Annotated in this window: 59 protein-coding genes, 2 tRNA genes and 1 riboswitch (1 of these 62 cut by a window edge); of the genes, 17 read left to right on the top strand and 44 right to left on the bottom strand. The window is 60.0% G+C overall.

Annotation, left to right across the window (positions count from 1 at the left end; genetic code table 11):
• Nucleotides 1–648, top strand: partial view of a sugar porter family MFS transporter gene (locus tag FUU19_RS09345; RefSeq protein WP_197833052.1) — the end only. It extends 759 nt beyond the left edge of the window; 648 of the gene's 1,407 nt are visible here — the last part of the coding sequence; the start codon falls outside the window, past its left edge; the stop codon is at nt 646–648.
• A 64-nt stretch (nt 649–712) separates the two neighbouring features.
• Here FUU19_RS09345 and purK read toward each other — a convergent pair whose 3' ends face one another.
• The 4 genes from purK to ppiB all read right to left on the bottom strand — a co-directional run bounded on the left by purK (nt 713) and on the right by ppiB (nt 3,678).
• A complete protein-coding gene (purK, locus tag FUU19_RS09340; protein WP_060440542.1) occupies nt 713–1,780 on the bottom strand; it encodes a 5-(carboxyamino)imidazole ribonucleotide synthase in 1,068 nt (355 codons plus the stop codon).
• Nucleotides 1,777–2,301, bottom strand: a complete 525-nt coding sequence (gene purE, locus FUU19_RS09335; RefSeq protein ID WP_197833050.1) for a 5-(carboxyamino)imidazole ribonucleotide mutase — start codon at nt 2,299–2,301, stop codon at nt 1,777–1,779. Before purE ends, purK begins: the two co-directional genes overlap by 4 nt.
• Nucleotides 2,302–2,450: 149 nt before the next feature.
• The gene (locus tag FUU19_RS09330; RefSeq protein ID WP_230490101.1) at nt 2,451–3,173 is read right to left on the bottom strand and encodes a UDP-2,3-diacylglucosamine diphosphatase; all 723 of its coding nucleotides are present in this window, start codon (nt 3,171–3,173) and stop codon (nt 2,451–2,453) included.
• Between the two features lie 10 nt (nt 3,174–3,183).
• Nucleotides 3,184–3,678 carry a peptidylprolyl isomerase B gene (gene ppiB / locus FUU19_RS09325; protein ID WP_025301816.1) on the bottom strand — a complete coding sequence of 165 codons (495 nt, stop codon included), beginning with the start codon at nt 3,676–3,678 and terminating at the stop codon, nt 3,184–3,186.
• Nucleotides 3,679–3,987: 309 nt separating this feature from the next.
• Here ppiB and cysS point away from each other — a divergent pair, with 309 nt between their 5' ends.
• On the top strand, nt 3,988–5,373 hold the full coding sequence (gene cysS, locus FUU19_RS09320; RefSeq protein ID WP_025301817.1) for a cysteine--tRNA ligase: 1,386 nt from the start codon (nt 3,988–3,990) through the stop codon (nt 5,371–5,373).
• 61 nt (nt 5,374–5,434) lie between these two features.
• Here the strand turns inward: cysS and ybcJ are convergent, their stop codons facing one another.
• A complete protein-coding gene (gene ybcJ, locus FUU19_RS09315; protein ID WP_230490102.1) occupies nt 5,435–5,647 on the bottom strand; it encodes a ribosome-associated protein YbcJ in 213 nt (70 codons plus the stop codon).
• Nucleotides 5,648–5,657: 10 nt separating this feature from the next.
• Nucleotides 5,658–6,524: a bifunctional methylenetetrahydrofolate dehydrogenase/methenyltetrahydrofolate cyclohydrolase FolD gene (gene folD, locus FUU19_RS09310; protein ID WP_004940177.1), complete on the bottom strand. Its 867-nt coding sequence runs from the start codon at nt 6,522–6,524 to the stop codon at nt 5,658–5,660.
• A gap of 205 nt (nt 6,525–6,729) precedes the next feature.
• Between folD and FUU19_RS09305 the strand changes: the two genes are divergently transcribed.
• The 6 genes from FUU19_RS09305 (at nt 6,730) to FUU19_RS09280 (ending at nt 9,786) form a co-directional block, all read left to right on the top strand.
• The gene (locus tag FUU19_RS09305) at nt 6,730–6,939 is read left to right on the top strand and encodes a hypothetical protein (RefSeq protein WP_230490103.1); all 210 of its coding nucleotides are present in this window, start codon (nt 6,730–6,732) and stop codon (nt 6,937–6,939) included.
• The gene (locus FUU19_RS09300) at nt 6,936–7,244 is read left to right on the top strand and encodes a hypothetical protein (protein ID WP_141970519.1); all 309 of its coding nucleotides are present in this window, start codon (nt 6,936–6,938) and stop codon (nt 7,242–7,244) included. Before FUU19_RS09305 ends, FUU19_RS09300 begins: the two co-directional genes overlap by 4 nt.
• A 96-nt stretch (nt 7,245–7,340) precedes the next feature.
• Nucleotides 7,341–7,417 (top strand) — tRNA-Arg (locus FUU19_RS09295).
• Nucleotides 7,418–7,549: 132 nt separating this feature from the next.
• On the top strand, nt 7,550–7,876 hold the full coding sequence (locus tag FUU19_RS09290) for a gamma-glutamylcyclotransferase family protein (RefSeq protein WP_197833042.1): 327 nt from the start codon (nt 7,550–7,552) through the stop codon (nt 7,874–7,876).
• A gap of 108 nt (nt 7,877–7,984) precedes the next feature.
• A complete protein-coding gene (locus FUU19_RS09285) occupies nt 7,985–8,128 on the top strand; it encodes a hypothetical protein (RefSeq protein ID WP_016928795.1) in 144 nt (47 codons plus the stop codon).
• Between the two features lie 125 nt (nt 8,129–8,253).
• A complete protein-coding gene (locus FUU19_RS09280; RefSeq protein ID WP_230490104.1) occupies nt 8,254–9,786 on the top strand; it encodes a glycosyltransferase family 39 protein in 1,533 nt (510 codons plus the stop codon).
• A gap of 181 nt (nt 9,787–9,967) precedes the next feature.
• On the opposite strand, the gene FUU19_RS09275 is transcribed toward FUU19_RS09280, so the two are convergent.
• Nucleotides 9,968–11,032, bottom strand: a complete 1,065-nt coding sequence (locus tag FUU19_RS09275; RefSeq protein WP_230490105.1) for an aldo/keto reductase — start codon at nt 11,030–11,032, stop codon at nt 9,968–9,970.
• 97 nt (nt 11,033–11,129) lie between these two features.
• Between FUU19_RS09275 and FUU19_RS09270 the strand changes: the two genes are divergently transcribed.
• The 3 genes from FUU19_RS09270 (at nt 11,130) to FUU19_RS09260 (ending at nt 14,781) form a co-directional block, all read left to right on the top strand.
• Nucleotides 11,130–12,035: a LysR family transcriptional regulator gene (locus FUU19_RS09270; RefSeq protein WP_230490106.1), complete on the top strand. Its 906-nt coding sequence runs from the start codon at nt 11,130–11,132 to the stop codon at nt 12,033–12,035.
• Nucleotides 12,036–12,153: 118 nt separating this feature from the next.
• Entirely contained in the window at nt 12,154–12,705 is a 552-nt protein-coding gene (locus FUU19_RS09265; protein ID WP_004940045.1) for a flavodoxin family protein, read from the top strand.
• A 627-nt stretch (nt 12,706–13,332) separates the two neighbouring features.
• The gene (locus FUU19_RS09260; protein WP_230490107.1) at nt 13,333–14,781 is read left to right on the top strand and encodes a GGDEF domain-containing protein; all 1,449 of its coding nucleotides are present in this window, start codon (nt 13,333–13,335) and stop codon (nt 14,779–14,781) included.
• Between the two features lie 24 nt (nt 14,782–14,805).
• On the opposite strand, the gene FUU19_RS09255 is transcribed toward FUU19_RS09260, so the two are convergent.
• Nucleotides 14,806–15,285, bottom strand: a complete 480-nt coding sequence (locus FUU19_RS09255; protein WP_025301823.1) for a cold-shock protein — start codon at nt 15,283–15,285, stop codon at nt 14,806–14,808.
• 166 nt (nt 15,286–15,451) lie between these two features.
• Here FUU19_RS09255 and FUU19_RS09250 point away from each other — a divergent pair, with 166 nt between their 5' ends.
• Nucleotides 15,452–15,961, top strand: coding sequence for a VOC family protein (locus FUU19_RS09250; protein ID WP_230507113.1), 510 nt, complete (start codon nt 15,452–15,454; stop codon nt 15,959–15,961).
• Between the two features lie 36 nt (nt 15,962–15,997).
• On the opposite strand, the gene FUU19_RS09245 is transcribed toward FUU19_RS09250, so the two are convergent.
• From FUU19_RS09245 to FUU19_RS09220, 6 genes are all read right to left on the bottom strand, one after another.
• Nucleotides 15,998–16,825 carry an amino acid ABC transporter ATP-binding protein gene (locus FUU19_RS09245; protein WP_049235221.1) on the bottom strand — a complete coding sequence of 276 codons (828 nt, stop codon included), beginning with the start codon at nt 16,823–16,825 and terminating at the stop codon, nt 15,998–16,000.
• A gap of 9 nt (nt 16,826–16,834) precedes the next feature.
• Nucleotides 16,835–17,722 (bottom strand): amino acid ABC transporter permease, encoded by an 888-nt coding sequence (locus FUU19_RS09240; protein WP_019454099.1) that lies wholly within the window; start codon nt 17,720–17,722, stop codon nt 16,835–16,837.
• A 30-nt stretch (nt 17,723–17,752) separates the two neighbouring features.
• Complete coding sequence (locus tag FUU19_RS09235; protein WP_043135734.1) at nt 17,753–18,280, bottom strand: GNAT family N-acetyltransferase; 528 nt, start codon at nt 18,278–18,280, stop codon at nt 17,753–17,755.
• A 9-nt stretch (nt 18,281–18,289) separates the two neighbouring features.
• Nucleotides 18,290–19,210 (bottom strand): ABC transporter substrate-binding protein, encoded by a 921-nt coding sequence (locus FUU19_RS09230; RefSeq protein WP_047728556.1) that lies wholly within the window; start codon nt 19,208–19,210, stop codon nt 18,290–18,292.
• A gap of 26 nt (nt 19,211–19,236) precedes the next feature.
• Nucleotides 19,237–20,562: an LLM class flavin-dependent oxidoreductase gene (locus FUU19_RS09225; protein ID WP_202669063.1), complete on the bottom strand. Its 1,326-nt coding sequence runs from the start codon at nt 20,560–20,562 to the stop codon at nt 19,237–19,239.
• Nucleotides 20,563–20,750: 188 nt separating this feature from the next.
• On the bottom strand, nt 20,751–21,914 hold the full coding sequence (locus FUU19_RS09220) for a M20 peptidase aminoacylase family protein (protein WP_197833035.1): 1,164 nt from the start codon (nt 21,912–21,914) through the stop codon (nt 20,751–20,753).
• 346 nt (nt 21,915–22,260) lie between these two features.
• On the opposite strand from FUU19_RS09220, the gene cspE reads away from it, so the two are divergent.
• Complete coding sequence (gene cspE / locus FUU19_RS09215; protein ID WP_004940030.1) at nt 22,261–22,470, top strand: transcription antiterminator/RNA stability regulator CspE; 210 nt, start codon at nt 22,261–22,263, stop codon at nt 22,468–22,470.
• Nucleotides 22,471–22,527: 57 nt separating this feature from the next.
• Here cspE and FUU19_RS09210 read toward each other — a convergent pair whose 3' ends face one another.
• The 3 genes from FUU19_RS09210 to crcB form a co-directional block, all read right to left on the bottom strand.
• Nucleotides 22,528–23,718 carry a multidrug effflux MFS transporter gene (locus FUU19_RS09210; protein ID WP_141970429.1) on the bottom strand — a complete coding sequence of 397 codons (1,191 nt, stop codon included), beginning with the start codon at nt 23,716–23,718 and terminating at the stop codon, nt 22,528–22,530.
• 6 nt (nt 23,719–23,724) lie between these two features.
• The gene (locus FUU19_RS09205) at nt 23,725–24,321 is read right to left on the bottom strand and encodes a TetR/AcrR family transcriptional regulator (RefSeq protein WP_197833034.1); all 597 of its coding nucleotides are present in this window, start codon (nt 24,319–24,321) and stop codon (nt 23,725–23,727) included.
• A 289-nt stretch (nt 24,322–24,610) separates the two neighbouring features.
• Nucleotides 24,611–24,994 carry a fluoride efflux transporter CrcB gene (crcB, locus tag FUU19_RS09200; RefSeq protein WP_004940022.1) on the bottom strand — a complete coding sequence of 128 codons (384 nt, stop codon included), beginning with the start codon at nt 24,992–24,994 and terminating at the stop codon, nt 24,611–24,613.
• 79 nt (nt 24,995–25,073) lie between these two features.
• A riboswitch (Fluoride riboswitch) is annotated at nt 25,074–25,136 on the bottom strand.
• Nucleotides 25,137–25,219: 83 nt separating this feature from the next.
• On the opposite strand from crcB, the gene FUU19_RS09195 reads away from it, so the two are divergent.
• On the top strand, nt 25,220–25,648 hold the full coding sequence (locus tag FUU19_RS09195; protein WP_197833033.1) for a GNAT family N-acetyltransferase: 429 nt from the start codon (nt 25,220–25,222) through the stop codon (nt 25,646–25,648).
• 1 nt (nt 25,649) lies between these two features.
• Here the strand turns inward: FUU19_RS09195 and FUU19_RS09190 are convergent, their stop codons facing one another.
• Nucleotides 25,650–26,717, bottom strand: coding sequence for a diguanylate cyclase (locus FUU19_RS09190; protein ID WP_197833032.1), 1,068 nt, complete (start codon nt 26,715–26,717; stop codon nt 25,650–25,652).
• Nucleotides 26,718–26,935: 218 nt separating this feature from the next.
• Here FUU19_RS09190 and tatA point away from each other — a divergent pair, with 218 nt between their 5' ends.
• A complete protein-coding gene (gene tatA / locus FUU19_RS09185; protein WP_060440524.1) occupies nt 26,936–27,151 on the top strand; it encodes a Sec-independent protein translocase subunit TatA in 216 nt (71 codons plus the stop codon).
• A 94-nt stretch (nt 27,152–27,245) separates the two neighbouring features.
• Here tatA and lipA read toward each other — a convergent pair whose 3' ends face one another.
• The 13 genes from lipA to leuS form a co-directional block, all read right to left on the bottom strand.
• A complete protein-coding gene (gene lipA / locus FUU19_RS09180; RefSeq protein WP_230490108.1) occupies nt 27,246–28,211 on the bottom strand; it encodes a lipoyl synthase in 966 nt (321 codons plus the stop codon).
• On the bottom strand, nt 28,204–28,872 hold the full coding sequence (gene lipB / locus FUU19_RS09175; RefSeq protein ID WP_015376934.1) for a lipoyl(octanoyl) transferase LipB: 669 nt from the start codon (nt 28,870–28,872) through the stop codon (nt 28,204–28,206). The genes lipA and lipB overlap by 8 nt, the downstream gene beginning before the upstream one ends.
• A 134-nt stretch (nt 28,873–29,006) precedes the next feature.
• Nucleotides 29,007–29,273 (bottom strand): DUF493 family protein YbeD, encoded by a 267-nt coding sequence (gene ybeD / locus FUU19_RS09170; protein WP_004940012.1) that lies wholly within the window; start codon nt 29,271–29,273, stop codon nt 29,007–29,009.
• A gap of 104 nt (nt 29,274–29,377) precedes the next feature.
• A complete protein-coding gene (dacA, locus tag FUU19_RS09165; RefSeq protein ID WP_004940010.1) occupies nt 29,378–30,589 on the bottom strand; it encodes a D-alanyl-D-alanine carboxypeptidase DacA in 1,212 nt (403 codons plus the stop codon).
• A 180-nt stretch (nt 30,590–30,769) separates the two neighbouring features.
• Entirely contained in the window at nt 30,770–31,840 is a 1,071-nt protein-coding gene (gene rlpA, locus FUU19_RS09160) for an endolytic peptidoglycan transglycosylase RlpA (protein ID WP_230490109.1), read from the bottom strand.
• A gap of 10 nt (nt 31,841–31,850) precedes the next feature.
• Entirely contained in the window at nt 31,851–32,963 is a 1,113-nt protein-coding gene (mrdB, locus tag FUU19_RS09155; protein WP_004940006.1) for a peptidoglycan glycosyltransferase MrdB, read from the bottom strand.
• Between the two features lie 8 nt (nt 32,964–32,971).
• Nucleotides 32,972–34,867, bottom strand: coding sequence for a peptidoglycan DD-transpeptidase MrdA (gene mrdA, locus FUU19_RS09150; RefSeq protein ID WP_141970421.1), 1,896 nt, complete (start codon nt 34,865–34,867; stop codon nt 32,972–32,974).
• Nucleotides 34,868–34,905: 38 nt separating this feature from the next.
• Nucleotides 34,906–35,376, bottom strand: coding sequence for a 23S rRNA (pseudouridine(1915)-N(3))-methyltransferase RlmH (gene rlmH, locus FUU19_RS09145; protein WP_004940002.1), 471 nt, complete (start codon nt 35,374–35,376; stop codon nt 34,906–34,908).
• 3 nt (nt 35,377–35,379) lie between these two features.
• Nucleotides 35,380–35,697, bottom strand: coding sequence for a ribosome silencing factor (rsfS, locus tag FUU19_RS09140; protein WP_025301839.1), 318 nt, complete (start codon nt 35,695–35,697; stop codon nt 35,380–35,382).
• Nucleotides 35,698–35,891: 194 nt separating this feature from the next.
• Complete coding sequence (nadD, locus tag FUU19_RS09135) at nt 35,892–36,554, bottom strand: nicotinate-nucleotide adenylyltransferase (RefSeq protein WP_025301840.1); 663 nt, start codon at nt 36,552–36,554, stop codon at nt 35,892–35,894.
• A complete protein-coding gene (gene holA, locus FUU19_RS09130) occupies nt 36,544–37,578 on the bottom strand; it encodes a DNA polymerase III subunit delta (RefSeq protein WP_055316089.1) in 1,035 nt (344 codons plus the stop codon). Before holA ends, nadD begins: the two co-directional genes overlap by 11 nt.
• Entirely contained in the window at nt 37,575–38,135 is a 561-nt protein-coding gene (gene lptE, locus FUU19_RS09125) for an LPS assembly lipoprotein LptE (protein ID WP_049242706.1), read from the bottom strand. The genes holA and lptE overlap by 4 nt, the downstream gene beginning before the upstream one ends.
• A 14-nt stretch (nt 38,136–38,149) precedes the next feature.
• Nucleotides 38,150–40,732: a leucine--tRNA ligase gene (gene leuS / locus FUU19_RS09120; RefSeq protein WP_197833028.1), complete on the bottom strand. Its 2,583-nt coding sequence runs from the start codon at nt 40,730–40,732 to the stop codon at nt 38,150–38,152.
• A gap of 285 nt (nt 40,733–41,017) precedes the next feature.
• Here leuS and FUU19_RS09115 point away from each other — a divergent pair, with 285 nt between their 5' ends.
• On the top strand, nt 41,018–41,500 hold the full coding sequence (locus tag FUU19_RS09115) for a zinc ribbon-containing protein (protein WP_025301844.1): 483 nt from the start codon (nt 41,018–41,020) through the stop codon (nt 41,498–41,500).
• Between the two features lie 40 nt (nt 41,501–41,540).
• On the opposite strand, the gene FUU19_RS09110 is transcribed toward FUU19_RS09115, so the two are convergent.
• The 12 genes from FUU19_RS09110 to miaB form a co-directional block, all read right to left on the bottom strand.
• Nucleotides 41,541–42,245, bottom strand: coding sequence for an FMN-dependent NADH-azoreductase (locus FUU19_RS09110; protein ID WP_197775643.1), 705 nt, complete (start codon nt 42,243–42,245; stop codon nt 41,541–41,543).
• Between the two features lie 148 nt (nt 42,246–42,393).
• On the bottom strand, nt 42,394–43,326 hold the full coding sequence (gene rihA, locus FUU19_RS09105) for a pyrimidine-specific ribonucleoside hydrolase RihA (RefSeq protein ID WP_230490110.1): 933 nt from the start codon (nt 43,324–43,326) through the stop codon (nt 42,394–42,396).
• A gap of 115 nt (nt 43,327–43,441) precedes the next feature.
• Entirely contained in the window at nt 43,442–44,167 is a 726-nt protein-coding gene (locus tag FUU19_RS09100; protein WP_025301847.1) for an amino acid ABC transporter ATP-binding protein, read from the bottom strand.
• A complete protein-coding gene (gene gltK, locus FUU19_RS09095; RefSeq protein WP_025301848.1) occupies nt 44,167–44,841 on the bottom strand; it encodes a glutamate/aspartate ABC transporter permease GltK in 675 nt (224 codons plus the stop codon). The genes FUU19_RS09100 and gltK overlap by 1 nt, the downstream gene beginning before the upstream one ends.
• Nucleotides 44,841–45,581 (bottom strand): amino acid ABC transporter permease, encoded by a 741-nt coding sequence (locus FUU19_RS09090; protein ID WP_019454074.1) that lies wholly within the window; start codon nt 45,579–45,581, stop codon nt 44,841–44,843. Before FUU19_RS09090 ends, gltK begins: the two co-directional genes overlap by 1 nt.
• A 213-nt stretch (nt 45,582–45,794) precedes the next feature.
• A complete protein-coding gene (locus FUU19_RS09085; protein WP_141970413.1) occupies nt 45,795–46,691 on the bottom strand; it encodes an amino acid ABC transporter substrate-binding protein in 897 nt (298 codons plus the stop codon).
• 390 nt (nt 46,692–47,081) lie between these two features.
• Nucleotides 47,082–48,611, bottom strand: a complete 1,530-nt coding sequence (gene lnt / locus FUU19_RS09080; protein ID WP_102984138.1) for an apolipoprotein N-acyltransferase — start codon at nt 48,609–48,611, stop codon at nt 47,082–47,084.
• Nucleotides 48,612–48,618: 7 nt separating this feature from the next.
• Nucleotides 48,619–49,497 (bottom strand): CNNM family magnesium/cobalt transport protein CorC, encoded by an 879-nt coding sequence (corC, locus tag FUU19_RS09075; RefSeq protein WP_025301851.1) that lies wholly within the window; start codon nt 49,495–49,497, stop codon nt 48,619–48,621.
• Between the two features lie 85 nt (nt 49,498–49,582).
• Nucleotides 49,583–50,056, bottom strand: coding sequence for an rRNA maturation RNase YbeY (gene ybeY / locus FUU19_RS09070; protein WP_004939970.1), 474 nt, complete (start codon nt 50,054–50,056; stop codon nt 49,583–49,585).
• Nucleotides 50,053–51,108 carry a PhoH family protein gene (locus FUU19_RS09065; RefSeq protein WP_004939969.1) on the bottom strand — a complete coding sequence of 352 codons (1,056 nt, stop codon included), beginning with the start codon at nt 51,106–51,108 and terminating at the stop codon, nt 50,053–50,055. The genes ybeY and FUU19_RS09065 overlap by 4 nt, the downstream gene beginning before the upstream one ends.
• A 234-nt stretch (nt 51,109–51,342) precedes the next feature.
• Nucleotides 51,343–51,678, bottom strand: a complete 336-nt coding sequence (locus FUU19_RS09060) for a zinc ribbon domain-containing protein YjdM (protein WP_004939967.1) — start codon at nt 51,676–51,678, stop codon at nt 51,343–51,345.
• Between the two features lie 118 nt (nt 51,679–51,796).
• A complete protein-coding gene (gene miaB, locus FUU19_RS09055) occupies nt 51,797–53,221 on the bottom strand; it encodes a tRNA (N6-isopentenyl adenosine(37)-C2)-methylthiotransferase MiaB (RefSeq protein ID WP_141970409.1) in 1,425 nt (474 codons plus the stop codon).
• Nucleotides 53,222–53,418: 197 nt separating this feature from the next.
• On the opposite strand from miaB, the gene ubiF reads away from it, so the two are divergent.
• On the top strand, nt 53,419–54,600 hold the full coding sequence (ubiF, locus tag FUU19_RS09050) for a 3-demethoxyubiquinol 3-hydroxylase (protein ID WP_230490111.1): 1,182 nt from the start codon (nt 53,419–53,421) through the stop codon (nt 54,598–54,600).
• An 88-nt stretch (nt 54,601–54,688) separates the two neighbouring features.
• On the opposite strand, the gene FUU19_RS09045 is transcribed toward ubiF, so the two are convergent.
• Nucleotides 54,689–54,763, bottom strand: a tRNA-Gln gene (locus tag FUU19_RS09045).
• Between the last annotated feature and the right edge of the window lie 24 nt (nt 54,764–54,787).

The following is a 54,787-nucleotide window of genomic DNA, read 5'->3' as shown; positions in this document are numbered from 1 at the left end:
CGACGCGCGGTTTTCCTTGGCGTTCTTCTCCAGGTGATGCAACAGTTCACCGGAATGAACGTCACCATGTATTACGCGCCGAAGATTTTTGGTCTGGCGGGCTTCGCCAGTACGGAACAGCAGATGTGGGGTACGGTGATCGTCGGTCTGGTCAACGTGCTGGCCACCTTTATCGCGATTGGACTGGTTGATCGCTGGGGCCGCAAGCCCACTTTGATCCTTGGGTTTATCGTGATGGCTGTCGGCATGGGGGCGCTGGGAACCATGATGAACATCGGCATGAACTCGGCGGCGGGGCAATATTTCGCCATCGTTATGCTGCTGATGTTTATCGTCGGCTTTGCCATGAGCGCCGGCCCGCTGATTTGGGTGCTGTGCTCAGAGATCCAGCCATTGAAAGGCCGCGATTTCGGCATCACCTGTTCCACCGCCACTAACTGGATAGCCAATATGATCGTGGGGGCGACGTTCCTGACCATGCTGAATTCGTTGGGTAGCGCTCACACCTTTTGGGTCTACGCGGGGCTTAACGTGCTGTTTGTTTTCATCACGCTGGCGCTGATCCCGGAAACCAAAAATATTTCGCTGGAACAGATTGAACGCAATCTGATGGCCGGCAAACCGTTGCGTAACATCGGCTCGCGTTGATCTTTGTGGCAATGAAAAAGGTTCAGCCTGGGCTGAACCTTCTTCTTTTCGGCGGTGTAAACCGTTAAGCCAGCTTCTGCTGTGCCCAGGCCAGCCCGCTTTGGTATTCGCCCGGCAGCAGCGGCGCCAGCGCCTGCAGCGCCTGGCGCAGATCGGCGGCGCTCGGGTCGTTCAGATTGAGGTGGCCGACCTTGCGGCCCGGGCGCACCTCTTTCTCATACCAGTGCAGATGCACCAGCGGCAGCGACAGCCACTGTTCGTTGACGGCGGTGCCGATCAGGTTGACCATCACCGACGGCGTGCTCACCACCGGCTGCGGCAGCGGCAAACCGAGAATCGCGCGCAGGTGCAGTTCGAACTGGCTGATGGACGCGCCGTTTTGCGTCCAGTGGCCGCTGTTGTGCACGCGCGGCGCCAGTTCGTTGATCAGCAGCCGATCGCCGACGATAAAGCACTCCATCGCCATCACGCCGACGTAGTTCAGCTCGTTCAGGATCGCCGCCAGCATCTGCTCGGCCTGTTGCTGCAGCGCCGGGTTGGGCTGCGGCAGCGCCACGCTGGTGCGCAGGATGCCGTCTTCATGCAGGTTGTGGGTCAGCGGGTAGAATACCGAACGGCCGTCGTGGCCGCGCGCGCCCACCAGCGACACTTCGCCGGAGAAATTGATGCCTTGCTCGACGATGCACTCGCCATAGGCGTCGGCCGGCAGTTCGGCTTCCTGGCCCGGGCGCAGGCGCCACTGGCCACGGCCGTCATAGCCACCGACTCGGCGTTTGACGATCGCCAGCTCGCCCAGCGAAGCGAACACCTGCGGCCATTCGGCGGCGCTCGCCAGCAGCTGCCACGGCGCGGTTGCCAGGCCGAGCTGGTCGAGCAGCTGTTTTTGCGTCAGGCGATCCGCCAGGCGCGGGAAGATGTCGCGGTTGACGAAGGCGCTGTGGGTGGCCAGCTCGCGCGTCAGCGCGGTTTCCGGCCAGCGTTCGATCTCGGCGGTAATGACGCTGTTCTGATACGGCACCGCCTCGGGCTCGGCATCGATGCCGATGGGGTAGACGGCGATGCCCAGCGGTTCGCCGGCCTGGCGCAGCATGCGCCCCAGTTGGCCGTTGCCCAGTACGCAAACCGGCTTCATGCGTCCTCCCGCGGATCGGGGTGATTCAAGACGTCTTCGGTCTGCGCCTGACGCCAGTCCGCCAAACGCTGCGCCAGCGCGGCGTCGTGCAGCGCCAGGATCTGCATCGCCAGCAGCCCGGCGTTGGCGGCGCCGGCTTTGCCGATCGCCAGCGTGCCCACCGGAATGCCGCGCGGCATCTGTACGATGGAGTAGAGGCTGTCTACGCCGCTCAGCGCGGCGCTTTGCACCGGCACACCCAGCACCGGCACCAGGGTTTTCGCCGCCAGCATGCCCGGCAGGTGCGCCGCACCGCCGGCGCCGGCGATGATCACGTCAAAGCCGTTGGCGGTAGCCTGCTCGGCGAAGCTGAACAGCTTGTCCGGCGTACGGTGGGCGGAAACGACTTCGACATGGAAGGGGACTTCGAGCTGGGTCAGGACTTCGGCGGCGAACTGCATGGTGGCCCAGTCACTTTTCGATCCCATTACAATTGCGATTTTCGCCCCGGTAGTGGCGGCTGAAGCGGCGTTGGCTCCCATGGGTGTAAGGCTCCTGTGATTTTTCTGGCGTCGGCTGAGGGCCGAATGAGGGCGTAGAGCATACCATGAGCGCACGGCGAGGAAAACGGTTGCGTCGCCGGTTTTCACCGTCGAAAGCGCGAATTTTTACTCGCGCGTCAGTGCGGAATTCAGAATGGGAATTGGATCAGCTCGACGGCGTCGGCGCTGACTTTGATCATCGATCCTTCGACGTGCCAGGCGCCCAGCACCGCGCGATGGGCTTCGCCGTTGCTCAATGCCAGCCGGTGCACCGCCGGGCGATGGGTATGGCCGTGGATCATCCAGTGCACGTCGTGGCGCAGCATCGTCTGTTCGACTGCCTGCGGGTTGACGTCCATGATGGCGTCCGACTTGTACTGGTTGGATTGCTGGCTGCGGGCGCGCATGTTGGCGGCGATCTTCAGTCGCCAGCGCAGCGGCAGCGCCAGGAACAATTTTTGAATCAGCGGGTTGTGCACTTTACGGCGGAATTGCTGATAGGCTTGATCGTCGGTGCACAGGGTGTCGCCGTGCAGGATCAGGATCCTGCGGCCGTACAACTCCAGCACTTTTTCTTCCGGCAGCAGCTGCATGCCGCTGGCGCGGGCGAAGCGCTTGCCGAGCAGAAAATCGCGGTTGCCGTGGATGAAGTAGCAGGGCACGCCGGCCTGTTGCAGTGCTTTCAGCGCCGTGGCGATCTCCGCGTGCAGCGGCTCGGGATCGTCGTCGCCGATCCAGGCTTCAAACAGGTCGCCGAGGATGTACAGCGCGTCGGCGTGAATCGCTTCGCGCCGTAAAAAACGCAGAAAACCGGCAGTGATTGCCGGTTCCTGTGCGCACAAGTGCAGATCTGCGATGAACAGCGTACTCATGCAGCCGCGATTACTCGCTGACGGTCACGCTGTTGATCACCACGTCTTCTACCGGTACGTCCTGGTGCATGCCGCTGCGGCCGGTTTTCACGCCTTTGATCTTGTTGACCACGTCCATGCCTTCAACCACTTCTGCAAACACGCAGTAGCCCCAACCTTGCGCGTTTTCGCCGCGGAAGTTCAGGAAGTCGTTGTCAGCCACGTTGATGAAGAACTGTGCGGTGGCGGAGTGCGGATCGTTGGTGCGCGCCATTGCCAGGGTACCGATGGTGTTTTTCAGACCGTTGTTGGCTTCGTTCTTGATGGTCGCGTTGGTCGCTTTCTGGTTCATGCCCGGCTCGAAACCGCCGCCCTGGATCATGAAGCCGTTGATCACACGGTGGAAGATGGTGTTGTCGTAGAAACCGGCGCGGCAGTAGTTCAGGAAGTTTTCAACGGTAACCGGCGCTTTGTCAGCAAAGGTCTTGATAACGATATCGCCGTGATTGGTGTGGAAAGTAACCATAGTTTTAATCCTAACAAGGTGAAGTGAGACGTCACGTAAAGCGAGCGAACATTCAGACCGCCCTTATAACATATCCGCCCCAGCGAGTCAGCAGCGGCTCAACCGCGCACTGTCTGTGGTAATTGTATTTATGTTATATTATAACAATTGCGCCAACCGCCGAATTTCGCGCATTTTATTCGCGTGAAATCAGCAAAGCATGGCCTTAACCTTGCAATAGATCAGGCTTCAGGTTTCAATACGCTACCGGGCGGAAAACCTGAAGCCCGGTTATCTTTTTTGTTATCACGCACACCACGGAATCTCCCGATGCTAAAGATTTTTAATACCCTGAGTCGTCAAAAAGAGGAATTCAAACCCATTCATGCCGGGAAAGTGGGCATGTACGTGTGCGGGGTAACCATCTATGACCTGTGTCACATCGGCCACGGTCGTACCTTTGTCGCTTTCGACGTGGTGGCGCGTTACCTGCGCTACCTCGGCTATTCGCTGAACTATGTGCGCAACGTCACCGACGTAGACGACAAAATCATCCGCCGCGCGGCGGAAAATCATGAGACCTGCGACCAACTGACCGAACGCATGCTGGCGGAAATGCACGCCGACTTCGACGCGCTGCTGATCGACCGCCCGGATCAAGAGCCGCGCGCGACCCAGCATATCGCCGAGATCATCGAGATCACCCAGCGCCTGATCGATCGCGATCACGCCTATGTGGCCAGCAACGGCGACGTGATGTTCTCCATCGACAGCGATCCGCAATACGGGCTGCTGTCGCGCCAGGATCTGGATCAGCTGCAGGCCGGCGCGCGCGTGGAAATCGACGACGTGAAGCGCAACCCGATGGATTTCGTGCTGTGGAAGATGTCCAAGCCGGGCGAGCCGAGCTGGCAGTCGCCGTGGGGGCCGGGCCGTCCAGGCTGGCACATCGAATGCTCCGCCATGAACTGCAAGCAGCTGGGCACCCACTTTGACATTCACGGCGGCGGTTCCGATCTGATGTTCCCGCACCACGAGAACGAGATCGCACAGTCGAGCTGCGCCCACGACGGCCCGTACGTCAATTACTGGATGCACTCCGGCATGGTGATGATCGACAGAGAGAAGATGTCCAAATCGCTGGATAACTTCTTCACCATCCGCGACGTGCTCGGCCATTACGATGCGGAGACGGTGCGTTACTTCCTGATGTCCGGCCACTATCGCAGCCAACTGAACTACAGCGAAGAGAACCTCAAACAGGCGCGCACCGCGCTGGAGCGCCTCTATACCGCGCTGCGCGGTACCGACGCCGATGCCGCACCGGCCGGCGGCGAAGCGTTCGAAGCCCGCTTCCGCGAAGCGATGGACGACGACTTCAACACCCCGGAAGCCTACTCGGCGCTGTTCGATCTGGCGCGCGAGGTTAACCGTCTGAAGGGTGAAGACATGGCGGCGGCTAACGGTATGGCGGCGGAGCTGCGCAAGCTGGCGAACGTGCTCGGCCTGCTGCAGCAGGAGCCGGAGCAGTTCCTGCAAGGGGGCGCTCAGGTTGACGACGGCGAAGTGGCGGAGATTGAAGCGCTGATCAAACAGCGTAACGAAGCGCGTGCTGCCAAGGACTGGGCGCTGGCAGATGCCGCTCGCGATCGGTTGAACGAGATGAACATCGTGCTGGAAGACGGCCCGCAGGGCACCACCTGGCGCCGTAAGTAATCCGGCCGCAGGGAAAAACAAAAAAGGCGCTGAATTCAGCGCCTTTTTCTATGGCTGCGGGTTAGGGTTTAACTATGACCTTGCCGCCGTTGAATTCCACCACCTGATCGGCGACGATCTTGCAGCGTTTGCGGGTTTCGACCTTGCCGTCGACTTTCACCCGCCCTTCGGCGATGACTTCTTTGGCGCCGCCGCCGCTTTCACACCAGCCCTGGAACTTCAGCAGATCGCACAGTTCGACGTGGGGATGATTGTCCAGATTGAAAATTTCCATACTGCCTTACTTATTTAGGTTGAACGTCGTGATATTCCTCGCAGGCCTGCAAGGTATTTTGGATCAGTGTAGCAACGGTCATCGGGCCGACGCCACCCGGCACCGGGGTGATGTAGGCGGCGCGCTCGCTGGCGGCGTCGAAATCGACGTCGCCGACCACTTTACCGCTTTCCAGACGGTTGATGCCGACGTCCACCACGATGGCGCCCGGTTTGATCCAGTCGCCTGGAATGAAGCCCGGCTTACCGACCGCCACCACCAGCAGATCGGCGTTCTCGACGTGATGACGCAGATTCTTGGTGAAGCGGTGGGTGACGGTGGTGGTGCAGCCGGCCAGCAGCAGCTCCATGCTCATCGGGCGGCCGACGATGTTGGAAGCGCCGACCACCACGGCGTTCAGGCCGTAGGTATCGATGTTATAACGCTCCAGCAGGGTGACGATGCCGCGCGGCGTGCACGGGCGCAGCTTAGGCGCGCGCTGGCACAGGCGGCCGACGTTGTACGGGTGGAAGCCGTCGACGTCTTTGTCCGGGTGGATGCGTTCCAGCACCTTGACGTTATCGATGCCGGCCGGCAGCGGCAGCTGCACCAGAATGCCGTCGATTTCCTCATCGGCGTTCAGCTGGTCGATCAACGCCAGCAGCTCGGCTTCACTGGTGGCAGCGGGCAGATCGTAGGAGCGGGAAAGGAAGCCGACTTCATCGCAGGCGCGGCGCTTGCTGGCGACGTAAATTTGCGAAGCCGGGTTCTCGCCGACTAACACAACCGCCAGCCCTGGGGCGCGTTTGCCGGCCGCCAGACGTTGTTTCACTTGCTCAGCCACTTCGTTTCTAACCTGCTGCGCAATCGTTTTACCATCAATAATCTTTGCTGACATCAGTGTGGAAATCCATCAATTAAGAAAAGCGGGGATGCCGCTATTCTGGCAGAAGCTGAGCGCGCTGTCAGGCGCAGAATCACCCTCGCGGCCGTTGCCAATGCCGATTTACGCTTTTTTTATGCCGGCCTCAGGATCCTCTACGCCATTTTTACCTGCATTTGCATACGCTGGGGTCGTTCACAGGGCGAAAGAGGGCAGGATCATGAGAGCGATAACCCGGCTTTACCCGTTGCATCATCAGCCTGACGAGCAACCGGCGGAGCCTAAACATGTCGGGGAAACGGTGTTCGATTCTTCACTGCATCCGGCGGACAGTACGCAACTCACCGCGTTGCATCAGCTCGGCAAGCATGAGGCGGCGCCGTCGTGGCGGGCACGCCTGAACGCCCTGTGGCGGAAGCTGTGCGCATGAACGGCAGCGCATGGGTAGGTTGCACGCTATTGCTGGTCTGGGCGCCGTGGAGCCAGGCCTCTTTGAACAGCGCGCGTCCCGACGCCGCGTTGGCGGCGAGACTGGCGGCGACCTGCAACACACTGGCGGTTGAGCATGCCGACTGGAGCGATATCACGGCGGTCGTTCAGTCCGCGCGCGTTTGCCTGCAGCGGAATAGCGGGCGGCAGCGTTCTGAACGCTCGCCGGGTGACACCGCGGTCGGTCTGGTGCAACGCAGCGTTGCGGGGGCCGCCGTGCGGGCGCTGGCGGAAAAAACGCCATAAAGCACGGCCACCGCCGTAACGTCATGAAAAGGCATTGACTCGCTAACCTCTGACCGTATAATCCCAACCCGCAGCCACAGGTTGCCGCATCTCAATGCGCCCTTAGCTCAGTTGGATAGAGCAACGGCCTTCTAAGCCGTAGGTCATAGGTTCGAATCCTATAGGGCGTGCCATTACTCCCTTGATTTTCTTCCCCCTACTTGTTCCCTTGAAAACTTGACTGCGTAACCCGTACTCCCGTTGGCTCGCCGCTGCGCGTCGTGCTATGTTCGTTCGCTAACTTTCAGTCAGTGGCAGAATGAAAAATGCAAAGCTTATTCGTTTACGGCACCCTGGGGCCGGGCAGACCCAACGCACACATAATGGAAGCTATCGGCGGCAGCTGGGAAGAAGGCAGCGTTGGCGGATCGCTGCTTAACGAAGGCTGGGGCGCCGAGATGGGCTACCCGGGCATCGTGTTGGATAACAGCGGCAATCGGGTGAATGGTTTTCTGTTCCGTTCAGCTAATCTCGTCAACCACTGGCCGACTCTCGATGCGTTCGAAGGCGAGGGATATGAACGGGTAGCGGTCAGCGTCACCACCACCGGCGGCGAAACCGTCGATTCGTTTATCTACATGTTGAAGAAATGATACGAGCCGCCTCGCCGAATGAGTGCGAGGCGCTCGACCCGCCGGCAATTGAACTTTCGTTTATTTTGCCGCGCTACAATAGGCGAAAATTTCCCCATGGAGCCTATCGTGCGCAAATCCAGATTCCTGCTTGTGACCTTGCTGTGCCTGTGCGCCGCCGCCGTGCTGTACGTGATGGCTTACCGGGCGCTGGGGCATTACCTCAGCGACGGCGAGAAGGCCTACCCGGATATCAGCGTTGAAATCCGCTGAGAGTCGTGCGGCGCCGCGGTGACTGTGCCGATTTTTTCGTACTGATTTACCCGCCATTTACCCGCCGTCGGCAATGATGACGCTGCGTCTCCACACTGTGTGGTTCTCTTGGGCGGAATGCGGTTATGTCACTGCAACAGGTTTCGAATGTCTCTTTGAGCAACAACGGCTTAAAGGGCATCAGTTACAAACATTACGCGTTGGCGATCGTGGCGTTTTCGGCGATCGTGCGGTTTATTTCCTTAACGGATCGGTACTTTTGGTGCGATGAAGCTTCCAGCGTGCTGACCAGCCGCTATGATGTGGGCGCTTTGCTGTACCACGCTTCCTTCGATGTTCACCCGCCGCTTTATTATCTGTTGCTGCATGCCTGGATGGTACTGTTTGGCGACAGCATCATGGCCGCCCGTTCGCTGAGCCTGGTGTTCGGCGTGGCGACGGTGGCGCTGGCGATGCGCTTTACCCGTTGGTTGGCCAGCGAGCGGGCGGCGCTGATAGCGGGATGGTTGATGGCAATCATGCCGATGGCGGTGCGTTACAGCCAGGAGGCGCGGATGTACGCGCTGATGGGGATGCTGGCGATCGCCGCCGCCATGGTGCTGGCGAAGTGGCTGAAAACGCCGGATAACCGCCGCTATCTGGCGCTGTATGCGCTATTGATGACGCTGAGCTTTTATACCCATTACTTCACCATTTTCACGCTGATCGCCCACTGGCTGGTGGTGCTGGCGCTGTCGTGCCGCCACGAAGGCGTACGTTACATCAAACACCCGGCGTGGTGGCTGGCCAATGTGGCAATCGGGGTGGCCTACATTCCCTGGCTGCTGGTGCTGTTCAATCTGCTGGCGCATATCGCCGAGCTGCGGGTTGGCGGCGACGTCGGTTGGATCCCTCAGGTTTCCTGGGGCGATCTGCCGGCAATGTATTGGCGTTTTCTCACCGGCCACGACGGCAGCAACTATCCCACGATCATTCTTTGGCTGCTGCCGGCGATGTTTGTCGCGTTGTGCGCGCTGCTGCTGAAACGGCGCACGATGCCAAGGACATTCTCGCTGCTGCTGCTCGGCGGCATTCTGATCCCGGTGACGCTGGTATTCGCCATTTCCTGGCGCACGCCGCTGTTTGTCGATCGCTACCTCTATTCCGCCGCGCTCGGCATTCCGCTGGTGTTGGGCGTGCTGATCGCCGGAACGAAAAGCCGGGTGCGCGGGATCTCTTTGCTGTTGTTTTTCAGCCTGCTGTTCGGCTGCGGCGTGCGTAACGACTACCCGGTCGAGAAAGATGAGTTCAAGGTGATGGTGCACTATATCAACAGCCACTATCAGCCTAACGATGCGGTGGTGGTCAGCAACATGTTCAACTACCTGAGCTACGTGTATTACAACAAGCAGGGCTATCGCGCCCTGCTGTATACCCCTGCGAGGCCCAACGGCATTTCGGGCAAGCCCAATGCCTATGGCTTCGGTACCTTTTTCCACGATCGAGCGGCGCAGACCTATGTCGATAAGCTCAGCGTTTTATCGAAAGGCCATCGCCGGGTCTGGCTGGTCAGCGGCGGGGATTTCAATCAGGACTTCGGCCGTTCGCCGACAGGGTGGGTCAATACCGGCACCTTCAAGAGCGGCGGTTTCGAATCGCGCCTGTTCGTGGTGCGTTGAGCAAAATGTCATATTTCCCATTCGGCGTTACATCTGGCCGAGCAAACTTACGCGGGGATGACAGTTCTATACATTGGGATTGGTACTGTAGCTCTACCCGATGATGTTGTGTGTTATCCATTCCCTGTAGTGTATTACCCCATCCCTGTTAAGTTTATCCCGCCTTGCGCGGGATTTTTTTTTATCTGCGCCCGGCGAGATGCACGCCGCCGGTCATGATGTGGCGGGTGACCGGCAGGGCGAGAAAATCGTGCGGGAATCCCAGCTCGATGGCGCTGAGATCGTCCAATCGTCGCCAATGATCTTCCGCCAGCGTCACCTTCAATGCGCCGAGGTTATCTTCCAATTGCGCCAGGGTTCGGGCGCCGACGATCGGCGCGGTGACCGTCGGGTGACGCAGTGTCCAGGCCAGCGCGATTTGTGATGGGGAATATCCCGTCTCATGAGCTATCTGGTTGACGGCGTCGGCGATATCAAGATTGTGTGCGTTCAATGTCCCCTTGGCGCGCACGGCTTCACGCCGAGAGCCCGCCTCATCGGGCGACGGTTGCAGATCCTGCCGCCGGTATTTGCCGCTTAATACGCCGCCGGCCAGCGGCGACCAAGGGATCACGCCCATCCCCAATTCTTGCGCCATCGGCATCAGCTCGCGTTCGACGGTGCGATCCAGCAGACTGTACTCGATTTGCAGAGCGATCAGCGGCGACCAGCCACGCAGGTCCGCCAGCATTTGCATTCTCGACGCCTGCCAGGCGGGAAGGTCCGATACTGCCACATACAGCACTTTCCCGGCGCGTACCAAATCGTCCATGGTGCGCATGATCTCTTCCACCGAAGTGGTGAAATCCCAGGCGTGCAGATAGAGCAGGTCGATGTAATCGGTATTGAGCCGTTGCAGGCTTCCCTCCACCGATCGCAGCATGCTTTTGCGGTGATTGCCGCCGGAATTGGGATCGTCCGGCTGCATCGGCAGGGTGTATTTGGTGGCGATCACCAACCGGTCGCGGCGCCCGGCGGCGAATTCCCCCACGAAACGTTCGGCGCTGCCCTCGGTATAGCGGTTGGCGGTATCGATAAAGTTGCCGCCGCGTTCGACATAAACGTCAAACAGACGGCGGGCTTCGGTCAGTTCGGCGCCCCAGCCCCAGTCGGCACCGAAGGTCATGGTGCCCAGCGCCAGCGGTGAAACGCGCAGGCCGGAACGGCCCAATAGACGATAGTGATCCAGCGATAGTGACGTGTTCATAGGCATTCTCCCGTGTAGGTAGCGTCTACGGTAGCGCCCACAGGTTGTTTAAGGAATGCGCTATAATCTTCATGAATTATTAAGGAGGGAGAGCATAATGAGGGGCAGTGATTTCGCCGAGTTGCGCGCCTTTGCCGCGATTGTTGAGCACGGCGGTTTCGCTCGCGCCGCTGCACATTTGGGCATGTCCGCTTCGGCGCTCAGCCAAACGCTGCGCAACCTGGAGGAGCGTTTGGGTGTGCGTTTACTGAATCGCACCACTCGCAGTGTGGCGCCGACTGAAGCCGGAAGACAGATGTTGGCGCGCCTGACGCCCGCGATGGCCGAGATCGACGCGGCGGTGGCACAGGCGGTCGAGCAACGCCAGAACCCCTCAGGTCTTTTGCGGCTTAATGTAACCCGCGTGGCGGCGTTACATTTTCTGGCGCCTTTGATCGCGCCGTTTCATCATCAATATCCTGATATTACGCTCGATCTCAATGTTGAGGAGCGGTTGGTGGATATCGTTGCCGGCGGTTTTGACGCCGGCGTGCGGCTGCACGAGAAACTGGCGAAAGATATGGTGGCGGTCAAACTGGGCGGGGAGGTGCGGATGCGCGTCGTTGCTTCACCGGCGTATTTGGCGCGCCACGGCCGGCCGTCAACACCGGGCGATCTGCATCGACATCGCTGTTTGAATTACCGCTGGCCGACCAACGGCAGTTTGTATCGCTGGGAGTTTGAGTGCGACGGTGAAAAGCAGGAGATCGCCGTGGAAGGGCCGGTGATAGTCGATGAGCCGGAAGTCTTGGTGCGGGCTGCGATGGATGGGGCGGGCATTGCCTACCTGTTTGAGCAACAGGTTGCCGCCGGTTTGGCCGATGGCCGCTTGTTGCCGCTGCTCGATGCCTGGACGCCGCCGTTCCCCGGTTTCTATCTGTACTATCCGGCAAACCGCCAAATGCCGCGCCCGCTGCGCGCTTTTATCGACTTTGCCCGTCAACAGGCAGAGCAGGGCGCGTAGCGCGATTTTTTTGAATAACACCGTCAGTTTTATTCGGTATTCAGCCGCTGCGCGCTTGATTAGATTGAACGCGAGAGGGGCGCCGTCGGCGCCTTTGTGCAATGAGTGGAGAATTTCTATGGCGAAGACAGTAGTGGTGTTTCATTCCGGCTACGGCCATACCGAGCGTTTGGCGAAAGTGGTGGCGGAAGGCGCCGGGGCGGAACTGATCGCCATCGATCAGAACGGTGATATCAGCGACGAAGCCTGGCAGACGCTGGATGAGGCGGACGCCATCATCTTTGGCTCACCGACCTATATGGGCGGCCCATCCTGGCAGTTCAAGAAATTCGCCGACGCCAGCTCCAAGGCCTGGTTCGGCCGCAAGTGGCAGGACAAAGTGTTCGGCGGCTTTACCAACAGCGCCAGCCTGAACGGTGACAAGCAGGTTACGCTGATCGCGCTGCAGACGCTGGCTTCACAGCATGGCGGCCTGTGGGTCAGCCTGGGGCTGCTGCCGGCCAACACCAAATCGGCGCAGCGCACCGACGTCAATAACCTGGGCGGTTCGGTGGGGCTGCTGGTGCAGACCCCGGCGGATGCCGGCGTGGACGAGATGCTGTCGGGCGATCTGGCGACCGCCAAGCTCTATGGCCAGCGCGTAGCGGGCTTTGCCGCCAAACTGGCATAAGGCCTTCCGTGCGGATAGGGGGGACGCGGATGAACGGACGCCGCGTTCATTTTCTCTGCACAATTGGCGTGTAAGCTGCGAAATGTTATTAGCCTGCTTGGGCTAACACTGCATTTCGTACAAATATTCCCGGTTCCTAGACCGGGTTTTTTGTTGCTAAGGTCTGCTTAAGCTTTCACCGCTATACTGCGCAGCAGCACAGACATGCAACGTATGGCTGTGTCGTAACTGTCGATTTGCTGTTGTTCAAGCAAGCCCGCGCTATGCGGGCTTTTTTTGGGTTGTTATTGCACGGGCGGCCCAGTTGCAGGAAAATAATCGCGTAGTTATTCAAACATCATTCAATGACCAATAACCACAAGCTTATTAATGTAATTGGCGCCGTCGGCGGCCTATTACGCCATGCGCTATGCTGACAGCAGAGTAGGCATTATTTGCTGACGCTATGCGGGGGCGCCCGCCGCAGCCGCATGGGGCTAAGAAAAGTCTGTTAATTAAATGTTAACATTTTTTATTATTGATTTGTCTGGCTTTTTTGGTTGAAATTCGAGTTGACTATCCCTCACTGGCCGGGCGAGAGAGTATGCACATTATTATTCTGGTTATTAGCAAAATATGGGCGAGGCGATGAACGTCAGAATAAATGCCAGGCATGGCCTGCCTCTGACGGTTCAGCTGATCAACCTTTTCATGCTGGCCTTTTTACTTTCGCTGGTAGGTATTCTTAGCCGGCCGATTGGTTCGCTTTCCTTATTTTGGCCAGTGAATGCGATTCTGCTCGGTCTGCTGCTGCGCAAACCCGTTTACGCCACGCCGCTCGGCTGGCTTACCACCTATCTGGGCATGGTTGTCGCCGATCTCAGCACCGGTGAAGGCTGGTCTCTGGCGCTGTGGCTGAACGCCTGCAACATGTCGCTGATCGCCGTCGGTTACGGCATCATGCTGATGCTGCCCCAATCTCAACGGCGCATGGGCAAACCCCAGGCGATACTCTATATGTTCAGCGCCAGTCTGGCCGGCGCGGCGGTGGCGTCGACCTTGTCGGTGCTGCGCAACGACAGCCTGTATAACAACACGGTGGTGGTTGCCTGGCTGGCTTGGTTCAGCGAGCAGTTCTCGACGACCTTGCTGCTGTTGCCGGTGCTGATGGCGGCGCCGCGATTGAAACAGCTGTTGCGCATGCAGGTGCGTTGGCGCTTGAAAGGCTGCCTGCCGCTGCTGGCGTTGCTGCTGTCGCTGGCGTTCAGCGTCTATATTGGCGGGCCGGGCGCCATCGCCTTCCCGATCCCGGCGCTGCTGTGGTGCGCGGTGCGCTACCCGCTGTTCCCCGTGACGTTGCTGACGCTGTTGACCGGCATGACCGAGATCAGCAGCATTTCCGCCAACCTGGTGCTGTATGAAACGCCGAACAACCATAACGCCTTCCTCGACACGCTGATGTCTGCCCGCTTGGGCATCGCCATGCTGGTGATGGGGCCGCTGATCCTCGCCAGCTCTATCGCCGCCAACCGCAAGCTGATGCGGCGTCTGGAGCACAGTGCCAACCACGATTTTCTGACCGGCGTGCTGGCGCGCAGCGCGATGACGCGCAAAGCGGGCGAGCTGCTGGAGCACAAGCACCGCTCCAAAGAGGCGGTGTCGCTACTGCTGATCGACATTGACCACTTCAAGCAGATCAACGATACGCACGGCCACAGCGCCGGCGATCAGGTCTTGGCGTCGTTCGCGCACGTCGTGCGGCGCGAGCTGCGGCACGATCAGCTGTTCGGCCGTTTGGGCGGGGAAGAGTTCGCTATCATGCTGCCGCGCGCGCTGGCGGCGCAGGGCGTGGCGCTGGGGGAACATCTTCGTCGTCTGGTGGAGCAGACCGAGCTGCAGGCGGAAGGCAAGCAGACGTTGAAAATCACTATCAGCGTCGGCGTCGCCAGCCTGGCGATGAACGAGGTGAAATCGCTGGAGCAGCTGATGAATATGGCGGATATCGCGCTGTATCGCGCCAAATCGCAGGGGCGTAATCGGGTGGAGTCGTTCAACGTGGTGAACGGCAACAGCGTCGAGCATATCCTGTTCCGCTAGGGCTCGACGCTGGGCAACCGGCGCTTACAGGCTTTTCAGCGCCTTGATGGTTTCATCCATATCGATCTCATGTTCGGAGAAGGTATGGGTGGTGTTCTGGAAAGTGGTAATGGTCAGCATGCGCAGCGTTTGCATGGTCTGCGCCTGGTCTTCTGACTGCGGGCGAATGCGGTTCATCAGCAGGCCGACCGACAGCACGGTGTTCTCTTTGTCCACGTCGGCTTTGACCGGCACTTCCTTAGTGAAAGTATTGAAAGACTTGATGCTGGTGATCTTGATTCTTTCGTTGGCGATGATGATGTATTTGCTGGGTGCCAACACTTTGACCGCATAAGCCGACGGGCCTTTGGTGTTGTTGGTCGGTTCGAAGGTCACCGCCGCGTTTTTCTTAATCAGCTCCGGATTCTGCACTTTAATCACGTGAAAATAACGATTTTCTCCGTTCTCGTCGGTAATAAAGCCGAAGCCTTTGTCTTCAAAAAAAGTCGTTATCTTGCCGTTCATCGCTATTCTCACAAAAGGGTTCTATACAGCGCTTATGATAGCGCGGAATGCCTTGCAGCGACAGATTGCGCGGGCGGCATTTAGTCATGCGATAACGGCATTTAGCGGCTTTCCCACCACATGCTATGTTCATGCTGACTTCATTCAATGCGAAAAAGGAATATCGATGGGCATTAAACGTCTCAATCACGCCGTGCTGTATGTCAGCGACGTGCGGCAGAGCGCCGACTTTTATCATCAGGTGTTGGGGTTCAAGCTCAAGCCGTCCGACAGCCCCGATCGGGCGGTGTTTACCCAGGCCGCCGATTCGGACAACGATCACGATTTGGCGCTGTTCAGCAAGAACCTGGGTCAGCAGCGCGCGGGGGTCTTTCGCGCCAACAACGAGCCGCCGGCGGAGCATGAGCCACCGGCCGGGCTGTACCATCTGGCCTGGGAAGTCGACAGTCTGGAAGAGCTGGAGCGTATTCGTCACCAGCTGGCCGAACGCGGCATTCTCGGGCTGGAAGAGGATCATGGCGTGCACAAAAGTATTTACGGCCACGATCCGGACGGGCTGCTGTTCGAGGTGACCTGGTTTATTCCCCCGGCGCTGTTGACCGACGAGGACAAAATCCAGCAGGGGATCCGCCCGCTGGATTTTGCCGCCGAAAAACGGCGTTTCGCCGGCCGGTAAGCGGCTCGGGTACGGGGCGCCGCAGCGCCCCGACGATCACAGCACTTTGTTGAGGAAATTGACGGTGCGCGGGTGCTGCGGCTGAGCCAACACTTGCCTGGCGTCGCCCTGTTCGACGATCTGCCCGTCGACCATAAACACCACCCGATCCGCCGCTTCGCGCGCAAAGCCGATTTCATGCGTGACCACCACCAGCGTGACGCCCAGATCCGCCAACCCCTTAATCACGTCCAGCACTTCGCCGACCAGCTCGGGATCGAGCGCGGAGGTCGGTTCATCGAACAGGATCACCTTCGGGTTCAGCGCCAGCGCGCGCGCGATGGCGATGCGTTGCTGTTGGCCGCCGGAGAGGTGGCGCGGGTAGGCGTCCGCCTTGTGGCGCAGCCCGACGGTATCCAGCAGCTCATAGGCTACCGCCTTCGCCCGCTCGCGGGAGTGAATTTTGTGCACCACCGGCGCTTCGATGATGTTTTCCAGCACCGTCAGGTGCGGGAACAGGTTGAAATTTTGGAACACATAGCCGACGTTGATGCGTTGCCGGAGGATGGCCTTTTCCTTCAGCTCATACAGCCGGTTGCCCTTGCGGCGGTAGCCGACGTAGTCGCCGTCGATGCGGATAAAGCCTTCGTCCACGCGCTCCAGGTGGTTGATCGCCCGCAGCAGCGTCGATTTTCCGGAGCCGGAAGGGCCGAGGATCACGGTGACGGTGCCCGGCTGCAGCGTCAGGCTGACGTCGTCCAGCGCCTTGTGTTTGCCGAAGAATTTGCTGACGTTGCTGATTTCGATCAGACCGCGTGCCGGCACCGGGGTGAGATTGCGTACCGGCTGCTCGGGCAAGGCGTAATAATCAATGGCTTCAGACATGCGGGTCTCCTAACGTTTTAGCCAGCCGGCCAGTTTCTGCCAGGGCGTCGGCGGCAGTTCGCGTACCGCGCCCCGGGCGAAATAGCGCTCGATGTAGTATTGGATCACCGACAGCGCGGTGGTGATGAACAGATACCAGACGGTGGCGACCATCAGCAGCGGTATCACCTGCTGGGTGCGGTTATAGATAACCTGAATGGTGTAAAACAGCTCCGGCAGCGCCAGCACATAAACGATTGAGGTGCCTTTCGCCAGGCTGATGATCTCGTTGAAGCCGGTCGGAATAATGGAACGCAGCGCCTGCGGCAGAATGATGCGGAAGGTGCGGCGATAGCCCGGCAGGCCCAGCGCCGCCGCCGCTTCGTGCTGGCCGTAATCCACGCCCAAAATGCCGCCGCGGATGATCTCGGCGGTGTAGGCAGACTGCACCAGCGTCAGGCCCAGCACCGCCACGGCGAACTGGCCGAGAATGTCGATGGTGGGAAAGCTGGCGAACACCACGGAGGTGAAGGGAATGCCCAGCGAGATGGCGTCGTACAGGTAGGAGAAGTTGTACAGGATGATCAGCACCAGGATCAGCGGCAGCGAGCGAAACAGCCAGATATAGCCCCAGGCCAGCGACGCCAGCAGGTAGGAGCGCGACAGCCGCGCCAGCGCCAGCAGGGTGCCGAACAGGATGCTGAACAGCGTGCCGAGCAGCGTCAGCAGCAGGGTTTGCCCCAGCCCCGCTAGCACCGCCGGCGCGAAGAACCACTCGGCGAACACGCCCCATTCCCAGCGCGCGTTGCCCGCCACCGATTGCACGATGGCGGCCAGAATAAACAGCGAAAACAGCGCGCCGATCAGCCGCAGCGGATAGCGGGCGGGCACGACTTTCAAGACTTCTTGTTTGGACATGTCATGTCTCCTGATACAGATAAGGGGGCCTTAGGCGATTTTCCTTTCCGACGCGCAACAACACGCGTCCTCTGCAATCAGGCTTTTGCGGAACGGCAGGCGGCCATCGTAGGGCGGGCGGCTGTAAACCTCGCTGTCGACGGTGGGATCGAACTGCGGCTGATACCCGTTGTTCAGATACAGGCCCACCGCTTCGGGCTGGCGAAAGCCGGTGGTCAGATAGAGCCGGCGATATCCCTGCGCCAGCGCCAGCGTTTCCAACTGTTGCAACACCCGCTGCGCCAGGCCCTGGCGCCGCAGGTCGCCTCGCGTCCAGATGCGCTTCAGCTCGGCGGTCTGTGCGTCATAGCGTTTGAAGGCGCCCATGGCGATCGGCGCACCGGCGCGCAGCAGCACGATGAAGGCCCCTTGCGGCGGCGCGTACAGATCCAGCGCTTCCGGTTCCTGGTCACCAAAATAGTCGCCGTAACGCTGGCGATATTCGCCGAACAGCCCCTCGATCACCGGGGCGATCAGCGGGTCGGTCGGCAGCGTCTGAATGAAAGTGTCTTGCGTCATCGCGCGCTCCTAATCGCCCAGGCCGGGCGGGTTGATTTCCGACTGTGCAAGGCGTTCGACGCTCTCGCCCCAGCGGTTGAGCACCCGATCGTACTGCCCGCCGCGGATCGCGCCGTTCAGCGCTTCGTTCACCGCCTGCACCAGGCCGTTGCCTTTACGGGTGGTGACGGCGATGTGTGCCGCCTTGGGCCAACCGCCTTCCACCGTGCCCGCCAGCCGGGTGCGGCCGTTCAGCGCCGCTTTATAGGCGCCCAGCACGTTCGGCCCGAAGTAGGCGTCGGCCCGGCCGGACTGGATAGCCAGCGTAGCGGCCGCATCGTCGGTCACGTAGATCGGCTGGAAAGGTTTGAGCCCCTGCTGCCGATTCTGCTTGTCCCACGCCAGCAGGATGGCTTCCTGATTGGTGCCGGAGCCGACGATAATTTTTAATCCGGCGATATCGGCAGGCTGTTTGATCGTCGCGATCTTGCCGCCGGTTTTGACATAAAAGCCGAGCGAATCGATGCGGTAGGTGGCGAAGTCGAAGCGGGTTTTGCGTTCTTTGGTCACGGTGACGTTGGTGATGGCCGCGTCATACTTGCCGGAGACTACCCCGAGCGGCCAGTCTTCCCACGAGGTTTGCACCACGTTAAGCGTTAGGCCCAGGCTGTCGGCCACCAGCTGTGCGATATCCACTTCGCTGCCGATCAGCCGCCGGTTGTCGGCGGCGAACAGCGCCAGCGGCGGCGTATTGAGCGCGGCGATCGCGACGGTGAATTGGCCCGGCTTCACGAAGTGGAAATCGGCCGGCAGTTTGGCGATCGCCTGCGGGTTTTTCGGCGCGTGGATCGGGGTTTCATTGGCCTGCAAATCGATGCCGGTGCCCGCCTGCGCGGCGCCGGTCAGGCTCAGCAAGGCCGCCACGAGGGCGGCGGTAACGGTTTTCTGCATAGCGGGTATCCCTGAAAACGATCTTATTATTGGGTGAATCTGTTCAACGGGCGCTTCAGGCCCAGGTGCTCGCGTAGCGTGTCGCCGTGGTACGCCTGGCGGAACAGGCCGCGCTGTTGCAGGATAGGCACCACCCGATCGACGAAGTGGCCGAAGGCGTTGGGCGTACCGCCGCTGATGATGAAGCCGTCGGCGGCTTCGCTGTCGAACCAGCGTTGCAGGCCATCCGCCACCGCTTCCGGCGTGCCGCTGAACACCGGTCGCGGCGAGGCGGCTTCCAGCGCTACCTGGCGCAGCGTGAGGTTACGCTCGCGGGCGTTGTGCTTGATGGCGTCGGTGGTGCTGCGGAAGCTGTTTTGCCCCAGATCGCCGATGTCCGGGAAGGGCGCGTCCAGCGGATGGCGGGCGAAGTCGTAATGCTCGAAGTAGCGGCCAAGATAGTTGAGGGCGTTCTCGATGCTGACCAGGCGGGCGGTCTCTTGGTACTGGCGCTCGACGTCCGCGTCGTCGTCGCCGACGATCACGCTGACACCCTGGAAGATGCGCAGATCGTCTGGCTCGCGCCCCTGTTCCACCAGCTGCCGCTTCACGTCCTGATAGAAATCCTGCGCCTGCTCCAGCGTGTCGTGATGGGTGAAGATCGCATCGGCGTGTTGGGCCGCCAGCCGTTTGCCGTCTTCGGAGGCACCGGCCTGGAACAGGATTGGGCGGCCCTGCGGCGTGCGGCCGATGTTCAGCGGCCCCTGCACCGAGAAGAACTCCCCCTGGTGATTGAGAGTGTGCAGCTTGCCGGTGCGGAAGAATTCGCCGCTGGCCTTATTACGCACGAAGGCATCGTCTTCCCAGGAATCCCACAGCCCTTTGGCGACGTCGAGAAATTCGCCGGCGATGCGGTAACGCAGGCTGTGTTCCGGGTGTTCTTTACGCGAGAAGTTTTTGGCCGAGCCTTCCAGCGGCGACGTCACCACGTTCCAGCCCGCGCGGCCATTGCTCAGGTGATCGAGGCTGGCGAACTGGCGGGCGACGGTGAACGGATCGCTGTAGGAGGTGGAAAGGGTGCCCACCAGGCCGATTTTGTCGGTGGCGGCGGACAGCGCGGCCAGCAGGGTAAGCGGTTCGAAACGATTAAGAAAATGCGGAATGGATTTTTCGTTGATATATAAGCCATCGGCGACGAAGACGAAATCGAATTTCCCCTGTTCGGCTTTTTTCGCCGAGGCGATATTAAATTCGAGGTTAATGCTGGCGTCGGCGGTGGCATCCGGGTGGCGCCAGGCGGACATATTTCCCGATGCGCCGTGCAGAATGGCGCCCAGCCGTAGTTGCCGTTGATTATTCGCGTTGTCGCTCATCGTGATTATCCTGTCATGCGCCGCAGAGGCGCGCGGTGTCTGATGGGTTCACTATTGATGAGTGGTGGCGGGATGTAAAACAACAAAACAGCATATTCAAATGTTGAAAACTGCAAATATCACGGCGAGCGAAATAATAAGACCCGACGCGGCATCCGCGGCGTCGGGGAAATACTCTTTGCCGTTATTCAGACGTTGCTGAGGGCTTTTTCTGGCGCGGTGGTTAATTGTTGCAGCGTGCGTTCCGCCAACAGCGTGAAATATTGCGCCGCGGGGAACAGGGCGCGTTCATCGGGATTGAAACGCGGATGATGCAGGCCGAACTCGCTGGCAGATCCGATGCTGACGAAGACGCCCGGCACATGATGCAGATACAGCGCGAAATCTTCGCCCCCCATCTGCAACTCCGCCTCTTCGACCCGGTAGCCGGCCTCGGCGGCGACGGTTTTGCTGAACGCCGCCCAATGCGGGTCATTGATCACCGCCGGCGGCCCCGGTTGCCAGCGCAGTTCGGCCTGCGCGCCCAGCGCGGCGGCAACGCCGTCGATCACCTGGCGAATCTTGTCCGGTACCTGGCGGCGCACCGCGTCGCTGTGGGTGCGCACCGTGCCTTCCAGCTCCACGGTTTGCGGCAGCACGTTCCAGGTATTGCCGCCTTCGATGCGCGTCACGCTGACCACCAGCGATTCCAGCGAGCTGAAGCTGCGGCTGGGCAGCGTCTGCAGCGCACCGACGATCTGACTGGCGGTGACGATGGTGTCGACGCCCTGTTCCGGTTTGGCGGCGTGGGCGCCCTTGCCGGTGATGAGGATCTGGAAACGATCGACGTTGGCGTAGAACGGCCCGGCGCGGGTGGCGAAGGTGCCGGTGGGCAGCTCCGGCGCATTATGCAGGCCAAACACCGCCGCGACGTTATCCAGCGCGCCGGCGTCGATCAGGTGCCGGGCGCCGTTGAAGGTCTCTTCCGCCGGCTGGAAGAAAATGCGCACCGTGCCGGGCAGGTCGGCCTCACGCGCTTTGAGCAGGTGTGCGGCGCCGAGCATCACTGAGGTATGAAAGTCGTGGCCGCAGGCGTGCATCACGCCGCTGTTTTGCGAACTGAAGGGCACGTCGGCGATTTCGTCGATCGGCAGAGCATCAATGTCGCCGCGCAGGGCGATAATCGGCCCCTTGCCGCTGCCGATCTCCGCTACGACGCCGGTTTTCAGCGCCAGCGGCAAAATACGAATGCCCGCCTCTTCCAGCCAGCGGGTCAGCCGGGCGGTGGTGGCGAATTCATGATTGGAAAGCTCCGGGTTTTGGTGCAGCTCACGCCGATAGGCGATGATCTTTTCTGCCAACTGGCTGGTCATAGGCTTGGCTCACAGTGGGAAATAAACCCTAACCCTAGTGCAGGGGCCGCCGAAGCAAAAAGACCATCTGGTTATATTTCATAGCGATTGCGTCTGCATGAGGGCATCAACGCTGGGGTAAGCGGGCGGGTTTGGGCGTTCGCTCGTTGTTCGCCGGCGTAGAGAGAGGTTTGGCCTGGAATGGTAACTTATCGCAACCGGTGCAATCGATTTACACCGGACAACACGGATTTTTTCACTCTTTATCGGATTTCTGTGATCGCGGTGGTGGACAAAATCCTGCCTGCTTGCTGTACTGTAATCGACACAGGTTTTGTGTCTTTCATTCACGTTAAAGGTAAGTTTGATGTCTAAGATTAAAGGTAGCGTTAAGTGGTTTAATGAATCCAAAGGCTTCGGTTTCATTACTCCGGAAGATGGTAGCAAGGACGTTTTCGTTCACTTCTCTGCCATCGTTAGCAACGGTTTCAAAACGCTTGCTGAAGGCCAGCGTGTAGAATTTGAAATCACGAACGGTGCCAAAGGCCCATCTGCCGCTAACGTTACTGCTATCTAAGCTGCGTAGCTGAATTTCTTAAAACCCGCTCATTGAGCGGGTTTTTTATTGGGCGCGTTATGCCTCGCTGCGGCGGCCTAGCACGCTGAACAGCAGGATGGCGACGGCGTAGCAGCCGACGATGGTCAGCGCCATCGACAGGCTGGACGTGCCGCCCAGCCCGGTGAGCGGCACGGCGCAGGCGCCGAGGGCGAACATGCACACGCCTATCAGAGCCGAGGCGCTGCCCGCTTTGTCACCCTGGCTTTGCATTGCCAACGAAGAGGCGGTTGGGCCGACGATGCCGATCACCGCTACCGAGAAGAACAGCGGCACCAGCAACAACACCAGCGGCGCATGCAGCGCGGCGGCCAACAGCAGCAGCAGCGACGCGACGGCCGCCAGCGTCAGCCCGCTCTTCAGCACCCGGCGCTCCCCCCAACGCGAACTGAGGCGGCTGGCCAGCTGCGCCGCAATGATCAAGCCGACGCCGTTAATGGCGAAGCACAGGCTGAACATCTGCGGACTGAGGCCGTAGATCTGCTGCAAGACGAAAGGCGAGGCGCCGATATAGGCGAACATGCCGGCCATCACGAAACCCTGCGTCAGGCACAGGCCCATGAAATAGCGTTGGGTCAACAAACTGCCCAGCGACATCAGCATCGCCAGGATACCGCCCTGGCTGCGGCGTTCTACCGGCAGGGATTCGCGCAGCTTCAGCGCCGACAGGCTGAACAGCAGCACGGCGATGGCCGCCAGCACGCCGAAGATGCCGCGCCAGTTCATCACCTGCAGCATCACGCCGCCCAGCACCGGCGCGACGATCGGCGCCAGGCCGTTGACCAGCATCAGCAGGGCGAAGAAGCGGGTCAGCTCATGGCCGGCATACAGATCGCGGGCGATGGCGCGGGAGATCACCGCGCCACCGGCGCCGGCGATGCCCTGCAGCAGACGAGCGATCAGCAGTTGGTCGATGCTGGGCGCGAGGGCACACCACAGCGAAGCGCCCAGCAGCAGGATCAGCGACAGCAGCAGCGGGCGCATGCGGCCCAGTTTGTCGCTGTAAGGGCCGAAAATCAGCTGGCCGACGCCCAGGCCGAGCAGCCCGGTGGTCAGGCTGAGCTGCGCGGCGGCGGTAGAGGTATTTAGCTCACCCGCCATTTCCGGCAGGGCGGGCAGGTAGAGATCGGTGCACAGCGGCCCCAGCGCGGCCAGCAGGCCAAGCACGACGGCGTACACCAGACGTTGTCTGGCTAAGTGTTTGGTCATGGGAGATTAGAGTTTCCTGAACAGGTGAGAAATGGCCTGCTGATACAGATCGCGCAGCAGGGACGCATCGGCTTTTTGCGTGGTAAGGATACGGTAACCGGTGCCTTCGCTCATGACGGCGATAAATTCCACCCGCGCGGCGATCTCTTCCGCGCTGAAATGGGGAAACAGCTGCTGCAGGTTGTGGCACACGTGGCGAAACAGCCGCGCTTCCGCGTCGCTGAGCATTTTGGCCACCACCGGATTGCGCGTGGCCTCGGCTGTCACTTCCAGCATCAGCATATGGTCGGTTTCGCTCTCGCCCGGCTGCTGGAACAGCGTGCGCTCCGCCAGCACGCCGGCGATCAGATTGATGTGATCGCCAAGGTTTTCCAGCCGCTGCATCTTGCTGGCGATGATGCGGTTGACGATCTCCTCGATAATCGCGTCTTTATTGGCGAAATAGCGATAGATTTGGCCGACGCTGAGCTGTGAGCCCTGGGCGATTTCCGCCATGCTGGCGGCGTGGAAGCCGTGGCGGCGGAAGCTGATTTTCGCCGCTTCGACGATCTGATCGCGGCGGGCCTGCACCTTAGCCTGTTTACTGTCGTTGGGGGAGAGCATCTGCCCGATCCTTTGCTACGCGTGAGCCGGGTTCACATTTTGGGTGTGAACGTTCATTCTCAATTGTAGTGTAATCGGCCGGAAAGGCGCAAGATGAATGCGTGCTGCGGGGAAAAAGGCGCTTATGCGAACAGGTAGGATTTGATAAAGGCGGCGACGATCAGCACGCACAGCGCAACGGCAATCGCTTCGGCGGCGGTTTTCGGCAGGCTAAACATAGCGGTTTCTCATCCAGTCAGGAGTACTGGATGAGATTATGCGCATGCAAGATTAAGGAAACATTAAGGGCTTAGCGCCCGTTGACCCACATCACCAGCATAAAGGCCAGCAGCGTCATCGCCAGCGAACCGGCCAGGTTGAGCAGCATGTTGGCCAGTGCCCAACCGAAGCGGCCATCCTGCATCAGGTACACCACCTCCAGCGAAAAGGTGGAGAAGGTAGTCAGGCCGCCGCAGAACCCGGTGGTGATCAGTAATTTCCAGGTGGGATCCAGATGCGTCATGCGGGTGAAAATCGCCATCGCCAGACCGATGATAAAACCGCCGATCAGATTGACCATCAGCGTACCGAGCGGGATGTGGGCGTTCAGCGGATTCATTTTCATGCTTACCGCCCAGCGTAAAACGCTGCCGACGCCGCCGCCGATAAATACGGCCAGTAAAGAACTCAACATGGGGCAACTACCTTTCAATCAGAGAAATTCACGGGACTCGGAAAGGGACAGACGTAACGCTACGCGCCTCTCTCCGAGAGGTTACGTAGACATCATCAGCCTGTGAAGGCGGTTAGGGAGGAATGTCATCTCCAGCGTGCCGCACGGCCTTTTTTGCCGTACCCGGTGGATGTTACACCTAACGCCGCCTATTTTGTAGTATCGACACTCTGCGAGGTAAAACGGATGGAAATCAGAACGGCGCGTCTGAGCGACCGGCACGCTATCGCCGAATTAATGACGGCGCTGGATTATCCCGGCACCGAGGTGTTTCTGACGCAGCGAATGCAGCAATTGTTGGCGCATCCGGATGAGGCGCTGCTGGTGGCGGTTGAGGAGGAGCAAGTGCTGGGCGTGTTGTCGCTGCATTTTCTGCCTCAGCTGGCGTTGGCCGGCGATATTGCCCGCATCAGCTATTTTTGCGTCGACGATCGGGCGCGCGGCGCGGGCGTAGGGCGGTTGCTGTTGGCGGAGGGCGAGGCGCTGGCGCACCGTCGCGGCTGCGATCGGTTGGAAGTTCATTGCCACAGCCGCCGCGGGCGGGCCCATGCGTTTTATCGGCGCGAAGGTTTTGTCGAAGCGCCAAAGTATTTTGCCAAGTTATTAAGTCAGTAAGCTAGCCACTCGTCGGCGTCGCCGTTTCCAGCCGGTTGCGGCCATTATGCTTCGCCCGGTAGAGCGCGCCGTCGGCGGCTTTGAGCCAGTCCAGATAACCGCCTAGCGCGGGGTGGTAGTTGGCGATGCCGGCGCTGATCTGCAGCCGCAGCTGCGGCGCCTCCTTGAAAATGACCGCGTCCAGCCGCTGCTGGATACGGCGCAGAACGATTTCCGCCTGTTCGGCACTGGTGTTCGGCAGCACCGCGCCAAATTCGTCGCCGCCGTAACGCCCGACGATATCCACGTTGCGCAAGCCGATCAACAGCTCTTCCGCCAATGCCGCCAGGGCTTCATCCCCCAGCGCGTGGCCGAAGGTGTCGTTGATGGTTTTGAAGCGATCGATATCCATCAGGATCAGCGTGGCGTTGTCCTGGTAGCGGCGGCAGCTGTCGAACTGGCGATGCAGCAGGTGCTCCCAGTGGCGGCGATTATACAGGCCGGTTAGTCCATCGCGGGTGCTGATGCGCTGCAGCTCCTGTTTCTTTTCCGCCAGCCGCTTGGCGGTGCGGTAGGTCACCAGCCCGAGCAGCGTCGGATACAGGTAGATCATCGGCAGGCACAGATAGATTTGCAGCGGCGTGCTGTGCGGGTGGAACGGGAAGCCGAGCAGCGCGCCGGTCAGCGCTGCCACGGCCAACTGAATCGCCAAGCCTTTGACAAACAGTGCCTTACCGGCCGAAGCGATGTTGTTCATGCTCATCATCGACAGGATGACGATCGCCGGCAGCGCGTTGAATGCCATCATCGCCGCCCAGAAGCCGCCGAAGGCGGAGTCGATCAGCAGGTTGCGGATCTCGGCTTTGAACGGATCTTTGGCGCGGCAGGCCCGATGGTAGGCGAGATGCGGCCAGACAAAGCCGTGAAAGGCCAGCAAGAGCCAGACCGCCGTGGGCGGAGCCAGCGGGTAGAGCGCGGCGCAGACGCAGATAAAGCCGAGCCCCAGACCGGCGACGCGGGGCAGATAGGTGCGTTTGGCGAAGCTGAGGCCGGATTTTCGGGCATCGAAAATGGGTGGAGCAATATACATCCGGCATCTCCCTGATAAGTATCACGGCAGCGTATCATGCGGGTGATAAACTAAGAATAGTCTTGGATTCACGCCGTGAGGCCGCGTGGCATTCCTGCGACGGATCTCACTCTGTTACATGTTGCGGTTGTGCGAACTGGGGGAAAGTCGCTAAATATTCGCAGGCAAGGTCAGTTTTTCTCGCTGTTCACACAGCGCTCTATGATAAGAAGGTGAGTATGGAAGGTATCAGCATTACCAAACTTCTGGTGATTGCAGTGTTGGTGATTTTACTGTTCGGCACCAGCAAACTGCGTACGCTCGGCGCCGATCTTGGCGCGGCGCTGAAAGGCTTTAAAAAAGCCGTGGGCGACGACAGCACGCCGCCGGCCGCCGGCAACAACACCGCCGAGAGCCAGTCCGCTCAGCAGAGCGTCGAAAAGAAAGACGTTTAATTCCGTCTGGTGACGCACAATAAAAAAACGGATGCCTTACGGACATCCGTTTTTTGGCGTTTCCGCCGTCTTTAGCGTAACAAACTATTACGCGTTATTTCACTTCCATCCCTTTGGCCTGCAGATCGGCGTGGTAAGACGAACGCACGAACGGGCCGCAGGCAGCGTGGGTGAAGCCCATCGCCATCGCTTCTTCTTTCATCTCGTCGAACTCGGCCGGGCTGACGTAGCGCTGCACCGGCAGGTGGTGACGGCTTGGCTGCAGGTATTGGCCCAGCGTCAGCATGGTCACGCCGTGGCGGCGCAGATCGCGCATCACTTCGACGATTTCCGCGTTGGTTTCGCCCAGGCCGACCATCAGGCCGGATTTGGTCGGGATATCCGGGTGCGCTTCTTTAAAGCGCTCCAGCAGCTTCAGCGACCACTCGTAGTTGGCGCCCGGGCGCACCTGGCGGTAGACGCGCGGCACGTTTTCCAGGTTGTGGTTAAACACGTCCGGCGGCGTGGCGGTGATGATTTCCAGCGCGCGATCCATGCGGCCGCGGAAGTCCGGCACCAGCGTTTCAATTTTGATGTTCGGGCTCTTGGCGCGGATGGCCGAGATGCAGTCGGCAAAGTGCTGAGCACCGCCGTCGCGCAGATCGTCGCGGTCAACCGAGGTGATCACCACGTAACGCAGCGCCATGTCGGCGATCGTTTGCGCCAGCTTTTCCGGTTCGTTGGTGTCCGGCGCGATCGGGCGGCCGTGGGCCACGTCGCAGAACGGGCAGCGACGGGTGCAGATAGCGCCGAGGATCATAAAGGTGGCGGTACCGTGGTTGAAACACTCGGACAGGTTAGGGCACGAGGCTTCCTCACAGACGGAGTGCAGGCCGTTTTTACGCATCGCGGCTTTGATGCCCTGAATGCGCGTTGAGTCGGCAGGCAGTTTGATCTTCATCCACTCGGGTTTACGCAACAGCTCCTGCCGTTCGGTGACCACCGTTTTGACCGGGATCAGCGCCATTTTGTCAGCATCGCGGTATTTGACGCCGCGTTCCATCTGAATTGGTTTACTCATAATCGTGCAGGTTCCAGTTACGAAGCTCGACCGTCTGGTAGCCGAGTAAATGAACAAATTCCTGTACCAGGATTGGGTGTATGTCTTCAATGCCAACGCCGGGCGCCAGCGCGCTGACCTGCGTCATCTGCATGCCGGCGTAACCGCAAGGGTTGATGCGTTGGAAGGGGCTGAGATCCATCGCCACATTCAGGGCCAGGCCGTGGAATGAGCTGCCTTTGCGGATCCGCAAACCCAACGAACAGATTTTCTGCTCCCCCACATACACGCCAGGCGCATCCGGACGGGCGCGCGATGCGAGGCGAAAGTGGGCGAGGGTGTTGATAACCGTATCTTCTATCGCCGTGACCAATTGACGCACGCCGACCTTGTTGCGTTTCAGATCGACCATCACGTACATCACCTGCTGACCCGGGCCGTGGTAGGTCACCTGGCCGCCGCGATCGCTCTGGACCACCGGGATATCACCGGGCATCAGCACATGCTCGGCTTTGCCGGCCTGGCCTTGGGTGAAAACCGGGTGATGCTGTACCAGCCACAGTTCGTCCGGCGTAGTCTCGGTACGACTGTCGGTGAAGTTATGCATGGCTTGGGATACAGGCGCGTAGGGCTGCAACCCCAGCTGACGCAAAATGATCTTGTCTGGTTGCAAAAGAGTCATCGTCAGGTTACAGAAGTGGTAAAGCCATTATACCGGGCGCTCCGGCTTGCGGCCAGCCTTTCGCTGACCAAAAATGCGCAACCCGGGAAGACGCTGCGCCATCCCGGGTTGATAAGCAGGGTTTTATGCTGGAATTACAGCACCATGCGAACAATTTCAATGTTGCCCAACTCTTCGTACAGGGTTTCGACCTGCTCGATATGAGTGGCGTTGATGGTGATGGAAACGGAGTGGTAGTTGCCTTTGCTGCTCGGCTTAACCTGCGGGTTGTAATCGCCCGGTGCATGGCGCTGCACCACTTCAACTACCTGGTCAACCAGCTCAGGCTGCGCCAGACCCATCACCTTGTAGGTAAACGAGCAAGGGAATTCGAGCAGTTCGTTCAGTTTAGTTTTTTGCATGTGCGTGCGCTCCAGAGTGCTAGCTAATCTATAAATTATAACTCCCGCCGGGGCGGGAGTTAATGTTATTCAGTATATGGGGGCAATTTCGCCCGTTTCAACCGTTAACCGAACCAGTGGTGGAACATCAGTTTGATGTAGTCCACGATGCGGCTGAAGAAACCGCCTTCTTTCACTTCGTTCATCACCACCAGCGGACGCTGGTCGATGGTTTTGCCGTCCAGCTGGAAGTTGATGCTGCCCACCACCTGGTTTTTCGCCAGCGGCGCGTGAATTTCAGGGGTGTTCAGCACGTAGCTGGCCTTCAGATCTTTCATGCGGCCGCGCGGGATGGTCAGGTAGACGTCTTTGTCCACGCCCAGCTCAACGCGGTCGGCATCGCCGAACCAGACAGGCTCAGAAGCGAACTCTTTACCGACTTTCAGCGGCGCCACGGTTTCAAAGAAGCGGAAGCCCCAGGTCAGCAGTTTCTTGCTCTCGGCTTCGCGGCCTTTGTAGGTGCGGCCGCCCATTACGGCGGAGATCAGACGCATCTGGCCTTCGGTCGCCGAAGCCACCAGGTTGTAACCCGCCGCGTCGGTGTGGCCGGTTTTGATGCCGTCGACGTTCAGGCTGTTATCCCACAGCAGGCCGTTGCGGTTCATCTGGCGGATATTGTTGAAGGTGAACTCTTTTTCTTTGTAAATCGCGTACTCTTCCGGCACATCGCGGATCAGCGCCTGGCCGATCAGCGCCATGTCGCGCGCCGAGCTGTACTGGCCCTGGGCATCCAGGCCGTGTACCGTCTGGAAGTGGGTGTTCTGCAGGCCCAGCTTGCTGACGTAGGTGTTCATCAGGTTAACGAACGCGTCCTGGCTGCCGGCGACGTAGTCGGCCATCGCCACGCAGGCGTCGTTACCGGATTGCAGGTTGATGCCGCGGGTCAGCTTGGAGACCGGCACGCGATCGCCCGGCTTCAGGAACATCAGCGAGGAGCCTTTGAACACTGGGTTACCGGTCGCCCAGGCGTCCTGGCCGACAGTCACCAGATCGTCCTGGCCGATTTTGCCCGCTTTCAGCGCCTGGCCGATGACGTAGCTGGTCATCATTTTGGTCAGGCTGGCCGGATCGCGACGCGCATCGGCGTTCATCTCGGCCAGCACCTTGCCGGAGTTGTAATCAATCAGGATGTACGCTTCCGCATCGATCTGCGGGACACCTGGGATCATGGTTTTGATGTTAACGTCATCGGCATGCGCAACGGAGGCTGCGCTCATTGCGATAACGGTGCCGAGTGCGATGCTTTTGATTAAGCGAAAAGAAGTTACTTGTTTCATGATCGGGACTACAACATCCGTGAAAGTAAAGTTAAAAAACGAGCCACACTATAGCAGATGCGATCCCGGCAGGCATTACCCATTCATCTGACTAATTGCGGTTAGAGACCTTTTAGCTGCAAGAAAATGTTTCAGCTAAATAACCGCTTATCAGCCGCGAATGCCCGCCGGGCTTAACGCTTAGGGTGCAGCAGTAACGAAAGACTGTTGTTGCGCTTCGCTGGCCAGGCGTTGCTGCAGCTGGGCCGCCTGCTGACGGCTGCTGAATGGGCCGAGCTGGACGCGATAAACGTTGCCGTTGGCCGCCACTTTACCCGGTACGCCAAACTGTTGGCTCAGGCTTTGCTGCCAGCTCTGGGCGCGCTCGGCGCTGCTCAGCGCACCGACCTGCACCACGTAGCCGCCGGAGGAAGACGCGGCAGCCATGCCGACAGCCGCGGCGCCGGCTGCAACCGGCGCGGCCACGGCGGCGGCTTCAGGTTCGGAACCTTCCAGCACGCCGGCCGGTACTGCGCTTGGCGCGCCGAGGAAACCGCTGCGGCCGCCAGCGGCTGGGGCGTTGTTGTCGTCGGTGCGCAGGGTGCTGTTATCGATCGGGCGCACCGCCGCGCCGCTGGCGACCGGCACGTCCTGTTGGATCGGGGTGCCCATGCCGCTGGCGCCGAGATCCGGGCGCGACGGCAGGGCGTAGCTCTGTTTCGCCACGATGGTGCCGATGGTGCCTGGGCCGCTCAGCGTGCCGTCCGGCGCTACGTTGATGAAATCGACTTTGACCTTGGTGTTGTTGGACAGGTTGAGGCGGTCGGCGGCGGCTTTCGACAGATCGATGATGCGCCCCTTGGTGTAAGGCCCGCGATCGTTGACGCGCACCACCAGCTGACGGCCGTTGGCCAGGTTGGTGACGCGCACATAGCTTGGGATCGGTAAGGTCGGGTGCGCCGCGGTCAGGCCATTCGGATCGAACTGCTCGCCCAGCGCCGTGGTGTTGCCGTTGGCTTCTTCGCCATACCAGGCCGCCAGGCCGGTCTGCGAGAAGTTCTGCGGATCTTTTACGATGCGGTAAGTATCGCCATTAACCTTATAATCCTGCATGTTGTTAGGGTTATAGGGTTCATATTGAGGCTCGACGCCACCGATCTCCACCACCGGGCCGTTGTACGGCTGCTGTGGTGCCTGCTGTTCCGTGGTCGGGGCGGTACAGGCGGAGAGCAACACCACCGCGACGCCGATCCAAAGCCATTCCTTACGCATTACTCACCTCTTATAAACTTTTAGACAGCATTTTCCGATGCGTGTGGATCGACATGATGATGCCGAAACCGGCCATCAACACTATCAGCGCCGAACCCCCGTAACTGACCAGAGGCAAAGGTACGCCAACTACCGGCAAAATGCCACTGACCATACCGATGTTAACAAAGACATAAACGAACAAAATCAGCATCAAGCCGCCGACCATCACGCGGCCGAAGGTAGTTTGTGCCTTGGCCGCGATCATCAGCCCGCGAATGATCACCAGCAGGTAAAGCGCCAGCAGCACCAACACCCCGATCAGCCCCAGCTCTTCGGCCAACACGGCGAAGATAAAGTCGGTATGGCGTTCCGGCAGGAACTCCAGCTGCGACTGGGTGCCGTGCAGCCAGCCCTTGCCGGACAGGCCGCCGGAGCCGATGGCGATCTTGGATTGAATGATATGGTAGCCGGCGCCGAGCGGGTCGCTCTCCGGATCGAGCAGCATCATCACGCGGTCGCGTTGATAGCCATGCATCAGGAAGAACCACAGCACCGGGATAAAGGCCGCCAGCGCAACGGCGGCGACGGCGATCAGTTTCCAGCTCATGCCCGACAGGAACAGCACGAACAGGCCGGAGGCGGCGATCAGGATCGAGGTGCCCAGATCCGGTTGCGCGGCCACCAGCAGCGTCGGCAGGAAGATCAGCACCAGCGCGATAGCGGTGTTTTTCAGCGAAGGCGGGCAGACATCGCGGTTCATAAAGCGCGCCACCATCAGCGGCACGGCGATCTTGGCGATCTCCGACGGCTGGAAGCGCACCACGCCGAGATCCAGCCAGCGCTGTGCGCCTTTACTGATCTGCCCGAAGGCGTCCACCAGGATCAGCAAAATCACGCAGAAGATGTACAGATAGGGTGCCCAGCTTTCGTACACGCGCGGCGGGATTTGCGCCATGACGGCCATCACGATCAGCCCCATGACGATCTGCCCGATCTTGCGTTCCATCATGCCGATGTCCTGGCCGCTGGCGCTCCACATCACGAAGGCGCTGTAGACCAGCAGGGCCAGGATCAGCAGCAGGAACGTCGGGTCGATGTGGATTTTGGTCCAGATCGAGCCTTTTTGTTGGCTTTCAGTCATGTTCTACCTTAGTCACCTTCTACGCCAGGCGGCAGCGGCGCTTCGCTTGGCAATTGCGTATTGTTGTCGCCCAGCAGAATATGGTCGAGGATCTGGCGGGTGATGGTGCCCACCGCCGGACCGGCGCCGCCGTTTTCCAGAATGATGGCGACCGACACCGTCGGATTGTTGAACGGCGCGAAGGCGGTCATCAGTTTATGATCGCGCAGGTGCTCCGCCAGTTTGTGGGCGTTGTAGGTTTCGTAGCCGAATACCTGTGCGGTACCCGATTTCGCCGCGGCTTTATAAGGTGCGTCCGCAAAGTATTTGCGCGCCGTCCCGTTCGGACGGTTGGCCACACCGTACATGCCGTCTTTGGCGATTTCCCAGAAGCCGGAGTGAATATCGCCGATCTGCGTGTCTTCTTCCTGTTTAAACGGCACCAGCGCGCCGTTGACGCGGGTGCTCTGCAGCAGGTGCGGCGTTTTGACGTTGCCGTCGTTGATCAGGGTGTTCAGCGCTTTGGACATCTGGATCGGCGTGGCGGTCCAGTAACCCTGGCCGATGCCCACCGGAATGGTGTCGCCCTGATACCACGGCTTTTTATAGCGCTTCAGCTTCCACTCGCGCGTCGGCATCAGGCCGGAGCGCTCTTCGGACAGATCGATGCCGGTATACTGGCCGTAACCGAATTTGGTCAGCCAGGTCGACAGCCGATCGATCCCCATGTCATAGGCGACCTGATAGAAATAGGTATCTGCGGATTCTTCCAGCGCCTTGGTGACGTTAAGGCGGCCGTGGCCCCATTTTTTCCAGTCGCGGAAGCGTTTTTCCGAGCCGGGCAGTTGCCACCAGCCGGGATCGAACACCACGGTGTTTTTGGTGATCACCCCGGCGCTCAGCGCCGATACCGCGATGTAAGGCTTCACCGTTGACGCGGGCGGATAGACCCCCTGCGTGGCGCGGTTGATCAGCGGTCGATTCGGATCGTTCAGCAGCCCCTGATAGTCCTTGCTGGAAATGCCGTCGACGAACAGGTTCGGATCGTAGCTCGGGTTGGACACCATCGCCAGGATGGCGCCGGTGCGCGGATCGCTCACTACCACTGCGGCACGGCTGCCGACCAGCAGCTGCTCGATATAGCGCTGCAGGTCAAGATCGAGCGTCAGATAAACGTCCTGACCGGCGGAAGGCGGCTGTTCGTGCAATTGGCGGATCACCCGGCCGCGGTTGTTGACCTCGACCTCTTCATAGCCGGTTTTGCCGTGCAGCGTGTCTTCGTAATAGCGTTCGATGCCCAGCTTGCCGATATCGTGGGTGGCGGCGTAGTTGGCCAGCTTGCCGTCTTTATCCAGGCGTTCGACGTCGCGGTCGTTGATCTTCGACACATAGCCGGTGACGTGGGTGAGGGCGGATCCGTAAGGGTAGTAGCGGCGTTGATAGCCTTTCACTTCCACGCCGGGGAAGCGGAACTGATTGACCGCAAAGCGGGCGACCTGCACCTCGGTTAGCGCGGTTTTCACCGGAATGGAGACGAAACGGCGCGATCGCTTGCGCTCTTTTTCGAAATTGGTGATGTCATCGTCGGTCAGATCGACCACCGTGCGCAGCGCCTGCAGCGTGGCTTTGAGATCGTCGACCTTCTCCGGCATCAGCTCCAGCTGATAAATGGTGCGGTTGAGCGCCAGCGGGGTGCCGTTGCGATCGTAGATAATGCCGCGGCTGGGCGCGATGGGCACCAGCTTGATGCGGTTTTCGTTGGAGCGGGTGCGGTAATCCTCGACGCGGACCACTTGCAGATTATACAGGTTGGCGATCAGGATGCCGGACAGCACAAGGATGACCAAGAACGCCACCAGGGCGCGGCGTACAAACAGGGCGGATTCAGCCGTATAGTCGCGAAAAGGGTTACGTTCTATTTTCATCCCGCTGCTTTATTTCACTCTGTCACGGTCACCACCGGCTATTCCCGGTGGTAAGGATGATTTGTAGTAATACTCCAGGCGCGGTAGAGGCTTTCGGCCACCAGGACGCGCACCAAAGGATGCGGCAGTGTCAACGGAGAAAGTGACCAGCTCTGCTCGGCAGCGGCTTTGCAGGCGGGCGCGAGCCCTTCCGGGCCGCCGATCAGCAAGCTGACGTTACGGCCATCCTGCTTCCAGCGCTCAAGCTGCTGCGCCAGCTGCGGCGTTTCCCACGGCGTGCCGGGGATATCCAGCGTAACGATACGGTTGCCTTTGCCCACCGCCGCCAGCATCTGTTCGCCTTCCTTGTCCAGAATGCGCTTGATGTCGGCGTTTTTGCCGCGTTTGCCCGCCGGGATCTCGGTCAGCTCAAACGGCATATCTTTGGGAAAGCGGTGCAGGTAATCCATAAAGCCGGTTTGCACCCAGTCTGGCATTTTGGTGCCGACCGCCACCAATTGCAGTTTCACCGCTTAGCTCCAGAGTTTTTCCAGCTCGTACAGGCGACGGCTCTCTTCCTGCATCACGTGCACGATCACTTCGCCCAGATCGACCACGATCCAGTCGGAGGCTTCCTGGCCTTTCATGCCAAACAGCTCCATGCCTACGGCACGGGATTCCTGTACCACGTGGTTGGCGATCGACATCACGTGGCGAGTCGACGTGCCGGTGCAGATGATCATGCAATCGGTGATGCTGGATTTGCCCTGTACGTCCAGAGCGATAATGTCTTGGCCTTTCAGGTCATCGATTTTATCGATGACGAAATCTTGGAGCGCTTTACCTTGCAAAGGTTCCCCCTCGGGTGTGTTCTGTTCAGTCGGCTGCAGCGGGCAACATGCGCACGCCGCGGCGTAACCGGATAATGGTTTCGGCAGGCTGCCGCTGAAAGCCAGCTAACTGGTGACTGCCCGGCCAGCTAAGGTTTCCGGGGTTTTCAGCGGATACCTGAAAAATAGCGGCGCAGTATATCACGCACCTTTCGCTAGCGATATAAACCCTGCAACTCGATATAGCGCTGCACCGGGCGTGGCAGCAGGTCGTCGCAGTTGAGGCCCTGATGGCGGCGCTGGCGGATCTCGGTAGCGGAAATTTCCAGTTCCGGCGTATCGGCCAAATAGATGTGGCCGTGCGGGCGACGGCTGAGCAGCGCCGGATCGACGGTGCGATGGCGTTCCAGCCACTGCTGCAGTTCCGGTGTGTCCATGCGATCGTTATAGCCCGGGCGCGCCAGCACCAGCAGGTGGCAGACGTCCAACAGCGCCTGCCAGCGATGCCATTTATGCAATGTCAGCAGCGAGTCCTGGCCAATAATAAACGCCAGTGGCTGGGCGGCGCCACGCTCTTTACGAATCGTTTCCAACGTCTCGATGGTATAGGAGGGGGTGGTGCGGTGCAGTTCGCGATCGTCGACCGCAAACAGCGGGTTGCCGGCGATCGCCAGCTCGACCATCTTCAGGCGTTGCTGCGCATTGGCCTCCGGCTGTGGGCGGTGCGGTGGCACGTGGTTAGGCAGCAGCGTGACGCGATTCAGGCCCACTTCGGCGGCCAACGCCTCCACCGGCCGCAGGTGGCCATAGTGGATAGGGTCAAAGGTGCCGCCGAACAGCGCGTGCAAAACGGTGGGGTGTTCCGGATTAGTGGGCATCGCTAAAACTCGTGGCCAGGGGTTTGCCGCACAGCAGCATCGACAGGGTTTCCAGTTCCGGCCAGACCGACTGGCCATAGTCCTGCTTGAGGGTCAGCTCGATTTGCGTCAGCAGCTGCACCGCCTGCTGCAGCTGGGGGCCGGACAGGCGTTGCAGCGCCTGGGTCACCAGCGGGCGGCGGTTCTGCCAAACCTTGTGCTGATCGAACAGCGTGCGCAGCGGCGCGGACGCCATGCGGCGCTGCAGCGTCAGCAACAGCAGCAGTTCGCGCTGCAGGGTGCGCAGCAGGATCACCGGCTCCACGTCCTCTTGCTGCAGCTGCTGCAAGATATGCCAGGCGCGCTTGCTCTTGCCGGCCAGCAGGGCATCCAGCCAGTGGAACGGCGTGAAGTGGGCGGCGTCGTTCACCGCCTGTTCGACGCGCGGCAGCGTGAGTTTGCCGTCCGGGTGCAGCAGCGACAGCCGCTCCAGCGCCTGCGACAGCGCCAGCAGGTTGCCTTCGTAGCAGTAGCACAACAGCTGATTGGCGGCGTCGTCCAATTCCAGCTTCATCGCCTTGGCGCGCGTGGCGACCCAGCGTGGCAGCTGCGCCTGTTCCGGCGTCTGGCAACTGACGAGGGCGCCGTGCGGGCTGAGCGCCTTGAACCAGGCGCTGTTTTCCTGCGCTTTGGTGAGGCGCGGGCCGCGCAGGATCAGCAGAATATCCTCGTGCAGCAGCGTGGCAAGCTTGGTCAGCTGTTCGCCGATCGGCGCCGTCGGGCCGTTTTCCGGGAAGATCAGCAGCAGCGTCTGGCGGCTGGCGAACAGGCTCATTGCCTGGCAGATGCCGAAGATGGCGTCCCAGTCGGTATGGGCGTCGAGGGAAATGCTGTAGTGCTCGCTGAACTGCTGCTGTTGCGCGGCTTGCCGGAGCAGATCCTGGCTTTCCTGCAGCAGTAGCGGTTCATTGCCGCTCAATAAATAACAAGCGCGCAGCCCCTCTCGGAGCTGCGCGGCAAGTTGTTCCGGATAAATGCGGATCATTGTGCGGTTTGGCTTGCCGCTCGTTCGCCGACGGCAGCGGCTTTTTGCCGGTTTTCTTCTTCCGCCGCGTGCACGGTCAGCAGTTTGCGCACCAGCTGTTGCGCCGCCTGCTCACGCATTTCCTGGCGAATGATCTCCTGCTCGGAGTCTTTGGCCAGCGCGGTCAGCGGGTTGTCGAAGAACGAACGGAACACTTTCACCGACAGCGGGTACAGGTCGTGGCCCGGGAGCAGCACCTGGGCCTGCACGGTCAGCACCAGCTGGTACTCGGCGGTTTTACCGTCCTGGAAGATCGAGGCGGTATCCTGGCTTTCCGTCGCGCCGACGATGCGCAGGGAAGGCACGTCTTTACGCTTCGGATCGCTGACGATGGTCACGGCGTTCAAACGCAGCTGCTCACGCACCGCGCGCGTCAATGGTCCGTAAGGATCCGAACTGTCCAGGATCAGCGTTTTCATTTCATTAGGCACCTGCGTGGTGCCACGCAGGTGAAAACCGCAGCCGGCGGTGACCAGCACCGCCAACCCCAGCAACAGCGTCAGAATACGTTGTCGCACAACTCCTCCTTGTGTTAACCCACAACCAGGTTAAGCAGTTTGCCCGGAACGTAGATCACTTTGCGAATCGTGACGCCGTCCAGATATTTAGCCACCAGATGCTCTTCGGCAGCGCGCGCGCGCACTTGCTCTTCGGTCGCATCGGCAGATACGGTGATTTTAGCGCGAACCTTGCCGTTCACCTGCACCACCACCAGCTTGGAGTCCTCGACCATCGCCTGTTCGTCGGCAACCGGCCATGGCGCGGTGTCCACGTCGCCTTCGCCGCCCAGCGCCTGCCACAGGGTGAAGCACACGTGCGGGGTGAACGGATACAGCATGCGAACCACGGCCAGCAGCGCTTCCTGCAGCAGCGCGCGATCCTGCTCGCTCCCCTGTGGCGCGCGGGCCAGCTTGTTCATCAGCTCCATCACGGCGGCGATCGCGGTGTTGAAGGTCTGACGGCGGCCGACATCGTCGGTCACTTTGGCGATGGTTTTGTGCAGATCGCGGCGCAGCGCTTTCTGATCTTCGTTCAGCGCCGCCACGTCCAGCGGCTGTACCGCGCCTTTTGCCACGTGATCGTAGGCCAGTTTCCACACGCGTTTCAGGAAGCGGTTAGCCCCTTCCACGCCGGACTCCTGCCACTCCAGCGTCATTTCTGCCGGTGAAGCGAACATCATGAACAGACGCACGGTGTCCGCGCCGTATTTTTCCACCATTTCCTGTGGGTCGATGCCGTTGTTCTTCGACTTCGACATTTTGCTCATGCCAGCATAGACCAGTTCACGGCCTTGCGGATCGGTGGCCTTGATGATGCGGCCCTTGTCGTCACGCTCGACGGTGGCGTCAACCGGAGATACCCAGACTCGCTCGCCGCTGTTGCCGGTGTAGTAGAAGGCGTCGGCCAGCACCATGCCCTGACACAGCAGGCGCTTGGCCGGCTCGTCGGAATCCACCAGGCCCGCATCGCGCATCAGCTTGTGGAAGAAGCGGAAGTACATCAGGTGCATGATGGCGTGTTCGATACCGCCGATATATTGATCGACCGGCAGCCAGTAGTTGGCGGCGGCCGGATCCAGCATGCCCTGGTCGTACTGCGGGCAGGTGTAGCGCGCGTAGTACCAGGAAGACTCCATAAAGGTGTCGAAAGTGTCGGTTTCACGCAGCGCCGGCTGGCCGTCGACGGTGGTCTTCGCCCACTCAGGATCGGCCTTGATCGGGCTGGTGATGCCGTCCATGACCACGTCTTCCGGCAGGATCACCGGCAGCTGGTCTTCCGGCGTCGGCATCACGGTGCCGTCTTCCAGCGTCACCATCGGGATTGGCGCACCCCAGTAACGCTGACGGGAGACGCCCCAGTCGCGCAGACGGTAGTTGACCTTACGCTGGCCTACGCCCTTGGCGACCAGTTTGTCGGCGATGGCGTTGAAGCCCGCTTCATTGTCCAGACCGTCGAACTCGCCGGAGTTGAACAGCGCGCCCTTGTCGGTCATCGCTTCGGCGCTCACGTCAGGCTGGCTGCCGTCGAGGTTCAGGATCACCGGTTTGATCGGCAAATCGTATTTGGTGGCGAATTCCCAGTCGCGCTGGTCGTGCGCCGGTACCGCCATCACGGCGCCGGTGCCGTATTCCATCAGCACGAAGTTGGCGACCCACACCGGCAGCTTCTCGCCGCTCAGCGGGTGGACAACGAACAGGCCGGTCGGCATGCCTTTCTTCTCCATCGTCGCCATTTCGGCTTCGGCCACTTTGGTGTTGCGGCATTCGTCGATGAAGTCGGTCAGCGCCGGGTTGTTGCGCGCGCCCTGTTGCGCCAGCGGGTGACCCGCGGCGACCGCCACGTAGGTGGCGCCCATGAAGGTGTCGGGACGGGTGGTATAAACCGTCAGCTTCTCTTCGCTGTCCGCCACGTCGAAGGTGATTTCCACGCCTTCGGAGCGGCCAATCCAGTTGCGCTGCATGGTTTTCACCTGCTCCGGCCAGCTTTCAAGCGTGTCCAGATCGTTCAGCAACTGATCGGCGTAGGCGGTGATTTTGATGAACCACTGCGGGATCTCTTTACGCTCGACCTTGGTGTCGCAGCGCCAGCAGCAGCCGTCGATAACCTGTTCGTTGGCCAGCACGGTCAGATCGTGCGGGCACCAGTTCACCGCCGAGGTCTTCTTGTAGACCAGGCCTTTTTCATACAGCTTGGTGAAGAACCACTGTTCCCAGCGGTAGTATTCCGGCTGGCAGGTGGCGATTTCGCGATCCCAGTCGTAGCCGAAGCCCAGCAGTTTCAGCTGGTTCTTCATGTATTCGATGTTGTCGTAGGTCCACGGGGCCGGTGCGGTGTTGTTTTTCACCGCCGCACCTTCCGCCGGCAGGCCGAACGCATCCCAGCCGATCGGCTGCAGTACGTTTTTGCCCAGCATGCGCTGATAGCGCGAGATCACGTCGCCGATAGTGTAGTTACGAACGTGGCCCATGTGCAGTCGGCCGGACGGGTAAGGCAGCATGGATAGGCAGTAGTACTTTTCCTTGCTGTCGTCTTCGGTAACTTTGAAAGTCTGCTTCTCTTGCCAGTGAAGCTGTACGTTCGATTCTATGTCTTCTGGACGGTATTGCTCTTGCATGGCGGCCGGTGGTCCTGTAGGTGTAAACCGTTGCCTCGGTCAGAGGCAACGCAATGAACATTTAGTATTCGTAGATCCGCATAGCATAGCTGATAAGACCTCCCGGCAACAACTCCAAGCGCCTGACTCGGCGCATTTAAAAAAAACGCCGCCATGACGCGGCTCACAACCTGCGGATCCCGCGTCTTGCCAAGTGACATCAGTCATTTACGGCTAAAATAAGAACAAGTAGCTTAGGGGTATCCCTACAGCCAAGTCCGGCGCAGCGTTTATCGAGGAGAGTCTATGAACAAGGTTGCTCAGTATTACCGCGAATTGGTGGCATCGCTGACCGAACGCCTGAAAAACGGTGAGCGCGATATCGACGAACTGGTGGCCAGCGCGGAGCGGCGGTTGAACGAGGCCGAAGATCTGACCCGCGACGAGGTGCGGCAGGTGACGCAGGCGGTGCGGCGCGATCTGGAAGAGTTCGCCCGCAGCTATCAGGAAAGCCGGGACGAGTTTACCGACAGCGTGTTTATGCGGGTGATCAAAGAGAGCCTGTGGCAGGAACTGGCGGATATCACCGACAAAACCCAGCTGGAGTGGCGCGAGGTGTTCAAGGATGTCAGCCACCACGGCGTTTACCACAGCGGTGAAGTGGTGGGGCTGGGCAATCTGGTGTGCGAGCAGTGCCATTACCACCTGGCGTTCTACACGCCGGAGGTGCTGCCGCTTTGCCCGAAATGCGGTCACGACCAGTTCCAGCGCCGGCCGTTTGAACCTTGATGACGTTCCCCGCCAGGGCGGGGAACGCTAAGACCGGCGTTTAACGGAACAGTTTCTTCAGCAAGTTGCTCAGGAAACCGCCGCTGACGGCTGCCGGGGCGGCTTGCGCCTGCGCCGGTGCGCTGGCCGGTACGGCGACGCCGGCCGGGATTTTCTGCGCGACCGCGATGCGGCTGTCCTGGGCGGCTTTCTCCGCCGCTTCCGGGCCGTAGGCGAAGCCTTCCGCCAGCACGAATTCAACGTCGGTGATGCCGATAAAGCCCAGGAACAGCTTCACGTACGGCGTGATCAGATCCGTCGGCGTATCGGCGTGGATGCCGCCGCGGCTGGAGATGACGATCGCTTTTTTGCCCGTCACCAGCCCTTCGGCGCCGGCGGAGGTGTAGCGGAAGGTCTGACCGGCGCGGGCGATCAGATCGAAGTAGATTTTCAGCTGCGTTGGAATGTTGAAGTTGTACATCGGGGCGCTGATGATCAGCGTGTCGTGCGACTTTAGCTCGGCAATCAGCTCATCGGACAGCGCCAGGGTGCTCTGCTGATGCGGCGTCAGCGGTTTGTCGCCGGCGGTAAAGCCAGCCATCACTTCGCCATCCAGCTCCGGCAACGTTGGGTTGGCCAAGTCGCGCACGGTGAACGTGTCTTCAGGATGCGTTTCACGCCATTGTTCAACAAAAAAATCGACTAATTTTCCAGACTGGGAATATTCACCCAGAATACTTGATTTCAGGACCAGTACGCGGCTCATTGGCTTATCTCCAGGCGAAGTTTAATCGGTAACGATGTCAGTCGGTGTAAACGCATGGTAGAGGCAAGCCATGAACAGTGATAGCGCAAAAATTCGCTGAGTTAAATCAAAAAAGTTGAATGAGGGGCGCGGGCACGCCCCGATGGGATCAATAACGCGCCAGGCGCTCGGCCAGCAGATCGATAAAGCCTTCGCGGTTGATGCTGGTCAGCACTTCCACGTTGGCCGCGTTGCCGGTTTGCTGGAAATAGTCCACCACCGTCATGCCGACGGTGTATTCCCCTTTGGTCTCCACGCCGACCCAGCGTTCTACGCCGGTGAACAGCTGCGGCGCCAGCAGCCAGGCGATGGTGCAGGGATCGTGCATTGCAGCGCCGGGCAGGCCGCGCGGATGGCTGAGGTACAGCGGCAGGTAAAAATCGAGCATCTCCGCGACCGCCTGCGCGACCGGATTGTCTATCTGGCGAATGCGCTCGATATCCTGCGGCAACACCAGCGCCTGATGGGTGAGGTTCAGCCCGGCCATGGTCAGCGGCACCCCGGATTTCAATACCATTTCGGCGGCTTCGGGATCGACGAAGATGTTGAACTCCGCCACCGGTGTGGTATTGCCGGCGTTCATGCCGCCGCCCATAAATACGATGCGTTCGATGCGGCTTTTCAGCTCGGCATGCTGGGCCAACAGCAGGGCGATGTTGGTCATCGGGCCGGTCACCACCAGGGTTATCGGCTGCGGGCTGGTGCGCAGCAGGTCGGCGATCAGCTCGACGGCGCCGCGGGGATCGGGTTTGAGGGTCGGCGTCGGCAGGTGGGTGTTGCCCATGCCGGTTTTGCCGTGGACATAGTCGGCGATCACCAGTTCGCGCATCAGCGGGCCGCTGGCGCCGGCGGCGACCGGTATGTCCTCGCGCTGCATCAGGGTCAACAGGCCCAGCGCGTTATGCAGGGTTTTCTCCGGCGTCTGGTTGCCGGCGGAGGTAGTGATGGCTTTGATGTCCAGTTCTGACGAACGCAGCGCCATAGCCAGCGCGATGGCGTCGTCGAGGCCGGGATCGCAATCGATGATAATAGGGCGGGGCATGTTCTTTCTCCTCTGTTTGTTATCCTGCGAGCATCGGATCAAAACCGGGGAGAAACAAGCGCTTTTAGTGCCGGGGGAAAAGATGCGCCCCTGGCGGGGCGCATAGGCAGAGCGTTTAGTGCAGGATCTTGGCCAGAAAATCCTTGGCGCGATCGGACTCGGGGTTGTTGAAGAAATCGTCTTTGTTGCGGTCTTCGACGATTTTGCCTTCGTCCATAAAGATCACCCGATTCGCCACCTTGCGGGCGAAGCCCATTTCGTGGGTTACCACCATCATGGTCATGCCTTCGTTCGCCAGTTCGACCATCACGTCCAGCACTTCGTTGATCATTTCCGGATCGAGCGCCGAGGTCGGTTCATCGAACAGCATGGCGATAGGATCCATACACAGCGCACGGGCGATGGCGACGCGCTGCTGCTGGCCGCCGGACAGCTGACCGGGGAACTTGTTGGCATGGGCGGAGAGGCCGACGCGCTCCAGCAGCTTCAGACCCTTCTCGCGCGAGGCGGACTTGTCGCGCTTGAGCACTTTCACCTGCGCCAACGTCAGGTTGTCGATGATAGACAGGTGCGGGAACAGCTCAAAGTGTTGGAACACCATGCCAACCTTGGCACGCAGCTGCGCCAGGTTGGTTTTCTTGTCGTTGACCGGCGTGCCGTTCACCAGGATATTGCCCTGCTGGATCGGCTCGAGGCCGTTGACGGTTTTGATCAGGGTGGACTTACCGGAACCTGAAGGACCGCAGACGACGACCACTTCGCCTTTTTTCACTTCGGTGGTGCAATCGGTCAACACCTGAAAGTGACCGTACCACTTAGAAACATTTTTCAGGGATATCATCAAACAGTCCTTTTCTTCAAATAGCTTACCAGCGCCGAGGCGGCGAGGCTGATAACAAAATAGACAAAGCCGGCGAACAGGATCATTTCAACCTGGGTGCCGTCGCGTTCGCCGATGGTCGACGCGGTGCGGAAGAAGTCGGCCAGGCTCAGTACGTAAACCAGCGAGGTATCCTGGAACAGTACGATGCCCTGGGTCAGCAGCAGCGGCACCATGGCGCGGAACGCCTGCGGCAGGATCACCAGCCGCATGGATTGCCAATGGGTCATGCCCAGCGCCAGCGCGGCGGAGGATTGGCCGCGCGAGATGCTGATGATGCCGGCGCGGATGATTTCCGAGTAATAGGCCGCTTCAAACAGGGAAAAGGCTACCATAGCCGAGATCAGGCGAATATCGGTTTTCGGCGATAAGCCTAGAACCTGTTGTAATAAGCTTGGAACCACCAGATAGAACCACAGCAGCACCATCACCAGCGGCACCGAGCGGAACAGGTTGACGTACAGGGTGGCGAACCAGCTGATCGGTTTGAACGGCGACAGACGCATCACCGCCAGCACGGTACCCCACAGAATGCCGACCACGATGGCGGTCACGGTGATCTTCAGCGTGATTACCATGCCCTGCAGCAGAAACGGGAAGCTTGGGACGATCGACGCCCAGTCAAATTCGTACATTATTTACTCCCCAGGTTGCCAGGCAACTGCACTTTCTTTTCGACCAGACGCATAAACAGCATGATAACGGCGTTGATGCCGATATAAGCCAGCGTGATGGCGGTAAAGGATTCATAGGCGTGTGCGGAGTAATCCAACAGCTTGCCGGCCTGCGCGGCCATGTCCACCAGCCCGATGGTAGAGGCGATGGCGGAGTTTTTGACCAGGTTGAGCATCTCCGAGGTCATCGGCGGCACGATCACCCGGTAGGCGTTCGGCAGCAGCACGTAGCGGTAGGTTTGCGGCAGCGTCAGGCCCATCGCCAGCCCGGCGGCTTTCTGGCCGCGCGGCAGGGACTGGATGGCGGCGCGCACCTGTTCGCAAACGCGGGCGGCGGTAAACAGCCCCAGGCAAAGCATGGAGGAGACGAAGAACTGCACGTTGGGATCCAGCTCGCTTTTAAACCAGGTGCCGATATTGGCCGGCAGCAGCTCGGGGATCACCAGATACCAGGTAAAGAATTGCACGATCAGCGGCACGTTGCGGAACAGTTCGACGTAACAGGTGCCGAGGGCGGAAAGAAAGCGGTTGGGTACGGTACGCAAGATACCGAACAGCGAACCGACGAAGAAAGCGATAATCCATGCACAGACGGAGAGGGCCACCGTGACCTGAAAGCCGGACCAGATCCAGCCGAGGTAAGTGGTGTTCCCAAACGGGGCCTGCTGCAGGAAGATACCCCAGTTCCAATCTATTGACATAACAAACTCCGGTAAACGGGCGCAGAGCGCCGAAGATTGATGACCTGATGAGCGCCGATCGCCGCGCGGCCAGTCTGGCTGGCTTATTGTGTGCGGATGTCGGTGATGCGCCTTGGGGAAAATGAGGGAGGGGAACGGCCCCCCTCATACCTGTCTGTCCCAGTCATCAACTGGGCCGGTTTGGCCTGGCGGCCGCCCCGGCTGTCATTCTATTTAGTTCAATGCCTTGTCGTTAGGTTCTTTGAACAGCTGTTTCATGTCGTCCGACAGTTCGAAGTTCATGTTGAGGTTTTTCGGTGGAATCGGCTGCTTGAACCATTTATCAAACCACTTGGCCGCTTCGCCTGAGGTTTGCGCCTGGGCGATGGTGTCATCGACCAGTTTCTTGAACGCAGGATCGTCTTTACGCAGCATGCAGCCGTAGGCTTCTTTCGACTGCGGCGTGCCGATGATTTCCCACTGATCCGGTTTCTTGGCCTTGGCGCGCTCGCCCGCCAGCAGGGCGTCGTCCATCATGAAGGCCACCGCGCGGCCGCTTTCCAGGGTACGGAAGGAGTCGCCATGGTCTTTGGCGCTGATGATGCGCATGTTCATCTTGTCGCTGTCGTTCAGCTTGTTCAGCAGCACTTCGGAGGTGGTGCCGGAGGTGACCACCACCGGTTTGCCGGCCAGGTCTTTAAAATCTTTGATGTCAGAGCCTTTTTTCACCAGCAAGCGGGTGCCGACCACGAAAATGGTGTCGGAGAAGGCGGCCTGTTTCTGGCGCTCGAGGTTATTGGTGGTGGAGCCGCACTCGAAATCATAGGTGCCGTTTTGCAGCAGCGGGATGCGGTTCTGCGAGGTAATCGGCAGCATTTTCACCTGCAGGTTCGGTGCATTCAGCTGTTTCTTAACGGCTTCAACGATTTGGTTGGAGTAGTCCTGAGAGTAGCCCACAACTTTTTGTTGGTTGTCGTAGTAGGAGAACGGCACTGACGATTCGCGGTGGCCGACAACGATCACGCCATTGTCTTTGATTTTCTTCAGCGTACCGGTCAGGTCTTCCGCGTGCGCCACGCTACCTGCCGCACCGAGCAGCAGTAACGATAACGCCAATTTACGCATTTGCATGGTCCAACTCCTTTGCTGTTGTTGTGGCTCTGACTAAAGAGCGTCAGGTTAAATCGACTGTTTATTGCTCAAGTTATAAAGATAGTCTTATGAACTGAACGCTGTTAAAAAATAACCGATTGTGAACACCTTGAAACTAAAATGTTTCATTTTTTGAGACGCCGCGCGCACCAAATCAATGCAACAAAACGTCGGCGCACCCGTGCGGTGCGTTCAATGCACCCAAAATGTGCGCAGGTGCGACAAAGCGTCAGCAAAAGTAAACCGGCGCGCGATGTCGCCATAGACAAAGCAAGGAGTGTGCCAGTCGCGTTGATTTAACGGCGTTTTCTGACTGAGGGGGATTTGACGAGAAAGCGGGGCGCGGCGGGCGCGCCCCGGCGAAGAGGACTATTTGCGGCGCAGGCCCAGCATCAGCGCCCAGCCGCCCAGCAACAGGGTCATCACCCACAGCGGCGTGGCGCCGAAGCGCGCGTAAGGGGTGACGCCGGTGGTCGGCGTGACCTTCACTTCGAGTACCTGACGGGTGAACTGCGGGATCTCGGCGATCACCTCGCCATTCGCATCCACCGCGGCGGTGACGCCGTTATTGGTGCTGCGCAGCAGCGGTCGGCCGAGCTCCAGCGCCCGCATGCGCGCCATCTGGAAGTGCTGCCACGGGCCGATGGAGTGGCCGAACCAGGCATCGTTGGAGATGGTCAGCAGGAAGTTGGTGTCCGGGCGGAAGTTATCGCGCACCTGCTGGCCCAGCACGATTTCGTAGCAGATGGCCGCCGTCAGGTTGTAGCCGCGTACGCTGAGCTGCGGCTGTACGTAGTCGCCGCGGCTGAAACCGGACATCGGCAGATTGAAGAACGGCGCGATAGGGCGCAGCAGTTCACCCAGCGGCACGAATTCGCCGAACGGCACCAGGTGGTGTTTGTTGTAGCGATCTTTGGCCGGGTAGCTGTACGGCGTCGGTTCGCCCAGCACGATGGCGCTGTTGTATTCCTGCACGCCTTGCGGGGTGGCGCGTGCATCGACAATCCCCGTGATCAGGCTGCTGTTCTTCGCCCGCATCAGGTCATCCATCATGGTCAGGAAGCCGTTCTGACGCGGCTCGAAGTCAGGGATGGCGGACTCCGGCCAGATGATGATCGGCGCCTTGCCCATGTAGGGGCGCGTTTCATCCAGATAGGTTTGCAGCGTGCTGAGCAGAATGCTCGGATCCCACTTCATCGACTGGGGAATATTGCCTTGCACCATGGCGACGTTCACCGCTTTCTCCGGCTGCGGGGTAAACCACTGCAGCTGGCGCAGCGGCCACGGCAACAGCAGTAGCGCGATGGCGATCACGGCTGCCGAGAGGCGGCGCTGATTGACGGCGTACACCAGCAGGCCGGCGATGGCCATCAGCACAAAGGTGATGGCGTCGACGCCCAGCAGCGGCGCGATGCCTTTCAGCGGGCCGTTGATCTGGCTGTAGCCGAACTGCAGCCACGGGAAGCCGGTCAGCACCCAGCCGCGCAGGAATTCGGTCACCTGCCACAGCGCCGGCGCGGCGATGGCCAGCCGCCACCAGCGGGTAGCCGGCCACAGGCGCGTCAGCAGCCCGGCGAACAGCCCGGTATACAGTGACAGGTAAGCGGCGAGCAACACCACCAGGAAGACGTTGACGGCGAAGGGCATGCCGCCGAAATCGGCGATGCTGACATACACCCAGTTGATACCGCTGCCGAACAGCCCGAAGCCCCAGACAAAGCCGAGCAGGGCGGACTGTTTGGTGGTGCGATTGAGGGTGACGGCCAGCAGGCCGAACAGGGAGACGATGGCCGCGGGCCAGAAGTCGTAGGGCGAGAACGCCAGCGTCCCGCCGGCACCTGACAACAGCGCCAGCAGGGCGCGAACCCGCTGGCGTTCAAGTAATGAGGCTTTAGCCATGTTGGATTTAATCTTCCAGTTTCGGTGGTGGAGAATCGTCCGGAATTTTTACATGAACCTGGATAATACGTCGACTGTCGGCCATGGCAACTTTAAATAGGTAACCTTCGATTTCAATGGTTTCCCCGCGCGCCGGCAGGTGGCCGAAGGCCTGCATCACCAGACCGCCGATGGTATCGACCTCGTCGTCGCTGAAATGGGTGCCGAAGGCATCGTTGAAGTCTTCGATCGGGGCCAGCGCGCGCACGGTGTACATGTGGCGGCTGAGCTGGCGGATATCCAGATCGTCTTCGTCGTCGTATTCGTCTTCGATCTCGCCGACGATCAGTTCCAGGATATCTTCGATAGTGACCAGGCCGGACACGCCGCCGAATTCGTCAATGACAATCGCCATGTGATAGCGCTGGGAGCGGAACTCTTTCAGCATCCGGTCGACGCGCTTGCTTTCCGGCACCACCACCGCGGTGCGCAGCACCTTGTCGATGCTGAACGGCTCGGAGTCTGCGCGCATGAACGGCAGCAGATCCTTGGCCATCAGGATGCCTTCGATGTGATCTTTGTCTTCGCTGATCACCGGGAAGCGCGAGTGGGCGGAGTCGATAATCACGTCCAGGCACTCTTCCAGCGTCTGGTTGCGCTTGAGCGTTACCATCTGGGAGCGAGGGATCATGATGTCGCGCACGCGCTGTTCGGCGATATCCATCACGCCTTCCAGCATGTCGCGGGTATCGGGATCGATCAGGTCGTTTTGTTCGGAATCACGGATCAGCTCGACCAGATCGCCACGGTTTTTGGGTTCGCCGTGGAACAGCTGGTTAAGGATAAGAGTAAAGAACCCCTTCTTGGGACTGGGGCTGTCATTGCTTTGTGAATGGTCGTCGCTCATGGCGTTTTAGTTACTGTCACTCATGTCAGAGTTAAGGGGCGTCAGCGACAGCCCCGCATCGGGGCTGTGGGGTAAACGGCTGACGTCAGACGGGGTCTTTTTCCGCCAGGTACGGATCAGGATAACCCAGTCCGTGCATGATTTCGGTTTCCAAAGACTCCATTTCTTCGGCTTCATCGTCTTCGATGTGGTCATACCCTAGCAGATGAAGACTGCCGTGGACAACCATATGCGCCCAGTGGGCCTCCAGCGCCTTGCCTTGCTCAATCGCTTCCTGCTCAACCACCTGGCGGCAGATGATCAGATCGCCGAGCAGCGGCAGCTCGATGCCCGGCGGGGCTTCGAACGGGAAAGAGAGCACGTTGGTCGGCTTGTCTTTGCCGCGGTAGGTCAGGTTCAGCTCGTGGCTTTCCGCTTCGTCCACCAGACGCACGGTCACCTCGGCCTCTTCCTGAAATTGCGGCAGCACGCCTTCCAGCCAGCGCTGGAAGGTGGCCTCATCCGGCAGGCCGTCGCTGCTTTCACAGGCAATCTGCAGATCCAAAATCACCTGACTCATGGTGTCTCCTGCTCGGAGGCGGCGAGCGCCTCGCGCTTACGTTGTTCGGCAATCGCATCTTTGCGTTTCTGTTCAGCCGCTTCCCAGGCCTCATAGGCGATGACTACGCGAGCCACCACCGGGTGGCGCACCACGTCTTCGCTGTGGAAGAAGTTGAAGCTCAGTTCTTCCACGTCCGACAGCACTTCCACCGCGTGGCGCAGGCCGGATTTCTGGTTGCGCGGCAGGTCGATCTGGGTGACGTCGCCGGTGATGACCGCCTTCGAGTTGAAGCCGATGCGCGTCAGGAACATCTTCATCTGTTCGATGGTGGTGTTCTGGCTCTCATCCAGAATGATAAAGGCGTCGTTCAGCGTACGGCCGCGCATATAGGCCAGCGGCGCGACTTCGATCACGTTGCGCTCGATGAGCTTCTCCACGCGCTCGAAGCCCAGCATTTCGAACAGGGCGTCGTACAGCGGGCGCAGATAAGGATCGACCTTCTGGCTCAGATCGCCGGGCAGGAAGCCCAGCTTTTCGCCGGCTTCGACCGCAGGACGGGTCAGCAGAATGCGGCGAATTTCCTGGCGCTCCAGCGCATCTACCGCAGCAGCGACCGCCAGGTAGGTTTTGCCGGTGCCCGCCGGGCCGATGCCGAAGGTGATGTCATGATCGAGAATGTTGGCGATGTACTGCGCCTGGTTAGGCGTACGCGGTTTCACCATGCCGCGCTTGGTTTTAATGGTGACCGCCTTGCCGTAATCCGGCACGCTGTCGGCCACCTGTTCCAGCACCCGACTCTCTTTGATAGCCAGGTGGATTTGCTCCGGATCGATATCCGGGATCACGCCGCGAATCGGCGCGGTATCCACGTACAGATGGCGCAGGATATCGGCGGCGGCAACCACGCACAGGTTTTTGCCGACCAGCTTGAAACGGTTGTCGCGGCGATTGATTTCAATGCCCAATCGGCGCTCGAGTTGCTTGATGTTGTCATCAAACGGGCCGCACAGGCTGAGCAAACGCTGGTTGTCTGCGGGCTCTAACAAAATTTCTTGTGTTGCGACGTTCAAACTATTCCTCTAGGTCACATCGGGCCTGGTTGATGTCACATAGCGCGTTCGGGACGCGCGCGTTCAGGGCGAGCCTGAATACTCTCTTTCTTGAATTATTCATGGTGCGCCGCAACGGCGCAAGTTTACCGCTGATCTATCTGTGCGCCATCGGCGGAATTCAAGGGAAGATAAGGAAAAAACGCGGCGGGGTGCAAAGCCCGCCGCGTCATCACAGAACAAGGCCGCCGTGAATCAGTTCTTTTTCACGAACTCGGATTTCAGCTTCATCGGGCCGAAGCCGTCGATTTTGCAGTCGATGTTGTGATCGCCTTCGACCAGACGAATGTTTTTCACCTTGGTGCCGATCTTCAGCATCGAGGAGCTGCCTTTGACCTTCAGGTCTTTGATCACGGTGACCGCATCGCCGTCCGCCAGCAGGTTGCCGTTGGCGTCTTTGACGATCAGCGCGTCCTGATCTTCCGCCGGGGCGCTGTCGCTCCACTCGTGGGCGCACTCAGGGCAGATGAACAGGGCATTGTCCTGGTAGGTGTATTCGGAGTTGCACTTCGGGCAGTGTGGGAGTTGCATGTTATGTCGCCTCTTCAACAATAAAAAAATAAAAAAGAAAATCACCGGGCGCGGGCGCCCGGCGGAGAAACGGTAAGGAGTAGCGCGAATGGGCGGCGATAAGGCGGCCGCCGCGGCGTCAGGGCTGGTAAATGCCGACGCCCAGCGCGTTTTCTTTGCGGGTACGGGCGATCACCGACTGCGGGGATTCATGTACGCGCAGATCCATCTGCTGCTCGGTGCGCACCACTGCGCCACGCAGGGTGTTGGTCAGCACCTCGGTAATTTCCACGTCGACGAACTGGCCGATCATGTCGCGCGTGCCCTCGAAGTTTACCACACGGTTGCACTCCGTGCGCCCGGCCAGCTCCATCACGCTTTTGCGCGAGGTGCCCTCCACCAGAATGCGCTGGACGGTGCCGAGCATGCGGCGGCTGAACTGCAGCGCCTGCTGGTTGATGCGATCCTGCAGAATATACAGCCGCTGTTTTTTCTCTTCTTCGCTGACGTCGTCGACCATGTCCGCCGCCGGGGTGCCCGGGCGCGACGAATAGATGAAGCTGAAGCTGACGTCGAAATTGACGTCGGCAATCAGGTTCATGGTTTGTTCGAAGTCGGCCTGGCTTTCGCCCGGGAAACCGACGATGAAATCGGAGCTGAGCTGAATGGCCGGCCGCGCCTTGCGCAGCTTGCGGATAATCGCCTTGTACTCCAGCGCGGTGTGGGCGCGTTTCATCATGGTCAGGATGCGATCCGAACCGCTCTGCACCGGCAGATGCAGGAAGCTGACCAGCTCCGGCGTGTCTTCGTACACCGCGATAATGTCGTCGGTGAATTCGATCGGGTGGCTGGTGGTGAAGCGAATGCGATCGATGCCGTCGATGGCCGCCACCAGGCGCAGCAGTTCGGCGAACGAGCAGATATCGCCGTCATGCGTGGCGCCGCGGTAAGCGTTGACGTTTTGGCCGAGCAGGTTGACCTCGCGCACGCCCTGCGCCGCCAGTTGGGCGATTTCGAACAGCACGTCGTCGCTCGGGCGGCTCACTTCTTCGCCGCGGGTGTAAGGCACCACGCAGAAGGTGCAGTATTTGTTGCAGCCTTCCATGATTGACACGAAGGCAGTCGGGCCTTCGGCGCGCGGTTCCGGCAGGCGGTCGAATTTTTCGATCTCCGGGAAGCTGATGTCGACCACCGGGCTGCGGGTGCCCTGAACGTGATTGATCATTTCCGGCAGGCGGTGCAGGGTCTGCGGGCCGAATACCACATCGACGCAGGGCGCGCGGCTACGGATCAGCTCGCCTTCTTGCGAGGCTACGCAACCGCCGACGCCGATGATGACAGACGGGTTCTTTTCTTTCAGCAAGCGCCAGCGCCCCAGCATGGCGAAAACTTTCTCCTGCGCCTTTTCACGGATCGAGCAGGTGTTCAGCAACAGCACGTCCGCCTCTTCGGCGTTTTCGGTCCACTCGAAGCCGTGCGTGCTGTTTAACAGGTCGGCCATTTTCGATGAATCGTATTCATTCATCTGGCAGCCCCAGGTTTTGATATGTAGTTTTTTCGTCATTGACTTGCCATTACTCAGTGCGGAGCGAAAGTTGCGTTACGCGACATGCAGGGCGCGTATTGTAATCATTTGCCGCCGTTGTGACCAGCGCGGGGGAAAATGGCATGCGACCTGAAGCCGGAGCGAAAATCCGGTACACTGCGCAAAACGCCATGCCGGGTGGGATGGCGAGCATTCACACAGAAAACATAGCCAATATGAAGACATCTCAAAATCGGTATGACGCGGTGGTGCTAGGTGGCGGCATGGTCGGCGCGGCGGCGGCCCTGGGGCTGGCGCAGGCGGGCTGGTCGGTGGCGTTGCTGGAACATCAGGCGCCGCAGGCGTTCGAGGCACAAAGCCCGCCGGATCTGCGCATTTCCGCGATCGGCTGCACCTCGGTGGGGCTGCTGAAACAGCTCGGCGCCTGGCAGGCCGTGACGGCGATGCGTACGGCGCCGTATCGCCGGCTGGAGACCTGGGAGTGGGCGTCGTCGCGCGTGGCGTTCGACGCGGTGTCCCTGGGGCTGCCCGAGCTGGGCTTTATGGTGGAAAACCGCATTCTGCAGCTGGCGCTGTGGCAACAGTTCGCGCAGTGCGCCAACTTGACGCTGCTGTGTCCCGCCAGGCTGCAATCGCTGCAGCGGGCGGACAATGCCTGGCAACTGATGCTGGACAGCGGCGAAACGCTGCAGACGCGCTTGGTTATCGGCGCCGACGGCGCCAACTCGCAGGTGCGCAAGCTGGCGGCGATCGGCACCAACGGCTGGCAATATCGTCAGGCGTGCATGTTGATCACCGTCGATACCGGCGCGCCGCAGCAGGATGTGACCTGGCAGCGCTTCTTCCCGTCCGGGCCGCGCGCCTTCCTGCCGCTGTACGACAGCTGGGCGTCGCTGGTGTGGTATGACAGTCCGCAGCGCATTCGCCAATTGCAGGCGATGCCGCCGGCGCAGCTGGAGCGCGAAATCGCTACCGCTTTCCCGGCACGACTGGGTCCGGTCAAGGTGCACGCTGCCGGATCGTTCCCGCTGACGCGGCGTCATGCGCAGCGCTACGTGCTGCCGGGGTTGGCGCTGCTGGGGGATGCGGCGCATACCATCAACCCGCTGGCCGGGCAGGGCGTCAATCTGGGGTATCGCGATGTGGATGCCTTACTGAACGTGTTGAGCGAGGCGCGGGATCAGGGAGAGGACTGGAGCAGCGAGGCGGTACTGCTGCGTTATCAGCGTCGCCGCCGTACCGACAATCTGCTGATGCAGAGCGGCATGGATCTGTTTTATACCGCTTTCAGCAATAACCTGGCGCCGCTGAACGTCGCGCGCAATTTGGCGCTGATGGCCGCGCAGCGGGCGGGCAAGCTGAAAGAGCATGCGTTGAAGTACGCGTTGGGATTGTAACCGCCAGGGGCTCAGCTGCGGCTGGGCCCGTTAGGATGGGCTGAACGCCAGACAGCAAAAAGCCCGCCGAAGCGGGCTTTTCTAAATATGGCTGGGGTGCCAGGATTCGAACCTGGGTATGCTGGTATCAGAAACCAGAGCCTTACCGCTTGGCGACACCCCAATTATGGTGGCTACGACGGGATTT

The organism is Serratia montpellierensis (assembly GCF_020858655.1).
Classification (GTDB): domain Bacteria; phylum Pseudomonadota; class Gammaproteobacteria; order Enterobacterales; family Enterobacteriaceae; genus Serratia; species Serratia montpellierensis.
This window is presented reverse-complemented; position numbering and strand designations above follow the sequence as displayed.

Coding starts and splice junctions, on each gene's coding strand:
- purK (WP_060440542.1), bottom strand. CDS start 1,780: ATGAAGCCGGTTTGCGTACTGGGCAACGGCCAACTGGGGCGCATGCTG.
- purE (WP_197833050.1), bottom strand. CDS start 2,301: ATGGGAGCCAACGCCGCTTCAGCCGCCACTACCGGGGCGAAAATCGCA.
- FUU19_RS09330 (WP_230490101.1), bottom strand. CDS start 3,173: ATGAGTACGCTGTTCATCGCAGATCTGCACTTGTGCGCACAGGAACCG.
- ppiB (WP_025301816.1), bottom strand. CDS start 3,678: ATGGTTACTTTCCACACCAATCACGGCGATATCGTTATCAAGACCTTT.
- cysS (WP_025301817.1), top strand. CDS start 3,988: ATGCTAAAGATTTTTAATACCCTGAGTCGTCAAAAAGAGGAATTCAAA.
- ybcJ (WP_230490102.1), bottom strand. CDS start 5,647: ATGGAAATTTTCAATCTGGACAATCATCCCCACGTCGAACTGTGCGAT.
- folD (WP_004940177.1), bottom strand. CDS start 6,524: ATGTCAGCAAAGATTATTGATGGTAAAACGATTGCGCAGCAGGTTAGA.
- FUU19_RS09305 (WP_230490103.1), top strand. CDS start 6,730: ATGAGAGCGATAACCCGGCTTTACCCGTTGCATCATCAGCCTGACGAG.
- FUU19_RS09300 (WP_141970519.1), top strand. CDS start 6,936: ATGAACGGCAGCGCATGGGTAGGTTGCACGCTATTGCTGGTCTGGGCG.
- FUU19_RS09290 (WP_197833042.1), top strand. CDS start 7,550: ATGCAAAGCTTATTCGTTTACGGCACCCTGGGGCCGGGCAGACCCAAC.
- FUU19_RS09280 (WP_230490104.1), top strand. CDS start 8,254: ATGTCACTGCAACAGGTTTCGAATGTCTCTTTGAGCAACAACGGCTTA.
- FUU19_RS09275 (WP_230490105.1), bottom strand. CDS start 11,032: ATGAACACGTCACTATCGCTGGATCACTATCGTCTATTGGGCCGTTCC.
- FUU19_RS09270 (WP_230490106.1), top strand. CDS start 11,130: ATGAGGGGCAGTGATTTCGCCGAGTTGCGCGCCTTTGCCGCGATTGTT.
- FUU19_RS09265 (WP_004940045.1), top strand. CDS start 12,154: ATGGCGAAGACAGTAGTGGTGTTTCATTCCGGCTACGGCCATACCGAG.
- FUU19_RS09260 (WP_230490107.1), top strand. CDS start 13,333: ATGAACGTCAGAATAAATGCCAGGCATGGCCTGCCTCTGACGGTTCAG.
- FUU19_RS09255 (WP_025301823.1), bottom strand. CDS start 15,285: ATGAACGGCAAGATAACGACTTTTTTTGAAGACAAAGGCTTCGGCTTT.
- FUU19_RS09250 (WP_230507113.1), top strand. CDS start 15,452: ATGGGCATTAAACGTCTCAATCACGCCGTGCTGTATGTCAGCGACGTG.
- FUU19_RS09245 (WP_049235221.1), bottom strand. CDS start 16,825: ATGTCTGAAGCCATTGATTATTACGCCTTGCCCGAGCAGCCGGTACGC.
- FUU19_RS09240 (WP_019454099.1), bottom strand. CDS start 17,722: ATGTCCAAACAAGAAGTCTTGAAAGTCGTGCCCGCCCGCTATCCGCTG.
- FUU19_RS09235 (WP_043135734.1), bottom strand. CDS start 18,280: ATGACGCAAGACACTTTCATTCAGACGCTGCCGACCGACCCGCTGATC.
- FUU19_RS09230 (WP_047728556.1), bottom strand. CDS start 19,210: ATGCAGAAAACCGTTACCGCCGCCCTCGTGGCGGCCTTGCTGAGCCTG.
- FUU19_RS09225 (WP_202669063.1), bottom strand. CDS start 20,562: ATGAGCGACAACGCGAATAATCAACGGCAACTACGGCTGGGCGCCATT.
- FUU19_RS09220 (WP_197833035.1), bottom strand. CDS start 21,914: ATGACCAGCCAGTTGGCAGAAAAGATCATCGCCTATCGGCGTGAGCTG.
- cspE (WP_004940030.1), top strand. CDS start 22,261: ATGTCTAAGATTAAAGGTAGCGTTAAGTGGTTTAATGAATCCAAAGGC.
- FUU19_RS09210 (WP_141970429.1), bottom strand. CDS start 23,718: ATGACCAAACACTTAGCCAGACAACGTCTGGTGTACGCCGTCGTGCTT.
- FUU19_RS09205 (WP_197833034.1), bottom strand. CDS start 24,321: ATGCTCTCCCCCAACGACAGTAAACAGGCTAAGGTGCAGGCCCGCCGC.
- crcB (WP_004940022.1), bottom strand. CDS start 24,994: ATGTTGAGTTCTTTACTGGCCGTATTTATCGGCGGCGGCGTCGGCAGC.
- FUU19_RS09195 (WP_197833033.1), top strand. CDS start 25,220: ATGGAAATCAGAACGGCGCGTCTGAGCGACCGGCACGCTATCGCCGAA.
- FUU19_RS09190 (WP_197833032.1), bottom strand. CDS start 26,717: ATGTATATTGCTCCACCCATTTTCGATGCCCGAAAATCCGGCCTCAGC.
- tatA (WP_060440524.1), top strand. CDS start 26,936: ATGGAAGGTATCAGCATTACCAAACTTCTGGTGATTGCAGTGTTGGTG.
- lipA (WP_230490108.1), bottom strand. CDS start 28,211: ATGAGTAAACCAATTCAGATGGAACGCGGCGTCAAATACCGCGATGCT.
- lipB (WP_015376934.1), bottom strand. CDS start 28,872: ATGACTCTTTTGCAACCAGACAAGATCATTTTGCGTCAGCTGGGGTTG.
- ybeD (WP_004940012.1), bottom strand. CDS start 29,273: ATGCAAAAAACTAAACTGAACGAACTGCTCGAATTCCCTTGCTCGTTT.
- dacA (WP_004940010.1), bottom strand. CDS start 30,589: ATGAAACAAGTAACTTCTTTTCGCTTAATCAAAAGCATCGCACTCGGC.
- rlpA (WP_230490109.1), bottom strand. CDS start 31,840: ATGCGTAAGGAATGGCTTTGGATCGGCGTCGCGGTGGTGTTGCTCTCC.
- mrdB (WP_004940006.1), bottom strand. CDS start 32,963: ATGACTGAAAGCCAACAAAAAGGCTCGATCTGGACCAAAATCCACATC.
- mrdA (WP_141970421.1), bottom strand. CDS start 34,867: ATGAAAATAGAACGTAACCCTTTTCGCGACTATACGGCTGAATCCGCC.
- nadD (WP_025301840.1), bottom strand. CDS start 36,554: ATGCCCACTAATCCGGAACACCCCACCGTTTTGCACGCGCTGTTCGGC.
- holA (WP_055316089.1), bottom strand. CDS start 37,578: ATGATCCGCATTTATCCGGAACAACTTGCCGCGCAGCTCCGAGAGGGG.
- leuS (WP_197833028.1), bottom strand. CDS start 40,732: ATGCAAGAGCAATACCGTCCAGAAGACATAGAATCGAACGTACAGCTT.
- FUU19_RS09115 (WP_025301844.1), top strand. CDS start 41,018: ATGAACAAGGTTGCTCAGTATTACCGCGAATTGGTGGCATCGCTGACC.
- FUU19_RS09110 (WP_197775643.1), bottom strand. CDS start 42,245: ATGAGCCGCGTACTGGTCCTGAAATCAAGTATTCTGGGTGAATATTCC.
- rihA (WP_230490110.1), bottom strand. CDS start 43,326: ATGCCCCGCCCTATTATCATCGATTGCGATCCCGGCCTCGACGACGCC.
- FUU19_RS09100 (WP_025301847.1), bottom strand. CDS start 44,167: ATGATATCCCTGAAAAATGTTTCTAAGTGGTACGGTCACTTTCAGGTG.
- gltK (WP_025301848.1), bottom strand. CDS start 44,841: ATGTACGAATTTGACTGGGCGTCGATCGTCCCAAGCTTCCCGTTTCTG.
- FUU19_RS09090 (WP_019454074.1), bottom strand. CDS start 45,581: ATGTCAATAGATTGGAACTGGGGTATCTTCCTGCAGCAGGCCCCGTTT.
- FUU19_RS09085 (WP_141970413.1), bottom strand. CDS start 46,691: ATGCAAATGCGTAAATTGGCGTTATCGTTACTGCTGCTCGGTGCGGCA.
- lnt (WP_102984138.1), bottom strand. CDS start 48,611: ATGGCTAAAGCCTCATTACTTGAACGCCAGCGGGTTCGCGCCCTGCTG.
- corC (WP_025301851.1), bottom strand. CDS start 49,497: ATGAGCGACGACCATTCACAAAGCAATGACAGCCCCAGTCCCAAGAAG.
- ybeY (WP_004939970.1), bottom strand. CDS start 50,056: ATGAGTCAGGTGATTTTGGATCTGCAGATTGCCTGTGAAAGCAGCGAC.
- FUU19_RS09060 (WP_004939967.1), bottom strand. CDS start 51,678: ATGCAACTCCCACACTGCCCGAAGTGCAACTCCGAATACACCTACCAG.
- miaB (WP_141970409.1), bottom strand. CDS start 53,221: ATGACGAAAAAACTACATATCAAAACCTGGGGCTGCCAGATGAATGAA.
- ubiF (WP_230490111.1), top strand. CDS start 53,419: ATGAAGACATCTCAAAATCGGTATGACGCGGTGGTGCTAGGTGGCGGC.